General features: G+C 72.5%; 55 protein-coding genes (1 of these 55 cut by a window edge). 18 read left to right on the plus strand and 37 right to left on the minus strand.

Translation table 11 applies throughout. The annotated features are described in order from the left end of the window. Window positions 1-269: 269 nt before the first annotated feature. The gene (locus tag AB0F61_RS18470) at window positions 270-611 is read left to right on the plus strand and encodes a hypothetical protein (protein ID WP_357810938.1); all 342 of its coding nucleotides are present in this window, start codon (window positions 270-272) and stop codon (window positions 609-611) included. Next, window positions 608-1,267 carry a nucleotidyl transferase AbiEii/AbiGii toxin family protein gene (locus tag AB0F61_RS18475; RefSeq protein ID WP_357810941.1) on the plus strand — a complete coding sequence of 220 codons (660 nt, stop codon included), beginning with the start codon at window positions 608-610 and terminating at the stop codon, window positions 1,265-1,267. The genes AB0F61_RS18470 and AB0F61_RS18475 overlap by 4 nt, the downstream gene beginning before the upstream one ends. A gap of 40 nt (window positions 1,268-1,307) precedes the next feature. Here AB0F61_RS18475 and AB0F61_RS18480 read toward each other — a convergent pair whose 3' ends face one another. Further along, window positions 1,308-2,210, minus strand: coding sequence for an SDR family oxidoreductase (locus tag AB0F61_RS18480; protein ID WP_357810944.1), 903 nt, complete (start codon window positions 2,208-2,210; stop codon window positions 1,308-1,310). A gap of 184 nt (window positions 2,211-2,394) precedes the next feature. Between AB0F61_RS18480 and AB0F61_RS18485 the strand changes: the two genes are divergently transcribed. Further along, entirely contained in the window at window positions 2,395-4,188 is a 1,794-nt protein-coding gene (locus tag AB0F61_RS18485) for a 5'-nucleotidase C-terminal domain-containing protein (RefSeq protein WP_357810947.1), read from the plus strand. Window positions 4,189-4,242: 54 nt separating this feature from the next. On the opposite strand, the gene AB0F61_RS18490 is transcribed toward AB0F61_RS18485, so the two are convergent. Both AB0F61_RS18490 and AB0F61_RS18495 read right to left on the minus strand, forming a co-directional pair. Then, window positions 4,243-4,416: a hypothetical protein gene (locus AB0F61_RS18490; protein ID WP_357810950.1), complete on the minus strand. Its 174-nt coding sequence runs from the start codon at window positions 4,414-4,416 to the stop codon at window positions 4,243-4,245. Between the two features lie 82 nt (window positions 4,417-4,498). Continuing rightward, window positions 4,499-5,659, minus strand: a complete 1,161-nt coding sequence (locus tag AB0F61_RS18495; protein ID WP_357810953.1) for a geranylgeranyl reductase family protein — start codon at window positions 5,657-5,659, stop codon at window positions 4,499-4,501. A 187-nt stretch (window positions 5,660-5,846) separates the two neighbouring features. Between AB0F61_RS18495 and AB0F61_RS18500 the strand changes: the two genes are divergently transcribed. Both AB0F61_RS18500 and AB0F61_RS18505 read left to right on the plus strand, forming a co-directional pair. Continuing rightward, window positions 5,847-6,083, plus strand: coding sequence for a hypothetical protein (locus AB0F61_RS18500; protein ID WP_357810956.1), 237 nt, complete (start codon window positions 5,847-5,849; stop codon window positions 6,081-6,083). A gap of 85 nt (window positions 6,084-6,168) precedes the next feature. Beyond that, window positions 6,169-7,608 carry an MFS transporter gene (locus AB0F61_RS18505; RefSeq protein WP_357810959.1) on the plus strand — a complete coding sequence of 480 codons (1,440 nt, stop codon included), beginning with the start codon at window positions 6,169-6,171 and terminating at the stop codon, window positions 7,606-7,608. A 67-nt stretch (window positions 7,609-7,675) separates the two neighbouring features. Here AB0F61_RS18505 and AB0F61_RS18510 read toward each other — a convergent pair whose 3' ends face one another. From AB0F61_RS18510 to AB0F61_RS18525, 4 genes are all read right to left on the minus strand, one after another. Next, the gene (locus tag AB0F61_RS18510; RefSeq protein ID WP_357810962.1) at window positions 7,676-8,239 is read right to left on the minus strand and encodes a hypothetical protein; all 564 of its coding nucleotides are present in this window, start codon (window positions 8,237-8,239) and stop codon (window positions 7,676-7,678) included. An 820-nt stretch (window positions 8,240-9,059) separates the two neighbouring features. Next, window positions 9,060-9,695 (minus strand): hypothetical protein, encoded by a 636-nt coding sequence (locus AB0F61_RS18515; protein WP_357810965.1) that lies wholly within the window; start codon window positions 9,693-9,695, stop codon window positions 9,060-9,062. Window positions 9,696-9,708: 13 nt separating this feature from the next. Further along, on the minus strand, window positions 9,709-11,493 hold the full coding sequence (locus AB0F61_RS18520) for a DUF4012 domain-containing protein (protein WP_357810968.1): 1,785 nt from the start codon (window positions 11,491-11,493) through the stop codon (window positions 9,709-9,711). 97 nt (window positions 11,494-11,590) lie between these two features. Further along, window positions 11,591-12,838 (minus strand): glycosyltransferase family 4 protein, encoded by a 1,248-nt coding sequence (locus AB0F61_RS18525; protein ID WP_357810971.1) that lies wholly within the window; start codon window positions 12,836-12,838, stop codon window positions 11,591-11,593. 168 nt (window positions 12,839-13,006) lie between these two features. Between AB0F61_RS18525 and AB0F61_RS18530 the strand changes: the two genes are divergently transcribed. Continuing rightward, entirely contained in the window at window positions 13,007-13,561 is a 555-nt protein-coding gene (locus AB0F61_RS18530; protein WP_357810974.1) for a low molecular weight phosphatase family protein, read from the plus strand. Here AB0F61_RS18530 and AB0F61_RS18535 read toward each other — a convergent pair. Next, window positions 13,542-15,005, minus strand: a complete 1,464-nt coding sequence (locus tag AB0F61_RS18535) for a polysaccharide biosynthesis tyrosine autokinase (RefSeq protein ID WP_357810976.1) — start codon at window positions 15,003-15,005, stop codon at window positions 13,542-13,544. The genes AB0F61_RS18530 and AB0F61_RS18535 overlap by 20 nt on opposite strands. 324 nt (window positions 15,006-15,329) lie before the next feature. Between AB0F61_RS18535 and nhaA the strand changes: the two genes are divergently transcribed. Further along, on the plus strand, window positions 15,330-16,688 hold the full coding sequence (nhaA, locus tag AB0F61_RS18540; protein WP_357810979.1) for a Na+/H+ antiporter NhaA: 1,359 nt from the start codon (window positions 15,330-15,332) through the stop codon (window positions 16,686-16,688). A 22-nt stretch (window positions 16,689-16,710) separates the two neighbouring features. On the opposite strand, the gene AB0F61_RS18545 is transcribed toward nhaA, so the two are convergent. The 10 genes from AB0F61_RS18545 to AB0F61_RS18590 form a co-directional block, all read right to left on the minus strand. Then, window positions 16,711-16,908, minus strand: a complete 198-nt coding sequence (locus AB0F61_RS18545) for a hypothetical protein (RefSeq protein WP_357810982.1) — start codon at window positions 16,906-16,908, stop codon at window positions 16,711-16,713. Then, window positions 16,905-17,237 carry a hypothetical protein gene (locus tag AB0F61_RS18550; protein WP_357810985.1) on the minus strand — a complete coding sequence of 111 codons (333 nt, stop codon included), beginning with the start codon at window positions 17,235-17,237 and terminating at the stop codon, window positions 16,905-16,907. The genes AB0F61_RS18545 and AB0F61_RS18550 overlap by 4 nt, the downstream gene beginning before the upstream one ends. Beyond that, window positions 17,234-17,596, minus strand: coding sequence for a DUF1622 domain-containing protein (locus tag AB0F61_RS18555; RefSeq protein WP_357810988.1), 363 nt, complete (start codon window positions 17,594-17,596; stop codon window positions 17,234-17,236). The genes AB0F61_RS18550 and AB0F61_RS18555 overlap by 4 nt, the downstream gene beginning before the upstream one ends. A 39-nt stretch (window positions 17,597-17,635) precedes the next feature. Continuing rightward, window positions 17,636-18,223: a TMEM165/GDT1 family protein gene (locus tag AB0F61_RS18560; protein ID WP_272611408.1), complete on the minus strand. Its 588-nt coding sequence runs from the start codon at window positions 18,221-18,223 to the stop codon at window positions 17,636-17,638. A 219-nt stretch (window positions 18,224-18,442) separates the two neighbouring features. Beyond that, window positions 18,443-19,408 (minus strand): L-histidine N(alpha)-methyltransferase, encoded by a 966-nt coding sequence (egtD, locus tag AB0F61_RS18565; RefSeq protein WP_357810991.1) that lies wholly within the window; start codon window positions 19,406-19,408, stop codon window positions 18,443-18,445. 49 nt (window positions 19,409-19,457) lie between these two features. After that, the gene (gene egtC / locus AB0F61_RS18570; protein ID WP_357811300.1) at window positions 19,458-20,204 is read right to left on the minus strand and encodes an ergothioneine biosynthesis protein EgtC; all 747 of its coding nucleotides are present in this window, start codon (window positions 20,202-20,204) and stop codon (window positions 19,458-19,460) included. 40 nt (window positions 20,205-20,244) lie between these two features. Beyond that, window positions 20,245-21,582 (minus strand): ergothioneine biosynthesis protein EgtB, encoded by a 1,338-nt coding sequence (gene egtB / locus AB0F61_RS18575; protein ID WP_357810994.1) that lies wholly within the window; start codon window positions 21,580-21,582, stop codon window positions 20,245-20,247. Beyond that, the gene (gene egtA / locus AB0F61_RS18580; protein WP_357810997.1) at window positions 21,579-22,817 is read right to left on the minus strand and encodes an ergothioneine biosynthesis glutamate--cysteine ligase EgtA; all 1,239 of its coding nucleotides are present in this window, start codon (window positions 22,815-22,817) and stop codon (window positions 21,579-21,581) included. Before egtA ends, egtB begins: the two co-directional genes overlap by 4 nt. A 156-nt stretch (window positions 22,818-22,973) precedes the next feature. Continuing rightward, entirely contained in the window at window positions 22,974-23,708 is a 735-nt protein-coding gene (locus AB0F61_RS18585) for a hypothetical protein (RefSeq protein ID WP_357811000.1), read from the minus strand. Between the two features lie 16 nt (window positions 23,709-23,724). Continuing rightward, window positions 23,725-24,357 (minus strand): RNA polymerase sigma factor, encoded by a 633-nt coding sequence (locus AB0F61_RS18590; protein WP_357811003.1) that lies wholly within the window; start codon window positions 24,355-24,357, stop codon window positions 23,725-23,727. 539 nt (window positions 24,358-24,896) lie between these two features. Between AB0F61_RS18590 and AB0F61_RS18595 the strand changes: the two genes are divergently transcribed. Then, window positions 24,897-26,270, plus strand: coding sequence for a serine/threonine-protein kinase (locus AB0F61_RS18595; protein ID WP_357811006.1), 1,374 nt, complete (start codon window positions 24,897-24,899; stop codon window positions 26,268-26,270). 126 nt (window positions 26,271-26,396) lie between these two features. After that, complete coding sequence (locus tag AB0F61_RS18600; RefSeq protein WP_357811009.1) at window positions 26,397-27,659, plus strand: nucleotide sugar dehydrogenase; 1,263 nt, start codon at window positions 26,397-26,399, stop codon at window positions 27,657-27,659. A 149-nt stretch (window positions 27,660-27,808) separates the two neighbouring features. On the opposite strand, the gene AB0F61_RS18605 is transcribed toward AB0F61_RS18600, so the two are convergent. From AB0F61_RS18605 to AB0F61_RS18620, 4 genes are all read right to left on the minus strand, one after another. After that, window positions 27,809-30,283: an FtsX-like permease family protein gene (locus AB0F61_RS18605; RefSeq protein ID WP_357811012.1), complete on the minus strand. Its 2,475-nt coding sequence runs from the start codon at window positions 30,281-30,283 to the stop codon at window positions 27,809-27,811. A gap of 146 nt (window positions 30,284-30,429) precedes the next feature. Next, a complete protein-coding gene (locus AB0F61_RS18610; RefSeq protein WP_357811016.1) occupies window positions 30,430-31,095 on the minus strand; it encodes a response regulator transcription factor in 666 nt (221 codons plus the stop codon). Continuing rightward, window positions 31,092-32,303: a sensor histidine kinase gene (locus AB0F61_RS18615; RefSeq protein WP_357811019.1), complete on the minus strand. Its 1,212-nt coding sequence runs from the start codon at window positions 32,301-32,303 to the stop codon at window positions 31,092-31,094. Before AB0F61_RS18615 ends, AB0F61_RS18610 begins: the two co-directional genes overlap by 4 nt. Before the next feature lie 97 nt (window positions 32,304-32,400). Then, window positions 32,401-33,102, minus strand: a complete 702-nt coding sequence (locus AB0F61_RS18620) for a DUF305 domain-containing protein (protein ID WP_357811022.1) — start codon at window positions 33,100-33,102, stop codon at window positions 32,401-32,403. Window positions 33,103-33,240: 138 nt separating this feature from the next. Here AB0F61_RS18620 and AB0F61_RS18625 point away from each other — a divergent pair, with 138 nt between their 5' ends. From AB0F61_RS18625 to AB0F61_RS18655, 7 genes are all read left to right on the plus strand, one after another. Then, window positions 33,241-34,677 carry a hypothetical protein gene (locus AB0F61_RS18625; RefSeq protein WP_357811025.1) on the plus strand — a complete coding sequence of 479 codons (1,437 nt, stop codon included), beginning with the start codon at window positions 33,241-33,243 and terminating at the stop codon, window positions 34,675-34,677. A 127-nt stretch (window positions 34,678-34,804) separates the two neighbouring features. Next, window positions 34,805-36,016 carry an SLC13 family permease gene (locus AB0F61_RS18630; protein WP_357811028.1) on the plus strand — a complete coding sequence of 404 codons (1,212 nt, stop codon included), beginning with the start codon at window positions 34,805-34,807 and terminating at the stop codon, window positions 36,014-36,016. A 118-nt stretch (window positions 36,017-36,134) separates the two neighbouring features. Further along, window positions 36,135-36,290, plus strand: a complete 156-nt coding sequence (locus tag AB0F61_RS18635; RefSeq protein WP_357811031.1) for a lasso RiPP family leader peptide-containing protein — start codon at window positions 36,135-36,137, stop codon at window positions 36,288-36,290. A 34-nt stretch (window positions 36,291-36,324) separates the two neighbouring features. Continuing rightward, the gene (locus AB0F61_RS18640) at window positions 36,325-36,939 is read left to right on the plus strand and encodes an ATP-binding cassette domain-containing protein (RefSeq protein WP_357811034.1); all 615 of its coding nucleotides are present in this window, start codon (window positions 36,325-36,327) and stop codon (window positions 36,937-36,939) included. Further along, window positions 36,936-37,799: an ABC transporter permease gene (locus tag AB0F61_RS18645; protein ID WP_357811037.1), complete on the plus strand. Its 864-nt coding sequence runs from the start codon at window positions 36,936-36,938 to the stop codon at window positions 37,797-37,799. Before AB0F61_RS18640 ends, AB0F61_RS18645 begins: the two co-directional genes overlap by 4 nt. An 8-nt stretch (window positions 37,800-37,807) precedes the next feature. Further along, a complete protein-coding gene (locus AB0F61_RS18650; protein ID WP_357811040.1) occupies window positions 37,808-38,953 on the plus strand; it encodes an asparagine synthase-related protein in 1,146 nt (381 codons plus the stop codon). Next, window positions 38,950-39,231: a PqqD family protein gene (locus tag AB0F61_RS18655; protein ID WP_357811043.1), complete on the plus strand. Its 282-nt coding sequence runs from the start codon at window positions 38,950-38,952 to the stop codon at window positions 39,229-39,231. The genes AB0F61_RS18650 and AB0F61_RS18655 overlap by 4 nt, the downstream gene beginning before the upstream one ends. Window positions 39,232-39,302: 71 nt before the next feature. Here AB0F61_RS18655 and AB0F61_RS18660 read toward each other — a convergent pair whose 3' ends face one another. From AB0F61_RS18660 to AB0F61_RS18685, 6 genes are all read right to left on the minus strand, one after another. Continuing rightward, on the minus strand, window positions 39,303-40,229 hold the full coding sequence (locus AB0F61_RS18660) for a nucleotidyltransferase family protein (protein ID WP_357811046.1): 927 nt from the start codon (window positions 40,227-40,229) through the stop codon (window positions 39,303-39,305). Next, window positions 40,226-41,134 carry a hypothetical protein gene (locus AB0F61_RS18665; RefSeq protein WP_357811049.1) on the minus strand — a complete coding sequence of 303 codons (909 nt, stop codon included), beginning with the start codon at window positions 41,132-41,134 and terminating at the stop codon, window positions 40,226-40,228. The genes AB0F61_RS18660 and AB0F61_RS18665 overlap by 4 nt, the downstream gene beginning before the upstream one ends. A gap of 35 nt (window positions 41,135-41,169) precedes the next feature. After that, complete coding sequence (locus tag AB0F61_RS18670) at window positions 41,170-43,863, minus strand: fibronectin type III domain-containing protein (protein WP_357811052.1); 2,694 nt, start codon at window positions 43,861-43,863, stop codon at window positions 41,170-41,172. A gap of 304 nt (window positions 43,864-44,167) precedes the next feature. Then, the gene (locus AB0F61_RS18675; RefSeq protein WP_357811055.1) at window positions 44,168-44,986 is read right to left on the minus strand and encodes a MerR family transcriptional regulator; all 819 of its coding nucleotides are present in this window, start codon (window positions 44,984-44,986) and stop codon (window positions 44,168-44,170) included. Between the two features lie 48 nt (window positions 44,987-45,034). Further along, complete coding sequence (locus tag AB0F61_RS18680; RefSeq protein WP_357811058.1) at window positions 45,035-46,636, minus strand: asparagine synthase-related protein; 1,602 nt, start codon at window positions 46,634-46,636, stop codon at window positions 45,035-45,037. Window positions 46,637-46,639: 3 nt separating this feature from the next. Further along, window positions 46,640-47,608 (minus strand): DUF5715 family protein, encoded by a 969-nt coding sequence (locus AB0F61_RS18685; RefSeq protein ID WP_357811061.1) that lies wholly within the window; start codon window positions 47,606-47,608, stop codon window positions 46,640-46,642. A gap of 199 nt (window positions 47,609-47,807) precedes the next feature. Here AB0F61_RS18685 and AB0F61_RS18690 point away from each other — a divergent pair, with 199 nt between their 5' ends. Next, window positions 47,808-48,485, plus strand: coding sequence for a PIG-L deacetylase family protein (locus AB0F61_RS18690; protein WP_357811064.1), 678 nt, complete (start codon window positions 47,808-47,810; stop codon window positions 48,483-48,485). Between the two features lie 512 nt (window positions 48,486-48,997). On the opposite strand, the gene AB0F61_RS18695 is transcribed toward AB0F61_RS18690, so the two are convergent. From AB0F61_RS18695 to AB0F61_RS18710, 4 genes are all read right to left on the minus strand, one after another. After that, window positions 48,998-49,456, minus strand: coding sequence for a hypothetical protein (locus AB0F61_RS18695; protein WP_357811067.1), 459 nt, complete (start codon window positions 49,454-49,456; stop codon window positions 48,998-49,000). Window positions 49,457-49,933: 477 nt separating this feature from the next. Further along, window positions 49,934-50,797, minus strand: coding sequence for an isocitrate lyase/phosphoenolpyruvate mutase family protein (locus AB0F61_RS18700; RefSeq protein ID WP_357811070.1), 864 nt, complete (start codon window positions 50,795-50,797; stop codon window positions 49,934-49,936). Further along, window positions 50,794-51,828, minus strand: coding sequence for a cytochrome P450 (locus tag AB0F61_RS18705; RefSeq protein WP_357811073.1), 1,035 nt, complete (start codon window positions 51,826-51,828; stop codon window positions 50,794-50,796). Before AB0F61_RS18705 ends, AB0F61_RS18700 begins: the two co-directional genes overlap by 4 nt. A gap of 76 nt (window positions 51,829-51,904) precedes the next feature. Further along, a complete protein-coding gene (locus tag AB0F61_RS18710) occupies window positions 51,905-52,648 on the minus strand; it encodes a winged helix-turn-helix domain-containing protein (RefSeq protein ID WP_357811076.1) in 744 nt (247 codons plus the stop codon). Between the two features lie 200 nt (window positions 52,649-52,848). Here AB0F61_RS18710 and AB0F61_RS18715 point away from each other — a divergent pair, with 200 nt between their 5' ends. After that, window positions 52,849-53,550, plus strand: a complete 702-nt coding sequence (locus tag AB0F61_RS18715) for a hypothetical protein (protein ID WP_357811079.1) — start codon at window positions 52,849-52,851, stop codon at window positions 53,548-53,550. A gap of 63 nt (window positions 53,551-53,613) precedes the next feature. Here the strand turns inward: AB0F61_RS18715 and AB0F61_RS18720 are convergent, their stop codons facing one another. The 5 genes from AB0F61_RS18720 to AB0F61_RS18740 all read right to left on the minus strand — a co-directional run. Continuing rightward, window positions 53,614-53,817, minus strand: a complete 204-nt coding sequence (locus AB0F61_RS18720) for a hypothetical protein (protein ID WP_357811082.1) — start codon at window positions 53,815-53,817, stop codon at window positions 53,614-53,616. A 219-nt stretch (window positions 53,818-54,036) separates the two neighbouring features. Further along, on the minus strand, window positions 54,037-54,555 hold the full coding sequence (locus AB0F61_RS18725) for a 2'-5' RNA ligase family protein (RefSeq protein WP_357811084.1): 519 nt from the start codon (window positions 54,553-54,555) through the stop codon (window positions 54,037-54,039). A 79-nt stretch (window positions 54,556-54,634) separates the two neighbouring features. Then, window positions 54,635-55,090: a hypothetical protein gene (locus tag AB0F61_RS18730; RefSeq protein ID WP_357811087.1), complete on the minus strand. Its 456-nt coding sequence runs from the start codon at window positions 55,088-55,090 to the stop codon at window positions 54,635-54,637. A gap of 109 nt (window positions 55,091-55,199) precedes the next feature. Continuing rightward, window positions 55,200-55,805, minus strand: a complete 606-nt coding sequence (locus AB0F61_RS18735) for a response regulator transcription factor (RefSeq protein WP_357811090.1) — start codon at window positions 55,803-55,805, stop codon at window positions 55,200-55,202. Continuing rightward, window positions 55,802-56,734: the 3' portion of a histidine kinase gene (locus tag AB0F61_RS18740; protein WP_357811093.1), read on the minus strand. It continues 219 nt past the right edge of the window; the window shows 933 of its 1,152 coding nt (coding positions 220-1,152); the start codon falls outside the window, past its right edge; its stop codon occupies window positions 55,802-55,804. Before AB0F61_RS18740 ends, AB0F61_RS18735 begins: the two co-directional genes overlap by 4 nt.

The following is a 56,734-nucleotide window of genomic DNA, read 5'->3' on the forward strand; positions in this document are numbered from 1 at the left end:
ATCTGCGCCCGCTCCGCGGACGACAACCTCTGCCCCGGCATGACCCCTCATCCTGACGAGAATCCACCCCGTTGCAACAACCACTTGAGCCCAAGACGCCGGGACGCCCCGACATCAAGGGACCCGAGTCGATCACGACGGGCCGAGCGCACCAGCTCGCACAAATCGGGGCAGACTTCGCGTCGGGCAGGGCCAGGCCGGCGCGCCTCGAGCAGCGCGTTGGGATCGACCTGAGCGACACCGGCTCTGGTGGGCGTTACCCTGACACCATGCAGGCCGTCTCCCCCACCGCGACCGGCGTGGCCTTCCTGGCGCGTCCGGGTCGCCCTGCCGTGGTGGCGCGAACGCTCGCCGAACTGGCCGGCCCGACCCGGGGTGTCGTCGAACTGCCCGTGCGGTTGATGTGGAACGCCGAGCGCACCTTCGACCTCGGCGACCTCGACCAGCTGCTCTGGATGTACGAGAACGTGCTCCGCGAGACCACCCGGGCCGACGATCTGCGCGCTCTGATCAACGGGCGGACGCTGCGTCGGGTGTGGCGACTGCTCAACCTGCCTCGGGGCGTACGGCAGGCGTGGGAGAGCCGGCACCGCGGCCTGCGCGCGGCGTGACCGAGCCTCACCTGCACGAGTTCTACCGGGAGGTGGCCCGGGTGGCGCTGACCGCCGCCGGGCCGTACCGGTTCGTGTTGGGTGGTGGGGTGGCCTGGGCGGCGCACGGATTGGTCGCCCGCCCGACGGAGGACGTCGACCTCTTCGCGGACGTGGAGGGTGCCGCCGCGGCGGCGTCCGCCGGGGTGCGGGTGGCGCTGGAACGCGCCGGTTTCACCGTCACCGACGCGGACCCGGACAGCGAGCTGGCCGAGCTGTTCGACGGGTACGGCCAGGACATGAAGGACTTCGTGGTGAGCCGGGATGGGCGGCAGATCCGGCTCAGCCTCGCCCGGTTGGACCGTCAGCAGAGTCCGGTGGTGATGGACCTCGGCCCGGTGATGGACGTCCGTGACCTGGTCGCCAACAAGATCGCGGCATTGGTCAACCGGCGGGAGGTTCGCGACTTCATCGACGTGGCCGCGGCTCTCGACCACTATGACGTGACCGAGCTGTTGGTGCTGGCACGGCAGGTCGACCCCGCGCTGGACCCGGACGACGTGCGCGCCGCCGGCCGTTACCTGGACCGGCTCTCCGACCAGCGTTTCGGTCGTTACGGCCTGAGCGCAGCCGACATCGCCCAGGTCCGCCAGCGCTTCGCCGCCTGGCCCCGCTGAGCGGGTGGGCATCCCGGGCGGACGCCCACCCGACGGTGGATCACTTGGTCGGCCGACCGCCCGTGACCCCCAGGATCTCGCCGGTGACGTAGCTGGACTCCTGCGACGCGAAGAAGACGTACGCCGGGGCCAGCTCGGCCGGCTGACCGGGGCGCCCCTCCGGGGTGTCGGTGCCGAACTGCTTCACCTTCTCCTCGGGCATCGTGGACGGGATCAGTGGCGTCCAGACCGGGCCGGGTGCGACCGCGTTGACCCGGATGCCCTGCTCGGCCAGGTCGGCGGCGAGGGCCTTGGTGAAGTTGGCGATCCCCGCCTTCGTGGTGGCGTAGTCGAGCAACTGCGGCGACGGGTCGAACGCCTGGATCGACGCCGTGTTGATGATCGCCGACCCCTCGGCCAGGTGTGGGATGGCGGCCTTGCAGAGCCAGAACATCGCGTACAGGTTGGTCTTGAGCACCCGGTCGAACTGCTCGGTGCTGATCCCGAGGATGCCCTTGTCCTGCGACATCTGGTAGGCCGCGTTGTTGACCAGGATGTCGATGCCGCCCAGGTCGCGGACCGTCCGGTCGACCAACTCCTGGCAATGCGCCTCGTCGGTGATGTCGCCGCGGACCGCGATGCCGCGCCGGCCGGCGTCCTCGACCAGTCGGATGGTTTCCCGGGCGTCGGCGTCCTCCTCCTCGCTCAGGTACGAGATGAGCACGTCGGCGCCCTCCCGGGCGTAGGCGATAGCGATGGCCCGGCCGATCCCCGAGTCGCCACCGGTGATCAGTGCCCGCTTGCCGTCGAGCTTGCCGCTGCCCCGGTACGAATCTTCCCCGTGGTCCGGCTTCGGGGTCATCTCCCCGGTCGAGCCGGGCGCTGACTGCTGCTGCGCGGGCTGACCGGACTGTTGGCCGTACTGGCTGGTCGGGTCCTGCTGGGTGTGCTGGTCCTCGCTCACTGAAAACTCCTCGCTTGCGCGCGGGAAGCGGGCTCTCCCGCGAATGTCGTCCCAGACCGCCCTACCCCGCTGTGGCCTGCGGAAACCGCAGTAACCGTCGGGGCTGGCGTGGCGGCAGTGACGGCTGCTGGTTATGGTGCGCAAGGCGCTCACGAGGCGCGTCCATCCCATGGAAAGGCACGTCATGACCTCTCCCTCCGGCCCGTCGCGCCGCCAGGTGCTCGTCGCCGCGGCGGCGGCGGCGACCGCCCCGCTGATCGCCGCCGCGCCCGCGCAGGCGGCCGGCGCAGCCCGGCCGCGTACCTGGGACCTCACCCTCCTGGGCACGTCGGACACCCACGGCAACGTCTACAACTGGGATTACTACCGCGACGCCGAGTACGACGACAGCAAGCACAACGACATCGGCGTCGCGAAGCTGGCGACCCTGATCAACCAGATTCGCCGGGAGCGGCGCGGCAAGGCGACGCTCGTGCTCGACGCCGGTGACACGATCCAGGGCACTCCGCTGGCCACGTACTACGCCAAGCAGGAGCCGATCACCGCCACCGGGGAGAAGCACCCGATGGCCCGCGCGATGAACGTCATCGACTACGACGCGGTGACGCTGGGCAACCACGAGTTCAACTACGGTCTGCCGTTGCTGGACCTGTGGATCCGTCAGCTCGGTTTCCCGGCGCTCGCCGCGAACGCCGTCAACGCGAAGACCGGCAAGCCGGCCTTCCTGCCGTACGTCATCAAGAAGGTCTCCCTCGGTTTCGCCGCGCCGACCCTGCGGGTCGGCATCCTGGGGCTGACCAACCCCGGGGTGTCCATCTGGGACAGGGGCAATGTCGAGGGCAAGCTGCGCTTCGACGACATGGTGGCGACCGCCGCGAAGTGGGTGCCGATCATGCGGGCGCGCGGTGCGGACCTCGTGCTGATCTCCGCGCACGGCGGTGACAGCGGCACCTCCAGCTACGGCCCGGAGCTGCCGAACGAGAACCCGGTGGCGCTGATCGCGCAGCAGGTGCCGGAGATCGACGCGATCCTCTTCGGTCACGCGCACAACGAGGTGGTCGAGCGGTTCGTCACCAACGAGCAGACCGGCGCGCAGGTGTTGCTCTCCGAGCCGTCGAAGTGGGGCCAGCGGCTCACCCGGATGGACTTCACCCTTGCCCGGGAGCGTGGCCGCTGGACGATCACCAAGAAGGCCGCCACCATGCTGAACACCAACACGGTGGTCGAGGACCCGAAGGTGCTCGCCGCCGTGCGGGCCCAGCACCAGAAGACCATCGCGTACGTGAACCAGGTGGTGGCCCAGGCCACCGTTGAGATGTCCACTGTGGAGTCCAGGTACAAGGACACCCCCATCCTGGACTTCATCAATCACGTCCAGGCCGAGACCGTCACCAAGGCGCTGGCCGGCACGCAGTACGCCGACCTGCCGGTGCTGTCCCAGGCGTCCCCGTTCAGCCGTACGGCGGTCTTCCCCGCCGGCGACGTCAAGATCCGTGACGTGGCCGGGCTCTACGTCTTCGACAACACCCTTGAGGCGGTCGTCCTCAGCGGCGCCGAGGTGCGCGCGTACCTGGAGTACTCGGCGAAGTACTTCCGGACTCTCGCCCCGGGCGCCCCGGTCGACCCGGAGCAGATCAGCGACTCACCGGCGGTGCCGGACTACAACTACGACGCGATCTCCGGCCTGGACTACGAGATCGACATCTCCAAGCCGGTCGGGCAGCGGATCACCCGGCTGGTGCTGCCCGGCACCGACACGCCGGTCGCGGACGACGCACAGTTCGTGATGGCGGTGAACAACTATCGGCGCAGCGGTGGCGGCAACTTCCCCGGCATCGTGAAGACCCAGGTCTACAACGCGCAGCAGGAGATCCGTCAGCTCCTCATCGACTGGGCGCAGGCCAAGGGAACGATCAACCCGGCCGACTTCTTCCAGCCCAACTGGCGACTGGTACGCGAGGGCGTGCCGGTCTTCTGACCGCGGACCACAGCCGGGCCGTGGGTGGCGACACCCGCGGCCCGTCCGCGTTTCTCAGCCCTGCACGTTCCAGCGGACCGGGTCCTCGGCCTTCTCCGGCCGGTCCCGCCCGGGATCGGTCTCGGTCAGCTCGACGCGCTCCTCCGGGCGGACCGCGGGCGGCAACTCCCCGAAGCGCGCGTGCCGCAGGAACGCGTACTCGTCGTCGGTGAACGGCTGCTCGACCATGGGTACCTCCTGTTGCTCCCCCGTCATTGTCCGGCGGGCGGGGTGCTCGGCACCAGGGTGACGTCACACCCCGTAAAGCATCCTAGGATCCTGGGTGAGCAGTGGTGGGCTGTCGACGCCGATCGGGCAGCCGGTCGAGCACCGCGAGGGCCGCGCGGATCGGCCGCCGTCGCAGCATCTCGGCGAAGCTCGCCCGGCCCTGACAGAACTGGACGAACATCCGCCACCCCAGCGGGGTCGCCAACAGCGCGTGGAACACCTCCGGCCGCCGGGTGAACACGTCGAGCAGGCGGAACCCCGCCCGCATCTCCGGCAGCAGGCGCTCGGCGACCGCCCGCTCGTACCCGGCCAGATCCCCGCTGGCGACCGCCGCACCTGCCAACTCACCCGAGCGCAACGCGAAGCTGATGCCCTCCCGGCTCCACGGCTCCAACAACCCGGCCGCATCGCCCACGACAAGCACCCGGCCGTTACGCAGCGGCGAATCCTCCTCGCGGCACCGGGTCAGATGACCCGAGTCGTGCTCCGCCGGCAACCCGGTCAGCCCCAACCGGTCGACGAACCGCCGCAGGTAGTCCCGGGTCCCCTCCCCCGCGCCCCGACCGGCGATCACACCGACGGTCAACCGGTCGCCCTTGGGAAAGACCCAGGCGTACGAGCCCGGCATCGCTCCCCAGTCCAGCAGCAACCGACCCCGCCACCGCTCCTGCTCCGCCGGCGGCACCGCGATCTCCAACTCCAGACCCAGGTCCACCTGCCGGTACCGCACCCCCACCTGCCGGGCGCTCACCCCCGACGAACCATCCGCGCCGATCACCGCACGGGCCGCGATCGTCGTACCGTCGGCCAACCGCAGGCGTACCCCATCGGGATCCTGCTCGATCGCGCGGACGGCGACCCGCTCACGCAACTGCGCGCCGGCGGCGACCGCCGCCGCGCGCAGCCGGTCGTCGAACTCCTCGCGGCGCACCATCGTCACCACCGGACTGGCATTGCGGCGGGTGAACTCCCGACGGCCGTCCCGGGTGAACGTGACCCGGTCCACCCGGTCGTGCGCGGGCACCTCGATCCGACCATGGACGGCCGCCAGCGAGGTGCCGATCAGGCCACCGCCGCAGGTCTTGTACCGCGGGTGGGCGGCCCGCTCGACAACCAGGGTGGACACACCCGCGCGGGCAGCGGCGTAGGCCGCGGACAACCCGGCGGGGCCGGCGCCGACGACAACGAGATCCCAAACGATCACGACAGCAGCCTAGGCGATGGCGAGGGTCCCCCCGAGCAGCGCAACCACTCACCGTCGGGATGAGCACGCGACGGCGCTGCTGCCGCGCCTGAGCGCACCGCCCGATCGGGTGCGCATCTTCGGTCAGCCAGGGGGTAACCGGCGCACGGCAACCGCCGCACGACGGCGGACGAACGAAGGAGGAGCCATGCAGCAGGTGCCACTGTCGGAGGCCGAGCAACGGGTGTACCAGGCGGTCACCACTCTCGAGGCACGCGGACAGGTGCCCTACCCGGACCTGATCGCCGAGGAGTCCGGGCTGAGCGAGGAGCAGGTGGGTAGCCCCCTGCACCTGCTCACCGAGAAGGGCCTGCTGCACCGCGAGGACTCGCCGATGGCGGGCCTCGACTTCGGTCCCCGGTTCTGCGCGCGTCAGATGGCGTGACCCGAAGAACAAGCCGGGACGATTCGCCCCCCGCTGACCCGGGTAGGGGTCAACGATGCGTGATCAACGGTCAACGGGGGGCACGATGAGTGCGGCGCAACCGCCGCAGCCGGTGGACGCGGCCGCGAACCGGAGACGCTGGCAGGCCGTCGGCGTCGGGCTGGTCGCCGCGTTCATGACGTTGCTCGACGTCAGCATCGTCAACGTCGCGGTGCCGTCCATCGACCGGGCGCTGCACGCCTCGCCGAGTGACCTCCAGTGGATCCTCTCCGGGTACGCGCTCACCTTCGGCCTGGCGCTGGTGCCCGCCGGCCGCTTCGGCGACGCCCGCGGCCGGCGCAACGCGTTCGTCTTCGGCATCGCACTGTTCACAGTGACAAGTGCGCTCGCCGGTCTCGCCACCTCCCCGACCTGGTTGGTCATCGCCCGACTGCTCCAGGGCGCCGCCGCCGGCATCGTCAACCCGCAGGTCATCGGACTGATCCAGCAACTGTTCCGAGGGCCGGAACGGGCCCGCCCGTTCGGGCTGCTCGGCGCCACCATCGGTATCTCCACCGCGGTCGGGCCGCTGCTCGGCGGGCTGCTCATCGCCGTCGGCGGCGAGGAACACGGCTGGCGGTGGGTCTTCTTCGTCAACGTCCCGGTCGGCGTCCTCGCGGTGATCCTCGGCTGGCGTCTGCTGCCCGGCCGGCCCGCCGGTCAACCCGGCTGGCGTCAACTCGACCCCGTCGGTGTGCTGCTGCTCGGTGTCGGCGTGGTCCTCGTCCTGCTTCCGCTCGTACAGGAGCAGCAGTGGCGGACTCCCTGGAAGTGGGCGCTCATCCCGGCCGGTCTCGCGGTGCTTGTCGCCTTCGGCCTCTGGGAGCGGCGATACGAACGCCAGCACCAACCGCTGTTCGACCTTCGACTGTTCAGCCTCCGGTCCTACGCCCTGGGGTCGCTCATCGCGCTTGTCTACTTCGGCGGCTTCACCGCGATCTTCTTCATCTTCACCCTGTTCCTGCAGATGGGTCTCGGCTACAGCGCGCTCGTCGCGGGCCTGGCCATCACCCCGTTCGCCCTGGGTTCGGCCGCCGCCGCCGTGCTCGGTGGCCGCATCGTCAACCGCATCGGCCGGCCACTTGTCGCCATCGGTCTGCTCACCATCGTGGTCGGGCTGGCCGCCACGGTCGTCGCGTTGCGCCTCGCGCCGGACGCCCCAGCACCCTGGGTCACCGCTGGTCCCCTGCTCGTCGCCGGCATCGGCAGCGGACTGGTGATCGCGCCCAACCAGACGATCACCCTCACCGACGTCCCCGTAGCGCAGTCGGGCAGCGGCGCGGGCATGCTCCAGACCGGTCAGCGGATCGGCGCCGCCGCCGGCATCGCCGCCGTCGGCTCGATGTTCTTCTCATCGCTGGCCGACAGCCGCGGCAACTGGACCACGTCCTTCGAACGGTCGCTCATGCTGGCCACCGGCATCATCGCACTCGCGCTGGTCTGCGCGCTTATCGACATCCTGCGCACGCGCCACCAAGAGACCTGACAACACCAGGGGTACGCCGCTGGCCGGCACCCCCGGTGTTGCGGGGTGCCGGCCAGCAGTCGGTGTGTCAGCTGTTCCAGTGCTGGTTGACGAGGTCGGTGGCCTGCTGCTCCCACTGTGCGTAGGCGTCCGGGTAGGCGGAGACCTGCACGGTCTGCGCGGCCTGGGTCAGCGGCATGTCCTCCCAGCCGTCAACCTGCTTCAGACCCTTCAGGAACGCGGTCGTCGAGTAGGCCGGGTCGGTGATCTGCTCCGGCGTACCCCAACCCGAACTCGGGCGCTGCTGGAACAGGCCCAGCGAGTCGTGGTCGTTCATGTCGCCGAGGTGGCCCAGGTTCTCCAGCTTCGACTCCTGCAGGCTCGTCGCGATCGAGATGACCGCGGCGCGCTCGGGCAGGCCGGCCTTCTTCGTGGCGGCGATGATCGCCTTGGCGTTGGCGGTCTGCTCGTCGTTGAGGGTGATGTGCGACTGGTCGCCCTGCGGCTTCGGCGCGGCGGCCTGCACCGCGACCGCGACCGGCTTGCCCTCGACCGGGGCAGCGGCGTGGGCGGCGATCGGACCGGCGAACACACCACCGGCGAACGCGAGACCAGCAACGGACAGCACACTCTTACGGAAGATCGTGTTCATGGGGGTAGCTCCTTCGGGGGTAGAACACCCGCACCACGCCGATCGGGGCAAACGGCAGTAACGGGTGTGAGCACCTCGTCCGGCGCTGCACTTGCAAAGGGGAAAGTCCTTGGGGTGGGCGACCGCGCAAGCCGGGGGCTTGCGGCGCCCAGGCGACCTACAAGCGGGGGCTCGTGCCGAGGTCAGCGACCTGGGAGCGGGCTTGTGGGGTCGGGTCAAGGTGTAACGACCGGGGGGCCGGGGTCATTCCGGGGGCGGCCCGTCCGCCGGCACCCACGTGGAGGCGGTGACCAGGGCGGTGTCGGTCGTGGGGACTGCAACGACCGGGGCTCGGGGGTCATTCCCGGTAGTCGCTGACCGGGGGCGGTCGGTCGTGGAGACTGTAACGACCGGACCGGGGCCCGCATTCCAACCCCGGTGACCGGGGCGGCGGGGTCGTGGTGCTGCGATCGTCGGGGTGTGTAACGACCCCGCCCCCGCCACGATTCCGGCCCACGGGTGCGACCGGTCACGGCCCAGCAGCCTCACGGGACCGGACAAACCGCCCACCGCGGACCATCCCCCGCCACCCATCGGCCCAAGAACAGCGTCAGGCAGCCCACCAAGGCGTGATCCACTCGACTTCACTGATATCGCGGCGTCCGGGACGCTCCGACACCCCGGCATCATTGAACCCGAGTCGATCAAGGCGCGTCGGCCAGGGCTGGCCTTCACCAAACGGACGAACCCGACCAGGGTCGACAGGCGCTGGCGCCCGCCGGAGAGTTCCGACGGGCGCCAGCTTCAGGTGCGATCCGGGCAGGGCCCGGTGGTGTGCGGATTAGTGCGCAGCACCACCGAGGCGCTGGCGGCGACGCCAGGCCAGGGTCAGCAGCAGCATGACCGCGCCGGCGCCGACCAGGCCACCGCCGAGCTTCATGGGCGTGCCGATGCTGTCACCGGTGACCGGCAGGGGCTGCTTCTTGTGCAGCACCCGCAGCTCGGCGCTGGCGGTACGGCCGGACTCCCGGCCCGTGGCGGTGAAGGTCAAAAGACCCGTCACCGACGGCTTGTAGCTCTTGGTGAACCTTCCCTGGGCGTCGGTGAACGCCGTGAAGCTCAGCGGCGCGCTCGCCTGGTAGGCCACCGGGGCCATCGCCACGGTGCTGCCGTCGCTGCGGCGAGCCGGAGCCTGACCGCCGGCCGGAGCAGCGTACGGAGTCACCGTCACCACGATGTCGACGGTCTCGTTCGGACCGAAGCCGGTGCCGGTCAGCACGACTGTCTCGCCGAGGTAGATCGTCGGCCGGTTGACGGTCAGCGTGGCTGTGCCTGCGTTTGGCGGATACGGCGGCGGTTGCGGCGGGTCGGTGGTCGCGCTGGGCGTCGGCTGCGGCTGTGCCGCCCCCGCTGCCGTCGGCACGGCCACCACGGCCAGGCCGACCGTGAGCGCCATGATGATGCGGGTTAGCCGCATGATTGGTTCCCTCCTACTGGTCACAGCTTGGTGCGGAATGAACTTGGGTGGTCCAGGGGCTGGCGGTGGGGGTCAGCCACAGCTCGGCCTGCCCGACGCCGGTCTTGGCCGTCAGCACGGTGGCCTCCAGCACCTTTTCGGCGCCGGGACCGACGTCGATGCTGGCGGTCGCCACCTGGCGGCGGCGTTCCGTGCCGCTGCCAAGCGCCGTCTCGACCCCGTCGAGCCGGGCCTCGAGCACCGCTCCGCCAGCCGGGCTGAAGATCGACACCAGCGTGCGGGCGGTGTACGGGTCACCGGCCAGACCTAGTCCGAGCACGGATTCGCTAAGTCCGGACTTCGGCGCGGTCGAGCGCAGGGTCACCCGCAGCCGGAGCTCGCGGCGGCCGTCGGGTCGGCATTCGCCCACCGTCAGGTTCGCCGTCGGCCGCAGGTAGTAGCCGAGCTTCGCGCCGCTGCCGTCGTTGAGAAAAACGCCGACCGTCGGCACGGTGTCCTGTTCTGGAAGCGTCCCGGCCATCCGGCTCGCGCCGAATGTCCGCTGTTCCTCAGGTCGGGCACTCCAGAACAATATCCGGCGTTCCGTGATAGCACGGTCAAATGCGGACAACAACACACGAGGGTTGACATTCTTCTTGAAGAAGGCGTCGAACACCGACGCGGCCGACGCCGCGAAGAACGCGTCCTGCTGCCGTACGTTCAGCCGCTGGTAGCTGTCGTTGAGCAGGGTCTGCACGACCTTCTCGCTGGCCAGCGGGACACCACCGGGCACCAACACCGGGCCGGTCGCCTTGAGCAGGTAGGACAGCACCACCGGGTCGACAGCGAGTACCCCGTCGACAGTGGTGCCCGTCGAGCGGCGGAACATCTCGCGGTACAGCGTGGCCGCGGTCGGGAAGTGCGGAGACAGGTTGACGTCGGCGGGATAGATGCCGGGCAGGTCGGTCCAGAGCGCCCGGGTCTCGGCGGGTACCTTCAGCGCCGGGGTGAACTGGCCGAGCGAGGCGCTGCTGCCCTGCTTGCCCATCTTCACCGCGCCGTTCTCGGCCTCGATCATCGCGTACGCGCCGAACATGCCTCCGGTGGCACGCAACTCGGCGAGGTTCTGCGAGACCAGCAGGTACCGTCGCGGCCCGTTCGCGCCGAGCAGCGGCGGCAGCAGGCGTGCTCCCTGGTCGGCGGCAGCGGTGAGGCTGGACAGTCGGTCGATCTCGTCGCGCAGGTCCGTCAACGCCTTCCGGACCTGGCTGACCAGGCGGTCGGCCGGCACCGCACCGAGGTCTCGGCGGGTCCGCTGCACCGACTCGTTGACCCCGGTCAGTTCGGTGGACACGGCGGTGAGCCGAGCGAGATCCAGCCGTCCGCCGGTCGGCACCAGGCTGGTCAGGTCCGTCCGCAGCAGACTCGGAAACGCCTCCCGGGCCAGTTGGTCGATGGCGACGGCGATCCGGCGGACGGCGTCGAGATCGTCGCCCGCGATCGGCGTTCGCCTACCGAGTCGCCAACTCGGATCAGCCGTCGCCGCCCGAGCGGCACCGGACTGCTCCTGTAGGGCGGCGAGCGTCCGCAGGGCACGGTCGGTGTCCCCACCCACCACCTGGGCGCTCAACTCCCGGGCCAGGCCTGCGGCGTTGAGCAGGTGGGTACGCGCCTGCCAGCCGCGGAAGCCGACCCATCCGCCGCTCGCCAGCAGCAACGACCCGACGACCAGGGCACCGAGGAGTGCACGTCGCAGTCGGGCTCGCCGACGACGCCGGGACCGGCTCCGCCGCCGGGTCGGCCGTTCGCTCTCCGTCACACCACACTCCCGTTCACGGAACCGGACAGAAGGTCGGTTCCCTGACGTTCTTAGCACGCGTCGGGGAACTTCGTACCGTTATCGCATTCTTCGCCCTTTAAGCGAATTTCCTTCGTGATTCGCCGACGGGCTCCGTGACTCGTCCCGCCGCCTCGAGCAGCAGCCGCTCGATCCGGTCCACGCCGGCCGGCAGCGACATCTCCCGCAGGTACGCCGCCCGCCCCCGGCGACCCATCTCGGTACGCGTCGGCGGCGGGATGGTGGCGGCCAACCAGAACCTGTCGGCAAGCGCCGCCCAGTCCTCCGGTGGGCAGGACAGCCCTGCCCTGACTCGTTCGACCAGCTCGGTGGTGTCGCCGCCGGCGGACGCGACCACCGGCGCGGCACAGGAGAGCGCCGCCTGCAGCTTGCCGGGCACCGTGCCGCGCAGTTCCGGAAGGTCGCGCAGCATGACGAGCTGGTAGTCGGCGGCGGCGTACAGCTCGGGCATGTCGACAGGCGACCGACGCTCCACGAAGCGGACGTTGTCCGCGCCCAACTCGGCGGCGAGCCCCCGGACCCGCCGCTCGGCCGATCCCGAACCGACCAGGACCAGGTCCATCGTCCGGTCCAGCGCCGCGGCCGCCCGGACCGCGGTCTCCAGGCCCTGCCGTGGGCCGATCGTGCCGGCGTGCATGACCACACACCGGCCGTCCCGCCGGACAAGTTGGCGGGCCGCCGCACCGGGCGTCGCGGGATAGAAGATCCGCTCGTCGGTCCAGTTGAGCACCAGCCGGACCCGGTCCGGTTCGGCGCCCGCGGCGACGACCAGGTCCCGCATCGACGGCGCGGCGACCGCGATCCGCGCGGCGGACCGGTAGATCCGGGTCATCGCGCTGCCCATCTGCGCCACCCAGCGCCCCTCGGCCGCCTCGTCGGTGCCGTCGCGGGTCCAGACGTCCTGGACGTGCAGCACCGCCGGCACCCGTCCGAGCAGCCGGAGCACCCCCGCGGCGGCGAACGTCGTGGCCGGGAGTTGGAAGACGTACAGCGCGTCGAGGTCGCTGAAGTACCGGCGGGCGGCAAGCATCGCGCTGCCGGCGAAGGAGAGGTAGCTGGCCATCCGGGCGCCGGTGGACGTGGCCCCTCCCGGGTAGCGGGGCACCCTGCGCACGGTCAGCCGTTCGCTGTGCGTCTCGTGGTGCCACCGCTGCCGCCAGCCGGGATAGACGTGCCCGCCGGGGTAGTCCGGAAACCCGGTGAGCACCCGGACCTCGTGCCCCCGCGCGGACAACTCCTCGGCGAGGCTGCCGGGGATGAACGCCGGCTCGGGCGGAAAGTGGTAGGACAGGATGCCGATCTTCATCGCCGCGCCCCCGTCCGCCGCGAATCGGCGTCGACCGGCGCGGCACCCTGACCGACGGGTGGACGGCGCGCGTACGATGCCGACAACCCCTCCCCGCGCGGCCGCCGGCACCGACGCACCGTTCGCACGGTGTGCCCACCCGCGTCCGCACCGACGAGAGGGGCACCGATGGCTGATCGCGTGTTGTTCGTCTGCCACGCCAACCTGTGCCGGTCACCGATGGCCGAGCACCTGGCCCGCCGGCTGCTGGCCGACCGGCCCGTCACGGTGTCCAGCGCCGGCACCGACGCGACCGACGGCCTGTCCATGCATCCGTACGCCCTGGAGGTCGCGACCGAGGGCGGCGCGGACGCGTCGGCGTTCCGGACCCGGAGCTTGCGGCCCGAATACCTCATCGACGCGACGCTGGTGCTGACCGCCACCCGCCGCCAGCGCTCGATCTGCACCGCGCTGGCACCGAGCGCGCTGCACCGGACGTTCACCCTGCGCCAGTTCGGTCGGTTGGCCGCGGCGGCCGAGCCGCCCGCCGAGCCGGCGGACGACCCGTTGGGGGCGGCGATCGCCGCCGTCGCCCAGGCCCGGGGACGGCTGCAACCCGCCGCCCCGGACGCGGACGACCTTCGGGACCCGATCGGCGGTACGTCCGCCGACTTCCGACGCTGCGCCGAGGAGATCGAACGGTCGCTGCGACCCCTCGCCGCGCTCATCGGGGCAGCCGGGTGAGTTCCTGGGTGTGGTCGGCGACGCCGTTGACCCCGGTGGTGGTGTCGCTGTGCCGGCCGGACGTCGCCCGGTCCGCCGGTACCGACGCCGGAGGTGTCGAGGTGACCACCCGGTAGGCCTCGTACTGGTACGCCTCGGCCTTGGCGACCTTGGCCATGTTCAGCACGCAGCCGAGCAGGCGGACCGAGACCGAGTGCAGCGCGCGGGCCGCCGCGGCCACCTGGGTCCGTGAGGTACGGCCCTGCTGGCTCACCAGCAGCGCACCGTCGGCCTGCACGGCCACGACCACGCCGTCGGTCACCGCGAGCAGCGGGGCGGTGTCGATGATCACGATGTCCGCCGACTCCCGCAGCGCCAGCAGCAGATCCGACATCGCCTTGGAACCGAGCAGCTCGCTCGGGTTCGGCGGGGCGGAACCGCTGGGCAGCACCAGCATCGACTTGTCGCCCCAGCGCTGCACCACGTCGCCGACCTTCACGTCGCCGACGAGCACGTCGGTGAGGCCGACCCCGGCGTCCAGGCCCAGGTACTCGTCGACCTTCGGTCGGCGCAGGTCCGCGTCGACGAGCAACACCCGCCAACCGGCCTCGGCCAGCGCGATGGCCAGGTTGCAGGAGAGCGTGGTCTTGCCCTCGCCCTGCAGCGCGCTCGTCACGGCGATGACCCGGGCCGGCTCGTGGACGTCCACGAAGCGCAGGTTCGTCCGCAGCTTGCGCACCGCCTCGGCGCGGGCCGAGGTCGCGGCGTCGCCGATGATGAGCGGCTCGGAGCGGGCGCTGCTCTCGTAGGGGATCTCGCCGAGCAGCGGGCTGCCGGTGGCGCGTTGCAGGCCGGCGGAGTCCCGCAGCCGGACGTCGGCGACGCCGCGCAGGATCGCCAGGCCGACGCCGAGCATCAGGCCGATCAACCCGCCGAGGGTGAGATTGCGCGTCGGTTGTGGGGAGACCGGGTTGGCGGTGACCCGTGGGCCGCTCACCACCTCGATCTTGATCGGGGCCTTGCCTTCGGACGTCGTCTCGACCTTCTGCACCAGGTCGACGAACTTCGCGGCGAGCGACTCCGTCACCCGCAACGCCCGGGTCTGGTCGGTGTCGTTCACCGAGGCGCGCAGCAGCACGGTGCCGGTCTCCGTGGAGGTGCTCACCCGACTACGCACCTCGTCGGCGGTGAGGCCCACCGGGGTCTCGGCCACCACGCTCTGCGCCAGCCGGTCGCTGGTGAGCAGGTCGGCGTACGACTTGACGCGCTGCTGAAGGAAGAGCCCACCCTGGTAGGCATCGCTGACGCCGGAGTTGGGGGTGGTGACGAAGAAGGTCACCGAGGCGACGTACCGGGGTTGTGCCCGTACGGTCAGGAACGCCGAGGCGCCCAGGGCCACCATGACCGTGACCAGCACGACCCACCAGTGCCGACGCACGTGGCGCAATTGGCGGAGCAGGTCCATCAGGAGCGCCTCCGCGTCGATCCGGTTACGCCAAAAAACTTCACGAAAACCCCCAAGGTCGTCTGTCAACTCGTGAAACCATTAAAGCCGCTCATACGGCTTATGTCCGGAGTTAGGCGGTTCTGGCTTCGACACGTGCGCCCGCATAACCAACCGGGCAGAGGTCCATTCGGCAGCGGCGAGACCCAGGGAAAAGTCGGATGCCGACCGAACGGCCCTGCGGTCGCCACCGCGCACGAGCCCGGATAGGGTCGACAGCGGTGTGCCGGGAAGTCTGGTCGGCGAGTGGATTCCTGTCGTCCGACTCCCGAGGTGACCCCGCAGATGACCGCCCCCTCCCCACCGTCGAAGCGGTCGAAGACCCGGCTGTTCTCGCGATCGTCCTGGCCCGAGGCCCGGCATCTGGCCGACGTGCTGCGCACCGAGACGGTCGGCGGCGCGTTGCTGCTGCTCGGTGCCGTGGCAGCGCTGGTCTGGGCCAACTCGCCGTGGTCCGACTCGTACACCCGGCTCGGCGGTTGGGTGCCCTGGCCCGGCGGCGCGTCCTGGCACCTCGACCTGGACGTGGCCACCTGGGCGGGCGACGGCCTGCTGGCCATCTTCTTCTTCGTGGTGGGTCTGGAACTCAAGCGGGAGTTCGTCGCCGGTGAACTACGCGACCCGCGCCGGGCCGCGCTGCCCGTGGTGGCCGCTCTCGGTGGGATGCTGCTGCCGGCACTGATCTACGTGGCGGTCGTCGTGGTCGGGGGTGGGCCGGGGCTGCGCGGCTGGGCGATTCCGACCGCCACCGACATCGCCTTCGCGCTCGCCGTGCTCGCGGTGGTCAGCTCGCACCTACCCCAGGGTCTACGCGCCTTCCTGCTCACCCTCGCCGTGGTCGACGACCTGTTCGCCATCACCATCATCGCGGTCTTCTACACCGCCGACTTCCATCCCGTACCGCTGCTCGCGGCGCTGGCGCCGATCGGGGTCTTCGCGGCGCTGGTGCGGCGTGGCCATACCTGGTGGTGGGCGCTGATCCCCCTCGCGACAGCGACCTGGGCACTCGTGCACGCCTCAGGTGTGCATGCCACAGTGGCAGGTGTCCTGCTCGGCTTCACGGTCCCGGTGCTCGCCCGCCAGCGGACGGCCGGCGGCCGCCAGCGGGTCGCCACCGTTGCCGAGACGGACGAGGGCGGGCTCGCCGCGCACCTGGAACACCGGTGGCGGCCCGTGTCGGCAGGCATCGCGGTGCCGATCTTCGCCCTGTTCGCCGCCGGGGTCACCCTGCGCGGCACCGACCTGGGCGCCCTGCTGACCGACCCGGTGGTGATCGCCATCGTCGCCGGCCTCGTGTTCGGCAAGAGCATCGGGATCTTCGGCTCCACGTACCTGCTGGCCCGGTTCACCCGCGCCGAACTGGACGAGGACATCACCTGGTCGGACCTGTACGGAATCGCCCTACTGGCCGGCGTCGGGTTCACCGTGTCGCTGCTCATCGGCGACCTGGCCTTCGGCACGGGCAGCACGGCCGACGACCGGGTCAAGGTGGCGGTGCTGCTCGGATCGGTGCTCTCCGCCGGGCTGGCCGCCACGGTGCTCCGCCGCCGCAACGCCGCGTACCGCCGGGTGGCGCAGCGGGAACGACTCGACGCCGACGGCGACGGCGTGCCCGACGTCTACCAGCGGCCCACCGACCGATGAGCGGTGCCCACCGGGCCTGTGATCAGCGGCGACGCTCGGCGGGCGGCAGGTTCTCGGTCTCCTCGACCAACGCCTCCACCTCGGGTGCGGTGAGGTCGTCGCCCGGCACCGCGACCTCCTCGGCGCGATCCTGTTCGTCGGGCTTGCCCCCGGGCGGCGGCTCCGGAGCGGTGCCTTCGCCGGCGAAGCCGTACTCGTTCGGTTCGTCGTGCCGGCTCATGTGGTTATCCTCCCGCTTTCCCCGGTTTCACCTCTTACCGCCAACGGTAGGTGGCGATCGTCCTCGGCGCAGCGCGCCGGGGATTGTCGCCCGGACCACGGCCGTGCGGTGCCCAGCGCCGCCCCGAGAAGCTGACGCAGGGCGATGATCGCCACCGCGCCGGCCAGACCGTTCCACCCCGGAGCGCCGGCGAGCCGCAGCAGGCCGGCCGCCGTCAGCAGATCCAGCAGCACCCGCACGGCGGGCCGGAGCGCCCCGGTGCTGAGCGCGGTGACCACCCCGGCCACCAACGCCAGCGCGGTGACCGCCGTGATCAGGACGCCCGTCACGCCCGACGCTCACCCTCGGCCACCTGCCGCTGCTCCTGACGGATCTCCCGGCCCAGGAAGTAGTTGAGCGCCGTCCGGATCGTCGCGATCGCGGCCAGCTGGCCGATCTGATCGAACGACGGGGACACCGCCGTTCGCAGGACGTCGGCCGCCAACTGGAATTCCAGGCCGAGGGTCAGGAAGCGACCCAGCGAGAGCCGGATCGGCGTGAAGCGGGCGGCGGAGCGGTGTCGTAGCCCCTCGACCACGAACCGCACCGCCGCCCAGACCGCCCCGACGAAGATGACAAGCGCGCCGGCCACCTCCACCACGGCAACCAGCACCTGGTCGCCCTGGCGCAACAGCTCGGCTGCCTCCACCGGAGGCCGTTACCCGCCCTCGGGCCAGCTAGTCGGTGCTCAGGTCAGCTCGTTCACCGCCTCCAGGATCAGCCAGAGACCGGAGATGGCGAACAGGATCGCGGCGCCGTACTTGATGGCCTTCTCCGGCAGCCGCCGACCGAGCATCCGGCCGACCAGGATGGCCAGCGCGTCCGCGGCCACCATGCCGATGGTGGAGCCCAGCCAGGTGCCGAACCAGCCGTACTTGGTGGCGAGCGTGATAGTGGCGAGCATCGTCTTGTCGCCCAACTCGGCCAGGAAGAACGCCACCGACACCGCCACGATCGCGGTCTTGCTCGTCTTCTCCGCCTTGCGCTTCTCCTCCTCGGTGAGCTTGTCACCGCGCAGCGTCCAGGCACCGAAGCCGAGGAACGCCACGCCAGCCACCAGGGAGATCCACTCGGTCGGCAACACCGCCCCGAGGCCCACGCCGATGGCCACCGACGCCAGGTGCACCACCGCCGTGGCGACCGTGATGCCGATCAGCACCGGGATCGGCTTGAACCGCGTGGCGAAGGTCAGCGCCATCAACTGGGACTTGTCCCCCAGCTCGGCGACGAAGATGACGCCGAAGCTGATCACCAGCGCGGCGAAAAATCCCTCCATGACATCCTTCCCGTTCACGCCGGGAGGAGGTACAGGGGCGCCCTCGACCCGGCTGCAACAGCCTGAGTCGAAGGTCTCGCCCGCCCCGGAAAAAGACCGGGGCCGCGTGGCCGGATGCGGAACGCACCAGTATGTCGACCACGACATTGGGGGCTACTCCCCTTCGCGGGACCAGCCTATCTGATCACCACCGGACCGGGTCGGGGTGGGTGAACCGGCTCACCGCGCCCGCGCCAGCGTGACCCCGAAGAGCCCGTCCGGGTCGGTCCAGAACTCCGTCGTGACGAAGCCCGCCCTGGTCAACTCCCCGGCGATCCCCTCCGGGCGGAACTTCGCCGAGACCTCGGTGCGCAGCTCCTCCCCGGCGGCGAAGTCCACGGTCAGGTCCAGCACCCGGACCCGCATCGGCCGGGTCGCCCGCAACCGCATCTCGATCCACTCGTGGGTCGCGTCCCAGCGGGCCACGTGCGCGAACGCCTCCGGGTCGAAGTCGGCGCCCAACTCCCGATTGATCACCCGCAACACGTTGCGGTTGAACTCGGCGGTGACCCCGGCGGCGTCGTCGTACGCGGGCACGACCACCGACGGGTCCTTCACCAGGTCGGTCCCGAGCAGCAGCCAGTCCCCGACCTCCAGCGCGCCGCGCATCGCCGTCAGGAACTCGGCCCGCTCGGCGGGCAGCAGATTGCCGATGGTGCCGCCCAGGAACACCACCAACCGACGGCCGCCGGTGGGCAGCCGGTCCAGTTGCCGGGTGAAGTCACCCACGATGCCCCGGACCCGCAGGCGCGGATAGTCCGCGGCGATCTGGGCCGTGGAACTCGACAGCGCGCTCACCGACACGTCGAGCGGAACGAACGTGCCCAACCCGCCGCGCCGGCTGAAGGCGTCCAGCAGCAGCCGGGTCTTCTCCGACGAGCCGGAACCCAACTCGATGAGGGTCTTGGCCCCGGTCAACGCCGCGATGGCGGGAGCACGCGCGGCCAGCACCGCCCGCTCGGCCCGGGTCGGGTAGTACTCGGGCAACCGGGTGATCTCCTCGAACAACTCGCTGCCCCGGGCGTCGTAGAACCACTTCGGCGGCAGCCACTTCTGCTCGGCGCTCAGCCCGGCCCGGACGTCGTCGCGCAGGCCGCGCTCCAGGTCGCCCTCTTCGAGGTAGATCTCCAGCGGTTCCGCGGTCATCGATTCGCCTCTCTGCTCGAACAACGGTTGGTGCCCCGACCGGTGCGGCTCACCGGATCGGCAACGGGCGTACCCGCACCTCGTCCGCGCTGGCCAGGACCAGGTGCCCCTCCGGCACCTCCCGCCACCCCGGGTCGTCGTCGTGCGGCTCGGAGGCGAGCAGCACCGAACCCGGCGTCGCACGGACCGACAACGCGTGCCCGACCACGCTGGCGACCGCCCGGCGGCCGTCGGTGAGCAGCAGGTTGAGCCGCGACCCCGGGGCCGCCGCGGCCACGTCCGCCACCGTCCGCCCGACCGCCTCCGCCGGATCCTCGCCGGCGCGCAGCCGATGCCGCACCAGCGCCCAGAGCAACGCCGAGTCGGTGGCGGCGTCCAGGGTGAGCAGGTCACGCACCGGCAGCCCGGCGGCGAGCGGCACCACCGCGTCCGGCCAGCCGCGGACCACGCCGTTGTGGCTGAACAACCACCGCCCCTCGGCGAACGGCGCGGCGGCGTTGTCGAGCACCGCCATCCCGACGGTGGCCGAACGCACCGCCGCCAGCAACGCGCCGGTGCTTGTCACCGCCGCGAGCTGGGCGATTGTCGGATCGCTCCAGATCGGCTGCGCCCGTCGGTAACGCACCGGCGCACCGTCGCCCGGATACCAGCCGACCCCGAATCCGTCGGCGTTGATGGTGCCGCCGCCGCGCATGTCCCGGGGCGCCCAGGACTGCCGCACCAGCGAGTGCGCCGGGTCGAACAACACCTCGGCCAGGGTCACCGGCGGCCCCAGGTAGGCCAGGTGGCGACACATCAGCACACCGTCCGCGGCGGGCCGCCGCACGCGCGGTGGATCACTGGTACGACTCGTCGGGCCGGACGTCGCGGGCGCAGCGGAAACCACTGAAGATCTGCCGGCGGATCGGATAGTCCCAGTTGCGGAAGGTGCCGCGACAGGCCGAACGGTCGGTGCCGAACGAGCCGCCGCGCAGCACCCGGTAGTCGTCGCCGAAGAAGACCTCCGAGTATTCGCGGTAGGGAAACGCGGTGAAGCCGGGATGCCCGTCGAACGTGCTCGCGGTCCACTCCCAGACGTCACCGATGAGCTGGTGCACACCCAACGGCGAGGCGCCACCCGGGTACGCGCCCACCGGCGCCGGCCGCAGATGACGTTGGTCGAGGTTGGCGTGTGCCTCGGTCGGGTCGTCGTCCCCCCAGGGGTACCGGCGGGACCGCCCGGTCGCCGGGTCCCACCGGGCCGCCTTCTCCCACTCCGCCTCGGTCGGCAGCCGCTTGCCGGCCCACGCCGCGTACGCCTGCGCCTCGTACCAGCACACGTGCACCACCGGCTCGTCGGCGCGGACCCGACTCCACCGGCCGAAGCGCCGGTACGACCATCCGTCACCGTCGCGGCGCCAGTGCATCGGCGCGCTGAGCTGCTCCTGGACCCGGTGGGCCCAGCCCGCCGCGCTCCACCACCGCCGATCGGTGTAGCCACCGTCGGCGATGAAGGCCGCGTACTGCCCGTTGGTGACCGGAGCGGCGTCGATGGCGTACGCCGGCAGGTCGACGCGGTGCGCCGGGCGCTCGTTGTCCAGCGCCCACGGGTCGGTGTCGGTGCCCATGGTGAACTCGCCGGCCGGCACCAGTACCTCCCCACCAACCCGGGCGGAGGGCTCGGGCGGCGGCGGGGCGTGCAGCACCGCCGCCCCCGACCGGAGCTGGTGGGTGGCGAGCATGGTCTCGTCGTGCTGCTGCTCGTGCTGCACGATCATGCCGAAGGCGAACCCGTCGGCGACGAGCGGCCGCTCGGTGAACGCCACCCGGTCGAGCAGGTCGTGCACCTTGTCCCGGACGGTGTGCAGGTAGGCGCGCGCCTCGGCGGGCGGCAGCAGCGGCAGCGCGGGACGGTCCCGGCGGGGCTGCTTGAACGCGTCGTACAGCTCGTCGATGTCGCGGCGGACCGGCTCGCGGCCCCCGACGTCGCGCACCAGCCACAGCTCCTCCTGGTTGCCCACGTGGGCGAGGTCCCAGACCAGCGGCGACATCAGCGGTGAGTGTTGGCGCAGCAGATCCTCGTCGTCGACCACCTCGGTGAGCAGCGTCGTGCGGGCTCGGGCCCGCGCCAACTCCCCCGCGATCCGGTCGCGCAACCGCTCCCCGTCGGTGTGTCCCGTCGTGCTCGCGCTCACCTGTCCCACCCTCCCGTCGCGGCGGTCAACCGCCGTCGTACTCCGTGCTGGATCTCGTCGTGGATGCCCGCCGGCAGGTCCAGCCGGGGCAGCGTGCGCAGGGCCAGGTCGAGCAGCGCCGCCGCGGCGGCGGCCAGCGCGGCGTCGGCCAGGCCGTGCCGGGCGGCGGCCGACCAGCGGTGCGCCACCGGCGCGGCCAGCGCGTGCGCCGCGCGCACGGTGCCCGGATCGGTGAAGAGGGCGGTCAACACCGCCAGCGGGAGCCGCCAGTCCCCCTCGGGCTGGGCGTCCAGGTAGCGCAGCTCCAGGTAGCCGCGCGGGCGCACGGGCGGAAAGAGGGTGCTGACGTGGTAGTCGAGGTCGTCGGTGGTGGGCGGTCGGGGCAACGCGCCGTCGAGCCAGTCGGCGAAGGTCACGCCGGGTGGCGCGGTCCAGTCCGTGCCGTGCCGGCGCAGACAGAGCAGGGGCGCGGCCAGCACGTACCGGACCCAGGCGGCGGTCGGGTCCTCGGCGACGCGGCCGGGCGTCCAGACCGGGCGGGTGCGGGCCGGGTCGATGGCCAGCCAGGCGGCCATCCGCGCGGAAGCCCATCCGGTGCGCCGACCGGCGTGCCGGTTGGCCGACGCGAACACCGCGAGCAGTGGCGGCCCGACCGCGTGGGCGGCCGCCCAGCGCGCCGCGACCTGGTCTGGCTCACCGGCGTCGAGGCAGACCTGCAGCCCGGCGGTGCTGTACATCATGGTGCGGCCGGCTGCGCCGTGCCTGTCGAAGGCGCCGCGCATCGCGCGGTAGCGGGGAGTTTCCAGCACCGGGCGGGGCCGTCGGTGTGGGTCGATGCCGCTGCGGCCGAGGACCAGCCCGGCGGCGGCCAGCAGGTCGGTGACCTGGGCGATGTCGGCCTCGGTGGCCTGGATCAGGGCGGTGACCGAGGGGCGGGGCGGGGTGGAGATCTCCACCTGGCCGCCCGGCTCGAGGGTGACCAGGCCGCCGTGTCGCAGCGGCTCGGCCGGGCTGGCGGGATCAAGCGTGGCGGGACTGTGCCGCCCCAGCGCCGCCCGTAGCCGCGCCGGGTCGACGGGGCGGGCGGGATCGGCGGCGTCGTGCACGGTCCATTCCAGTTCGACGCCGGTGAGTGTGGGTGGACCGGTCTTGAAGCAGATCCGGGCGAGGTGCCGGCCCGCGGCACCGGACTCGCGCAGGATGGCGCTGCGGTCCAACTCGGGTGACGTCACCAACGGTCGGGACCCCTCTCCGTGTGCCGACTCCGGGACACGGTGCCACCGTAAACCCACCCACCGACACCGTCGGGGCGAGCACAGCGCCACCCACCTCTGTCTAACAGACGAATTTCCCGCGCAGGGCGGAACGGAAACGCGCCGACCGCCGGCCGTTCACCGGGGGGTGGGGTGGCCCGCCGACGGAGGTGGCGCCTTGGGCTTCGCCGGCTCGGACGGCTTGGGTTCGGGCGCCAACCGCTGGCAGTACGCCGCGACCTCGGCGACACCGCCGGCGGCGGCGACCAACCTCTCGAAGGCCGGCGTCCGCAGCGCCTGCTCCCGTTGTTCGGGCCTCTTGGCCTGCCAGGCGCGGCACAGGCGGTGCTGCTGCTCGACGGGCGGGCCAGGGGTCGACGGCGGGCCGGGCACCGGCGGGCCCGGCAGGCTGGGCGACGGTTGGCCCGGCGACGGCGGGCCGGGCGGCGCCGACCGACCGTGCTCGCCGGACGTGGGTGCGGGCCTCTCCGGGCTCGACGACGTCCGCGACGGCACGGGTGCGACCGGCTCCGGCGCCCGGTCCCGGGTGACCGCGGCGAAGGCGGCGCCGGCCGTGGCGGTGGCCGCGACCGCGCCGATCCAGGCCACCGCGCCGGTGGTCAGGCGGCGACGGCCGGGCCGGTGGGGCACGGACGGCGCCGGGTTGGCCCGGGCGGCCCGGAACGCGGCCAGCGCGGCCTCCTCGCCGGCCAACTCGCCGGGACGGGCCGGAGCGGCGGCCGCGGCGAGCAAGCCGGCCACCAGGTCCGCCGCGGGTACGGGGGCCTTCTCCGACGTGGCGCCCACGTCGGCGCGGGCCGAGTCGAGCAGCCGTTCGGTGTCGGCGTGGTCGACGCGCCGGAACGGGTTCATCCAGGATCCCCTCACGTCAGCCGTCCGCCGGCTCGGCGTGCGGTGCCCGCAGGGAGGGGGTGCCGCCCGTGCGTGGTTGCGGCACCCCGTCGACCTCGACGGACGGCTCGGCCTCGCGCTGCCGCTCCAGCACGGCCGCGAGCCGTCGCAGACCGCGGTGGGCGGCGGTCCGGACGGCACCGGCACGCCGGCCCAGCACCCGGCCGGCGGAGCCCGCGTCCAGCCCGATCACGGCCCTCAGCAGGACTGCTTCGGCTTCGCGGGGAGGCAGGGTGGCGATCAGTGCCAGGGCGGACTCGGTGCCGATCGTCTCGCTGGCGCCCTCGGCGGTGTCGGCCTCGCTGGCGAGGTCGACGAGCGCGTGCACCGGGACCGGCAGGGACGGTCGGCGGCGCAGCCGGCGCAAATGGTCCATCGCCCGGTTGCGGGCGATGGTGACGGTCCAGGCGCGGAACTCGCCACCGGTGAAGGTGGGCAGGTCGCGGGAGATCTGCAGCCAGGTCTCCGAGGCTACGTCCTCCGCGTCCGGGCCGACCAGCGCGGTCAGATAGCGCAGCAGACCCGGCTGGAGGCTGCGGTAGAGCAGGCGGAAGGCGTCCTCGTCCCCCGCCTGCGCCGCGCTGACCGCCTGCGACAGCTCGCCGGTCATCGGCGGCCCGTGGCTTGCCTGGCTCGTGCCGCGGTGCTCCGCCGCGGTGCGGCAGACCACGCGGTACGCATCGTCCGCCCGCTCAACACCCGCCCCCGCACCGCCCTCCGCCGATCTGATCGCACCCGTGACCGAGGTCGTCGGGCCGGGGTGTCTGGTGGGCCGATGCCAGGGTCGTCGGCTCGGCACGCCGACGGTCGAGATGACCGGGGCGGCCCGAGCCGGGCTAACGCTAGGACGGGGCCAACGCCCCGGCAACCCGGCACGTTGTCACGGAAGAGTGACAATTATCAACTCCGCCGGCCGGCGTGTCGTCGTCACTGCCCGTGACCAGATGGCGCAAACCAGGCTGCGGTACGCCTTTCGGCAAGCGTCGGGCGCCAGCACGCCGAAATATGTCACTTTTCGTCACCAGACGTTGTCGCACCGTCACAGGGATGCGGTGTCCACACAGGTCAGCCGGACGCGCCGCCGATGTCACTCGTTCGGCGGACGGCCCGTGTCACGCTCCCGCGCGCCACTCTGGGTACGGTATTGCGGTGTTGTCATCGGAGGTCGTGCTCAGCGGTCGGTACCGCCTGGACGAACGTGTCGCCACGGGCGGCATGGGCGACGTCTGGCTTGCCGCGGACCTGATCCTCGGCCGGCAGGTCGCGGTCAAGGTGCTGCTGCCGACACTGGTCTCCGACCCCGACTTCATCGCCCGGTTCCGGGCCGAGGCCCGGATCATGGCGGCGCTGCGGCACCCCGGCATCGTGCAGGTCTTCGACTGCGGCGCGGACGACCTGCCCGACGGTGCCGGGCGGGCGGACTACCTGGTCATGGAGTTCGTGGCCGGCGAGCCGTTGTCCAAGCGGATCGAGACGGCCGGCCGGCTCGACGTGGCCGAGACGATGTCGATCGTGGCCCAGGCGGCCGCGGCGCTGAACGCGGCGCACCGCGGCGGCATCGTGCACCGCGACGTCAAGCCCAGCAATCTGCTGGTGCTCGAGGACGGCACTGTCGTCCTTGTCGACTTCGGCGTGGCGCGTTCGCTCGACATCACCAGCATCACCAGCACCAACGCGGTGCCCGGCACCGCTCTCTACATGGCCCCCGAGCAGGCCGCCGGCCGCCCGGTGAGCGGTGCCACCGACATCTACGCGCTGGGCGCGGTGACCTACTGCTGCCTCACCGGCAGTCCGCCGTTCACCGGTGACAACCCGCTCCAGGTTGCCGTCCGACACCTCGACGACGAGCCGCCGGAGCTGCCGCACGACATTCCGGAGGCGGTCCGCGCCCTGGTGTCCCGGGCCCTGGCGAAGGACCCGCTGGACCGCTTCAGCAGCGGCGCGGCGATGGCCGAGGCCGCCCGGACCGCGGTCACCGGCGGCGAGCCGCCGACCGCGATGGCGTCGGCCGTTCCGCTGCGCGACGCCGGGCCGGGCACCCGCACCGACGTGCCGGCCGGCGCGGCGGTGGCCGGTGGGGGCCAGGACGGGCGGCGACGGCGGGGTCCGCTTGTCGGCGCGGCGGTGGCCGTGCTTGTCGCGCTCATCGGGCTCGGGGTGGCACTGGGCACGACGCGCAGGGCCAGCGAGGACCCGGCGGTCAAGCTGCCGACCAGCTCGCCGACGGCGGCGCCGAGCGGCCCGTTGGACCTGCCAGCGGGCAACGAGCAGATCGCCACCGGTGGCCCGACGCGGCCCGACCGGCCGGTGGCACCCGGCAACTCCCCGTCGGCGTCGATCTCCGCCCCGCCGAGCACGCAACCCAGCCAGACGACCAGCCCGCCGACGCCGACGGGGACACCGGCGGCGACCACCCCGCCGACCACCAGCCCGCCGAGCGACCCGACGACCCCGCCGTCGCTGCCCCCGTCGAACGTGCCGGAGAGCCCGTCGACCGGTCCGGAGGTACCGGCGGGCAACTGAGCGCGCCGGTTTCATCCAGCGCGGATAGTCCCACCAGCACCGATATCCCCAAAACGGACTTGCGTCGTCGAACACCCCTCTAGGCTCCTCAGCAGGTCATTTCCACCTACTGCCGCGGGAGCCTCGGTGAACGCTGAAAAGCTGGTCGTGATCGGTCAGGGATACGTCGGGCTGCCGCTGGCCATGCGCGCGGTGGAGGCGGGGCTGGACGTCGTCGGCCTCGACGTCGACGCCGACCGGGTGAAGCGTCTCGCCTCCGGCGAGTCGTTCGTCGAGGACATCCCGACCGACCGGCTGGGCCGCGCGTTGGGTAGCGGCCGGTACCACCCCAGCACGGAGTACACCGACGCCGAAGGCTTCGACATCTGTGTCATCACCGTGCCGACCCCACTGCGCGACGGCACCCCCGACCTGAGCTTCGTCGAGCAGGCCGGTGTGGGCATCGGCCCGTACGTCCGCCCGGGGTGCACGGTGATCCTGGAGTCGACCACCTACCCGGGCACCACGGAGGAGTTGCTGCGCCCCCTGTTGGAGTCGGCAAGTGGGCTGCGCAGCCCCGGGGACTTCCACCTCGGCTACAGCCCGGAGCGGATCGACCCGGGCAACCCGACGTGGCGGTTGGAGAACACGCCGAAGGTGGTCTCCGGCGTGGACGCGGCGTCGCTGGCCAGGGTGGACGAGTTCTACAAGCGCCTCGTGGAACGTACCGTGCCGGTGGGTTCGACCCAGGTGGCCGAGCTGACCAAGCTGATCGAGAACACCTTCCGGCAGGTCAACATCGCACTGATCAACGAGCTGACCATGCTCTCGCACCACCTCGACATCGACGTCTGGCAGGCGATCGACGCCGCCGAGACCAAACCGTTCGGGTTCATGCCGTTCCGGCCCGGGCCCGGAGTCGGCGGGCACTGCCTGCCGATCGACCCGTGTTACCTGTCCTGGCAGGTCAAACGTCGCCTCGGCCGGCAGTTCCGGTTCATCGAGCTGGCCAACGACATCAACCACGAGATGCCCGAGCACGTCGCGCAGCGGATCATGGCGGGCCTGAACCGGGACGGTCGGGCCGTCAGCGGCGCCCGGCTGCTGCTGCTCGGTCTGGCGTACAAGAAGAACACCGGCGACATGCGCGATTCCCCCGCGGTCGACGTGGCCCTCCGGCTGCGGGAGCTGGGCGCCGAGGTGCACGCGGTCGAGCCGTACGCCGAGGCGCACCACATCCCGGCGGGGGTCACCGTGGTCGGGCTCACCGAGCACGAGGTCCGCGCCGCCGACGCGGTGGTGGTGGTCACCGACCACGACAGCTTCGACTACGACCTGGTGGTCCAGCACGCGCGCTACGTCTTCGACACCCGCAACCGGTGCGTCGGCCCGATGGTCGAGCGCCTGTAGACCCGGCACCGCTGGCCGGTCCCGCCGCCGGGAAAGACGGCGGGGCCGGCCGGCGGATGTCCGTTCCCGCCTCCGGGGGCGCGGCAGAGTCGGTGTGGTCGGCCGGCCACACCGACCGGCGGCACAGTCGGCGAGGCCGGCAGAGTCGGTCACTGGTCGGCGAGCGCCTCGACGACCGGGCGGGACAGCGCCCGGCGGGCCGGCAGGACCGAGGCCAGCAGGGCGGCCAGCACCGCGACGCCGAGGATCAGCCCGAGCTGGCCGAGCGGCAGCACCAGGTGGAAGTCCCCGCCGAGGCGGGTCAGCAGGGCCATCGCCGAGGCGCTGACGCCGGTGCCCAGCCCGATACCGAGCACCGCACCGACGAGCGCCATCAGCACCGCCTCGACGGCGAGCACCGCCCGCATGCGTCCCCGGGTGAGCCCGACCGCCCGCAGCACGGCGTTCTCCCTGGTCCGCTCGACCACCGACAGGCTCAGCGTGTTGGCCACGCCGACCAGGGCGATCACCACGGCGAGGCCGAGCAGCGCGGTGACGAAGGCGAGCAGCATGTCCACCGTGCCGGTGAGCATCTTCTTGTACGCGCCCTGGTCCATCAGGTTCACCGTCGGGTAGCGGGCCAGCACCGCCTCGATGGCGTCCCGGGCCTGCTCGGCGCTCACCCCGGCGGCGGGGTCGATCTCGGCCAGGAAGCCCCGCTGACCGGGGAAGAGCGCGGCGAAGTCCGCGTCGGCCATGTCGATGACGTGACCCGCGGGCGCGCCGTCGGCGGGCGTGTCGTCGGTGACCACCGCCGCCACCCGGAACGACCGCTGCGCGACGGTCACCGGGGAGCCGACCCGCAGGCCGCGTGCCTGCGCCAACTCCCGGTGCACGAGCACCTGCCCGGGCCCGACCCGGGTGGCGTCGCCGGCCAGCACCCCGCCCAGTGTGCGGCTGACCAGCGCCGGGTGGGCCGCCCGGATCTCGACGTCGGCGACGACCGTGTGGCGCTGCTCGTGCACGACCCCCAACTCGGGGCGGGCGGCCAGCTCGCCGGTGAGCGCGGCAGGCAGGTCCTGACCGATTCCGCTGACCACGAAGTCCGTCCCGATCTGGGCGTCCACGCTGCGCTCGATGCCGTCCTTGGTGCTGCGCGCGCCGACCATGAAGGCCGACACCAGTCCGATCCCGATCACCAGGGCGGTGGCGGTCGCGGCGACCCGCCGCGGATTGCGGACCGTGTTGGCCACCGCCAGCGCACCGACCGCCCCGAGGACACGACGGGCCGGCCAACCGAACACCTGGGCCAGCGCCGGGACGAGCACCGGCCCGAACAGCACGATCCCGAAGAAGGTGAGCACCCCGCCCGCCGCCACGAGCACCAACTGGCGGGCGCTGGCGGCGCCGGCCAGCGCGGCCACACCGACGCCCAGCAGCACCGCGCCGAAGGCCAACCGAAGCCGACCGGCGCCCCGGCTCGGCTGCACCGCCGCGTCGGTGAGCGCGGCCACCGGCGCGATCCGGGTGCCCCGCCAGGCCGGCAGCAGGGCGGCGCACACGGTGAGCCCGGTGCCCAGCACCAGGCCGGTCAGCACCGTCGAACCGGTCACGGTGAGGCCACCGGCGCCCAGCACGTCCAGTTGGGACATCAGCAGCCGCAGCCCGCCGGCGAGGGCCACCCCGAGCAGCACCCCGAACGCGGAGGCGACCAACCCGAGCACCGCGGACTCCAACAGGGCGGACCGGAAGACCTGCCCCCGGGTGGCGCCGATCAGGCGCAGCAGCGCGGTACGCCGGGTGCGCTGTGCCAGCACGATCGCGAAGGTGTTGGCGATCACGAAGCCGGCCACCACCACGGCGACCGCCACGAAGATCAACAGCAGCATCCGGAACTGGTCCGCGTTGCGGACCGCCTCCTCGACCGCCTCGTCGAGGATCCGCTGACGACTCTTGACCGTGGCTTCGCCGCCGGCCACGGCACGCACCCGCTCGGTCACCGCCGCGACGGAGACGCCCGGTCGGGCCGCCACCATGATGCGGCCGTAACCCCGCTGGCCGGTGAGGGCCAACGCGTCCGGCCCGACCAGGCCGACGAACGGGCCGCCGACGTCGCGGACGGTGCCGGCCACGTCGACAGTGCCCACCAGGGTGTACGGGCGGGCCGCGCCGCCACTGCCGCCGACGCGGACCTCGGCGCCGAGGGCGAAGCCCTCCTCGGCCGCCGTCGGCGCGTCGAGCACCACCTCCCCGGCCCGGTCGGGCAGTCGGCCGGCGACCACGTCGTACGAGCGCAGCGCCTGCTCGGTGGGGATGGCCACGAGCATGGTGAAGCCGAGCACCGGACGGCCGTCGGAGCCGAGGACCCCGGCGGTGTTTGTCAGCTCGCCGGCGGCGGCGGCCACCCCGTCGACCGCACGCACCCGGTCGACGAGGGCCGGGGGCAGCAACTCCTGGCCGGCCGAGTAGACACCCAGGTCGGTGTGCCGGTCGAAGGTGCCGGCCCGCTCGTACGCCCCGGCGCGCATCCCGTCGACGAAGATCATCGTGCCGGCGACGAACGCGACACCGAGCACGACGGCCAGCGCGGAGAGCAGCATGCGCAGCGCCTCGGCACGCAACGAGCGCAGGGTCAGGCGGATCATGCGGGGCTCCCGGTGCAGGTGCGGATCGGACCCCTCCGACGCTATGGCCGGAGGCGGTGGGTTGATCTCCACCTGCGCGCTCGACCTGCGTGCGTCCCGGGTCGCGGTGTGCCCGCCGCCCCCTACGACCCAGGTCGTACGCGGCGTCATCCGCCGGGTGTCACCAGCCCGCTCTCGTACGCCAGGACCACCGCCTGGACCCGGTCGCGCAACTGGAGCTTCGCCAGGATGCGACCGACGTGGGTCTTCACCGTCGCCTCGGCCACGTGCACGCGGGCGGCGATCTCCGCGTTGGACAGGCCCTGTGCGACAAGCAGCAGCACCTCCCGCTCCCGTTCGGTGAGCTGCGTGAGGCGTGGGTCCGCGCTCGGGGCCGCGCCGAGTTGCCCGGCGAACCGGTCCAGCAGCCGTCTGGTGATCGACGGGGCCACCACCGAGTCACCCCGGGCCACCACCCGGATCGCGGCCAACAGCTCCTCCGGCGGGACGTTCTTGAGCAGGAACCCGCTCGCCCCGGCCTGGAGCGCGGCGAACGCGTCCGCCTCGGTGTCGAAGGTGGTCAGCACCAGCACCCGGGGCGGGCCCGCGGGCCGGTCGGCGCAGAGCCGCCGGGCCGCCTCCACCCCGTCCATGGTGGGCATCCGGATGTCCATCACGACCACGTCGGCCTCGGTGCGGGCGAGCACCCGCAGGGCGTCCGCGCCGTCGATCGCCTCACCGACCACCTCCAGGTCGGGCTGGGAGTCCAGCACCATCCGGAACCCGGCGCGGACCAGCGCCTGGTCGTCCACGATCACCACCCGGACCGTCATGCCGCGATCACCTCCGTTGCCGGCTCCGACGGTAGCGGTAGCCGGACGTCGAGCTGCCAGCCCCCGGCTGGCCGAGGGCCGGCGGTGAGGCTGCCGTCGTACACCGTCACCCGCTCCCGCATGCCGAGCAGACCGTGACCGCCGGACGGTGCCGGGCTGACCAGCGGGCGGCCCCTACCGTCGTCGCGCACCCGGACCTCGACGGCCTCGGCGGTGTGGGTCAGGGAAACCTCGACGACGGCGCCGACGCCGGCGTGCTTGAGCGCGTTGGTAAGCGCCTCCTGCACCACCCGGTAGACGGTCAGCTCCAACCCTGGAGGCAGGGCCGGCCGCTCGCCGGTGACGGTGCTGCGGATGTGCAGCCCGGCGTCACCGAAGCGGGCCAGCAGGTCGGGCAGCTCGGCCAGCGCCAGGCGCCGGTGCTCCGGGTCGGCGGCCGCCACGAGCCCGTCGCCGCCGGCCGGGCCGGCGTCGCGCAGGACGCCGACCAACCGGCGCATCTCCTCCAGCGCCGACCGGCCGGTGTCCGCGACCACCTTCACGGCGGTACGGGCCTGGGCGGGGTCACGGTCGAGCATGAACCGGGCGCCGTCGGCCTGGACGATCATCACCGCCAGGCTGTGGGCGACCACGTCGTGCAGCTCACGTGCGATCCGGGTGCGCTCCTCGGCGACCGCCGCCCGGGACTCGGCCTCCCGTTCACGTTCCAGGGTGGTGGCCCGTTCCTCCAGGCTGAGCACGTAGAGCCGGCGGGTCCGCACGTTCAGCGCGACCAACCACACCGCGCCGGTGACAAGCGCGTACCACAGCGCGGTCACCCACACGCTTATCACGCCCGGCGTCTGCACGGCGGCGAGCACCACCCCCACGGCGGCGGCCACACCGGCGAGCACCGCGGCGCGCAGCCGCTCGCCGTACTTCACCACGCTGTAGAGCGCGATCAGGACGGCGACGTCGAACGGCAGCGGCCCCCACTGGGCGATCACCTGCACGAGGCCGAGCGCGGCGATCACCACGGTCACCGCGCCCGGGTGCGCGCGGCGGAACAGCAGCGCCACCGCCATCCCCAGACAGACAAGCGCGGCGGCCCAACCACCCGCCAGGTTCGCCGCGCCGGCCAGCCCGATGAGGGCCACCACTGCGGAGACGGCCCCGTCGAAGGCGACGCCGCGCAGGGGGCGACCGAACACCGTACGTCTCACGGTCACCCAGCGTACGTGCCGGCAGAGGTGACCCTCGCGCCTCGGCCTGGGTCGACCGGGCCGGATCGTGCTCGATCCTGGCGGTCGGCCCGACCGACGCGGCTCAGCGGCCGAGGACCTCGCGCATCCGGTCGATCTCGACGGTCTGCTCGGTGGCGACCGAGGTGGCGAACTCGTTGAGCGTGAGGTCGGAACCGACAGTGAGCAGGTTGGTGGCCATCTCGATGGCACCCTCGTGATGCTCGGTCATCATCTTGACGAAGAGCCTGTCGAACTCGGCGCCACGACTGGCGGCGAGCTGCCGCATCGCCTCTGGCGACTGCATGCCGCGCATGGCGCCGTGGTCGTGCCCCTCGGCCTCCGCCGGAAGGCCGCGGGTCTGCAACCAGCCCCGCATCATGCCCATCTCCGGTCCCTGGCTGGCCCGGATGCGCTCGGCGAGGGCGCGGATGTCGGGGTCGGCAGCGCGGTCTCCGGCGAGTTCCGCCATCGCGAGCGCCTGCGCGTGGTGCGGGATCATCATCCGGACGAACAAGACGTCCAACGAGTTGTGCGGCGCGGGGCCGGCGTCGCGGACCTCGTGGGCCGCGCGGGTGGCCGCGGCCTCGCCTGGGCGGCCGGGCGCGATGACTGTCAGGTCGGTGGGGACCGGGCTGGCTGTCGGCGAGGCGGACGCGGGCGCGGACGCCGACTGGGCGGCGCCTGTCGCGGCGTCGCCCCCGGGGCGGCTCACGACGAAAGCCACAAGCGCGAGCATGAGCGCCAGTGTGACGATCGCCAGGGTTCGTGCGCGCCGATCGGTCATGGGCCACTCCCTGGAGTCGAGGTCATCGCGATGCTATCCATTGACACAGGCCCTTAGGTGTGACCCGCATCACATCGACGATCATCCCCGGGCGGTAAGGTGTCGACCATCGTCTCCCCCTTGCGAAGGGCCTCGCCGATGATCAGACTCCACATGCCACGGCCACGACACCTGCGCATCGTGGCGCTCGCCACGACCGGGCTTCTCGTCGCCAGCGCGCTCGTCGCCCCGGCCAGCAACGCCCAGGTGGCGCCACCGTCGGCGCCCACTGCCAACACGATCCCCGGCGTCGACGAAATCGTCAGCAGCCCCAACCTGCGTCAGATCGCCAACGTGCCGAAGGTCGCCCCACTGGACGCGACAAACAGCGACATCGCCTTCCAGGGCAAGTACGCGTACGCCGGCAACTACAACGGCTTCGTCATCTACGACATCTCGCGGCCCAGCGCCCCGACGGTCACGGCCCGGGTGCTCTGCCCGGGGTCGCAGAACGACATCTCCGTCCACGGCGACCTGCTGTTCCTCTCCACCGACTCCTCGCGCAGCGACGACTCCTGCAACAGCACCACGCAGGGGGCGGACGTGAAGGGGTCCTGGGAGGGCATCAAGGTCTTCGACATCAAGGACAAGGCCAACCCGCGGTACATCAAGTCCGTCGAGACGGCCTGCGGCTCGCACACCCACACCCTGGTGCCGGGCAAGGACCGCAAGGCCATCTACCTGTACGTCTCGTCGTACAGCCCGCGGGCCGAATTCCCGGACTGCCAGCCACCGCACGACTCCATCTCGATCATCAAGGTGCCGGTGAAGAAGCCCACCGACGCCGCCGTGGTCGCGACGCCGAACCTCTTCCCGGACGGCGGCTTCCCCGGCAGCGAGACCGGCTCGGCGACGACCGGTTGCCACGACATCACCGCCTACCCGTCGAAGGACCTGGCCGCCGGCGCCTGCATGGGTGACGGCATCCTGCTCGACATCAAGAACCGGGAGGCGCCCCGGGTCATCAACCGGGTCCGGGACACCGTCAACTTCGCGTTCTGGCACTCGGCCACCTTCAACAACTCGGGCACCAAGGTGGTCTTCACCGACGAGCTGGGTGGCGGCGGGGCGGCGACCTGCAACGCGGCCATCGGACCGAACCGGGGCGCGGACGCCATCTACGACATCGCCGGCCGCGGCAATGACCGGACGCTGACCTTCCGCAGCTACTACAAGATCCCCCGGGCCAACGCGGACACCGAGAACTGCGTGGCGCACAACGGCTCGCTGGTCCCGGTGCTCGGTCGGGACATCATGGTCCAGGCGTGGTACCAGGGCGGCATCTCGGTCTGGGACTTCACCGACTCGGCCAACCCGAAGGAGATCGCCTTCTGGGAGCGCGGCCCGCTCTCGGCCGACACGTTCGTCGGCGGTGGCACCTGGTCCGCGTACTACTACAACGGCCACATCTACTCCAACGACATGGTGAAGGGCCTGGACGTCCTGGAGCTGAACGACTGGCGGACCTGGACGGCCAAGCTGACCCGCTACAACGAGCTCAACGTGCAGACCCAGCCCAGCTACCTGGGCTGGTAGGCACCGCGCACCACACCGGGCCCGGTCCCCCACCTGCGGGGGCCGGGCTCGGCCACGCGGGTGTGACCCGTCACCCGGGCGGGGGTTGCCGGCCGACGGGGCGCCGGCTGTGCCACCGTGACCAGACGTGAAACTCGCAGCCCCGCCCGAGCCGTCCGTGCGCTGGCATCCCCACCCGCTCGACCTCGTGGCGGTCGTCCTGGCGGTGGCCGGCGCGGGCTGCGCGCTGAGCGGGCTGCTGCCCCGGGCGGAGACCACCGCCACCCTGCACCGGATCCTGCCGCTGCTGCTCTTCCTCGGCACCGTGATCGTGCTCGCCGAACTGACAGCGGTGGCCGGCGTCTTCGACGTGCTGGCCAGCCGACTGTCCATCGCCTCCCGGGGCAGGTGGGCGGCGCTGTTCCTGCTCTGCGGCGGCCTCGCCACGCTCACCACCCTCGTGCTCAACCTCGACACCACAGCCGTGCTGCTCACCCCGGTGCTGCTCGCGTTGGCCCGCAACCTGCGCGTCCCGGCCGGCCCGCTAGCCGTCACCACGGTCTGGCTGGCGAACACGGCCAGCCTGCTGCTGCCGGTGTCGAACCTGACAAACCTGCTGGCCGCCGACCGGGTCGGGTTGACCCCGTTGGCCTACGCCGAGCGGATGGCGCTGCCGCAACTCGCCGCGGTGGCGGTCACCATGGCGCTGCTCTGGTACGCGTGGTGGCGCCGGGATCGCCCGGCCGGCGGGCGTTTCGTACCGCCGGCCCCGCACGTGCCGGCGGACCCGGTGCTGCACCGCGTCGCGCTCGCCGGCTGCCTGCTCTTCGTCGCCGGCATCCTCGCCGGGGTCGAGATCGGTCTGGCCTCCGCCGTCGCGCTCGCGCTGGTGCTTGTCGGGTTCGTCGTCCGCTCCCCCGGCACGCTGCGCCTCCAGCTCGTGCCGGTGCGGCTGCTGCTCTTCGTCGTCGGCCTGTTCCTGGTGGTGCAGACCCTCGGTCAGCACGGGCTGGACGACCTGGTCGCCCGCCTGCTCGGCGCCGACGACGGGGCGCTCGGCGCGCTGCGGGCCGGCAGCACCGGCGCGTTGCTGGCGAACGGCGTGAACAACCTGCCGGCCTATCTGGCCGGCGAGGCGGTGCTGCCGACCACCGACCACACCCGCCTGCTGGCCCTGCTGATCGGCACCAACGTCGGCCCGCTGGCCGCCCCCTGGGCGTCGCTTGCCACCCTGCTGTGGTTCGAGCGGTGCCGGGCGGCCGGGGTGGCGGTGCCGTTGACCCGGTTCGTGCTGACCAGCACCCTGCTCGCGGTGACCGGCACGCTCGCCGCGGTCGGCGCGTTGCTGCTGGTGAGCTGAGGCCACTATTGAATGGTTCTCGCCCTGTTGCGGTGTATGACCCGCCGAGACGTGTTATCGGCCTGAAGGGCGGGATGACCGTTATGCTGGCTCAACACCGATACGAGTAGGAGAACCGATGACAGCGCACCGCGAGCTGGACCCGGCCCAGACAGCCCCCTCGGACTACCGCCCGCCGACGATCAAGCGACTGGGCACGCTCGCCGAGTTGACCAAGGGGGGCACCGTCGGTCCGGACGACGGCCTGGGTGGCGGCGGCGACGGTTCGCTCTGAACCGCCACCGCCCGCCACCGTGGGAGGGCCGCCGGTGCTCACGATCCGCCGGGCACAGCGTCGGTTCGGTCGTCGGGTGATCTTCACCGACCTGGACCTCGACGTCCCGGTCGGTGCCCGAGTGTTCCTGGGCGGCAACAACGGATCCGGCAAGACCACGCTGCTGCGGTGCCTGTCCGGCACGCTGACCCTCAGCGCCGGACAGGCCACCGTCGGCGGCCACCCGGTCGGCTCACTGCCCGCCCGACGCCTGACGGGTGTCTGCCTCACCCCGGAACAGGGCCTCTACGAGCAACTGTCGGCGCGGGAGAACGTGACACTCGTCGCCCGGCTCCGGCTGCCACGGCGAGCCGTCCGCGCGGCAGTCGCCCGGGTGGAAGCCGAACTGGACCTGGCCGGCTACGCCACCGTGCCCGTGCAACGGTGTTCGGCGGGAATGCGGGCCCGGGTCAGCATCGCGCGGGCCCTCGTCGCCGAACCCACGCTGCTGCTGCTCGACGAGCCGGGCCGCTCCCTCGACGAGACGTCGAGGCTGCTGCTGTGGCAGGCGCTCGACCGGCGGCCCGAGCTGAGCTGCGTGATCGCGTCGCACCTCGCCGACGACCGCGATCGGTGCCAGTCCGCCCTGACCCTCACGGCCACCCGATGACGACGCCGACCACGCCGACCGCCTCGGCCGCGACCACCAGCCGACCGGTCGGTCGTCCGGCCGCCAGCCCGGTCGCGATGATCCTCGCCCTGGTCCGCCGTGATCTCGGCGACCCCCGGCAGTTCCGGCTGCCGCTGCTGCTGGACCTCACCTTCGGGGTGGTGAACCTGGTCGTCTTCCTGTTCATCTCCCGGGTACTCACCCCGTCCTCGGGCACCGACCTCGCCCACTCGCCCAGCTACTTCGACTTCGTGGCGGTCGGCATCACCTTCCTGCTCGTCCTGCAGGCCGCCACCACGCAACTGACCGGCCGGGTGATCCGGGAACAACGCAGCGGGACGCTCGAGCTGCTGGCCGCCCAACCCGTGCCGGTCACCGCGCTGACCATCGGCACCGCCGGCTACCCGTTCCTGTTCGCCCTGCTGCGCTCCTGCGTCTACCTGACCATCCTCGGCACCGTGCTCGGCCTGCACACCGGCCGGGCCGACTGGTGGGGAGTGGCGGTGCTGCTGATCGCCGGCACCGCGTCGGTGCTCGGCATCGGCATCACACTCGCGGCGTTCACCGTCGCCGTCGGGCACGGCGACGCCGCCGCCCGGCTGGCCGTCGTCGGGCTCACCTTCGTGTCCGGCACGTACTTCCCGGTCTCCGAACTCCCCGGCCCCCTGCCGGAGCTGACCGCGGTGCTGCCCAGCCGGATCGCCCTGGACGGCCTGCGCGCGGCGCTGGCCGGCGGCGACTGGGCCTGGTCGGCCGGCGCGCTGCTCGGTGCCACCGCGCTCCTGCTACCGCTGTCGAGCTGGGCCTTCGCGGGAGCGCTGCGGGTCGCCGCCGGCCGCGGCGCCCTGAAACGCGATTGAGGTACGACATGCTCCGTCCGACACCGTTCGACCTCGCCACCGGAACGCTGCTCGGTGTCGCCGCGCCACGGCCGCGTCGGCCCGTGCCGACCGGCGTACCGGACCCGTTGGACGCGCTCGACGCCGCCGTGCTGGCCGGCCTGTCCCGCCCGCCGTGCGTGGTCAGTTTCTCGGGCGGGCTGGACTCGTCGCTGATCCTGGCGGTGGCCGTCCGGGCGGCCCGCCGCGAAGGGCTCCCGGACCCGGTCCCGGTGACCTGGCGGTTCACCGCGGCCCCCCGGGCCGACGAGTCGGACTGGCAGCAACGGGTGATCACGGCACTGGGAATCGGCGGGTCGTGGCAGATCCTGCGGGCCGATGACGATCTTGACCTGATCGGGCCGGTGGCCCGCCGGCTGCTGCACCGCCACGGGGTGGTCCATCCGGTCAACCTTCACCTGCACCTGCCCATCGCCGAGTTGGCCACCGGCGGCGCGCTGCTCACCGGTGCGGGCGGCGACCAGATCCTGGCCGGGTGGCGTCGCCCGCCGGCGACCTCGCTGCGCGGCCGGCTGTGGTGGCTGCGGCACACCGCGCGTACCCGGCAGGGGCCGGCGGAGGTGTTCCCCTGGCTGCGTGCGACGGTCGCCCGGGAGGCGCACCGCGCGCAACGCGCGGAGCAGCGTGCCGAGCCGCGCCGCCTGCGACAGCGGATCGCCTGGCACACCCGGCGGCGGGACCTGCGGATGACCTGCTCGGCGCTGGCCGCGTTGGCCGCCGAGCACCGGGCGATCGCGGTCCAGCCGCTGCTCGACGAGGCATTCCTGGCCGCGCTGGCGCTGCGGTACGGCGACCACCGCGGGATCGGCCGGGACCGGCTGCTCGCGGAGATCGTCCAGGGCGCCCTCCCGGCCGAGGTCACCGCCCCGCGCCGCAAGGCCCGCTTCCTCGAGGTGTTCTTCCGGACGCCGACCCGGGAGTTCGTCCGCTCCTGGGACGGCTCCGGCGCCGACGAGGAGTTGGTGGACGCCGAGGCTCTGCGGGCGCTCTGGTCGCAGTGGCCGATCCCCGGTGGCACCGCCAGCCTGGTCCAACAGCTCTGGCTGGCCGCCAACCCGCCCGACTCGGCCGGCCGGCCGGAGCGTTCCGACATCGACGTGGAGGTCAGGTCGTGACAGAGCAGGAGATCGTGCACCGGATCGACCCGGACCGGGTGGCCTGGCGGGTCGCCGGTGACGAGGTGGTCGTGCTGGACACCCGCAACTCGGTCTACTTCGGGTTGGACGCCACCGGCGCGCTGCTGTGGCGACGACTGGCGACCGGGGCCACCAGCACCGAGCTGGTCACGGCACTGGTGGAGACCGCCCCGGTGGACCGGGAGCGGGCCCGAGCCGACGTGGCGGCGTTCCTGGCGGACCTGCGCGGGCACGGGCTGCTGGTCGAGCGGCCCTGACCGACTCCGCCGGCCCGACGGACATCAGGTGATGCCGGACAGCTCGGCCCGCCAGCGCGGCCGGGTGGTGGTCAGGCGCGATCGCCGCGCCGGGCCGCGCGCACCTCACGCAGCGCGGCCGGGAGTCGTCCCGCGTTGCGGGCCAACCGGCTCAGGTATGCCAGCAGCAACCCGCCCGGGCCACGTCGGGCCAGCGGGCTGGCGTGCCGCATCGACGCCGGTGTCGGGAACAGTCGCGGGCCGAGGTGCCGCAGCCGGTCGGCCACACGTGGCAGTTCGGCGAGCTGCGCGATGGTCAGGGCGGCGGGCGAGGCGCGGTGGGCCCGCAGCCACAGCGCCGGCGTGCCCTGCCGGGGCAGGGCCAGCGTGCCGGCCAGGGCCGCGCCCGCCGTGGTCAGGCGCAGGCCGAGGGCGAACGACGGCAGTGCGCCGGTCCGGGCGGCGAGGTCGGCCGCCGACCGCCAGGTGTCGACGGGGAAGACCTCCAGCGCCCGCCGCAGGTCGGCTCGCGGCCGGTCGGAGCGACCCGGTGCGGCGGCGTGCAGGGCCACCAGCAGGGCGGTACCCGCGTCGTCCGGCACCGGCACCAGGCCGCCGGCAAGCCTGATCGGTTCGGCCGAGTGCCACAGCCCGGTCCACAGCGCCTCCGCATCGGCGACCCCGTGGAAACCGCGGTGCAGGTCGACGGTGAGCGCCAGCGGGCCGGGCAGCCGCCACGGGCGCTCGTACCAGTGCGACCGGTGGTCGGGCCGGCCCTCCGGGAGCGCGCTGGAACAGCCGAGGTCGGCAAGCGTCCGCTGCGCGAGGTCGAACGAGGCCGGCGCGACCAGCAGGTCGACGTCGGTGTAGACGCGGTGTCGCTGCTGGCCCAGCCGGCGGGCCAGCCCGGCCCCCTTGAGCAGGACGGCCTCCACGCCGTGGTCGGCAAGTGCGGCGGTGACGCGGGCCGCGGCCGTGTCGAGGCTCAGGCAGCGGACCGCCTCCGGCAGGGCGCTCACCGGGTCGCTCCCACGGCCGAGGTGGCTACGACGGTGTCGGCGAGCAGCCGGTGGGTGTCGTCGAGGGCGGCCCAGACGCGCGGTCGGGTCAGCTCCCACGCCGGCAGGGCGGCGAGCGACAGCAGCACGGCCGGATCGGAGGGCAACTGCCCGAACGACCGCTGGCTGGCGAGCCGGGCCAGCACTGTGACGCCGGGCAGCCGGGTCAGGGTCACCGCGGCACCCCAGCGCAGGAACAACCAACCGCCCAGGGGGACGCGGGGCGCGATCGGGGGCAGCCCCACCCGCAGGTGGTCGCCGGCCCGGACCGGTCGGGTGGGCAGGCCCGCGCCCGGCACCGGCTGCCGAAGGTCGACGCAGCGCGGGCCGGCGAAGGCGTCGGCGCCCTCGACGACCAGGATGTCGTCGGTCAGGATCGGCACCCCCCGCGCTGCCAGGGCGGTGAGCAGGCTGCTCTTGCCAGCGGTACGCGGGCCGAGCACCGCCCAGGCCCGGCCGGCGCTCACGAACGCGCCACTGTGGAACGTCTCCCGCCCCGCCCACCTGTTGACTGTCGTCGCCACCGGCGCGAGGTACGGGTGGGCCAGCACGTCCGGGGCGAGCGGCGGACCGTAGAAGGTGGCGGTGCCCCGCAGCCGGTCCACGGCGAGGGTGCGCCCGTCGGCGAGGATGCGGGTGCCCCGCCGGTCGTCCAGGGGCACCGGCGGTGGTGGCGGTACGTGCAGTTGGTCGACCCGGACGGCGGGCCAGTCGAGGGCCACGCCCTCGGCCGGGCGCAGCTCGGACACCCCGTCCAGGCCGTGGACCAGAAGCCCGTAGACGGCTCGGCCGGGTGTCGGCATGATCTCCCCGCTCATCGTCTGCTCAACGATCATGGGCAACGGCACGGTGCGGGTGGCGCTCATGGTGACACGCCACCCGCACCCCTATTCGCTGAGCGTCAGCGGATGGTGCCGCTGTCGACCCTCAACTTCTGCGACTCCCTGAGCCACTTGGCCTCCGCCGCGCGCTGCTTGGCCGCCTTGGCGCCCTTCGCCGACGCCGCCACCGTGGGGACCATTCCCCCGCCGATCGCGTCCACGTCGTACGCCACCCACCACGATCCGGGTGTGTCCACCGCGAAGGTCAACGCGACGTGCACCGACGCGCCCGGTGCCAGACCACCCAGGTCGAACGGGATCGTCAGGGTGGTGCCCAACCCACCACCCGGTGGGTTGGTCGCTGGCGAGTCCATGACCAGATTCCGGACCAGCAGCGTCCGGCCGTCACTGATGGTGATGGACGTCGTCGGGTTGGACGGGTTGACCAACCTCAGGTTGGAGTGCACCACGGGTGACGGTCCGCCGGGGTACGGCGCCCCGTTCTCCGCGCTCAGTGACGTGATCCGGACCCGGGCCTGGGTGATCGCGGCGCTGGACCGGTTGGTCAGGGTCCGCCGGATCACCAGGCTGTTCGCCGTGCGAATCCGGTTGGGGGCAGCCGACACGGCCACGTTCGGGTCGAACAACGTCGACTGGATCGAGGCGTTCTGCTGGTAGGTGCCGAGAGTGTTCTGCGGCGACGGGCTGCCGAGGGTGGACGGGACCCCGTTGATCGGGCCGAGCACGGTGGCGACCAGCCGGAAGTCGGCCTGGTTGTTGGCCGTGTCCTGGAGGTTGCTGGCGACCCGGAGCCGGTTCCAGGCGTGCGGGACGAACGGTGGCGCGTTGAAGGCGGGCAGTGGCGGGCCTTCGGAGAAGCCGGGTGTCGAGCCGGCCCGGTCGGTGACCGTGTTCGCCGCGTCCGGAGCAACAAGCCGTAGCCCGCCCTGGCCGAGGCTGGGGACGATGAGGTCGGGCTGGATGTTGAACAGGGAGTAGTTGGTCGCCGCGATCAGGAAGCCGCGTCGGGGACCCAGCGGCCGGGCGCTGCCCGGGATGGTGATGGACAGCCCACCCGGCGCCTCGACCTTGAAGCCGGCGATCGGCAGGTTGATCGCTGTGCTGTTGACGACCGAGACGAACTGGTCAGTGAGCCCGCTGATGCCGGACTGTGCGAACTGGTCGATGACCACCTGGCGGGGCAGCGCCGAGACCTCGATCGCAACCTCGTTGGACACCGCCTCACCCAACGGCCCGGTCCCGTCGTACTGGGCCCGGAACTGGTTGTGCCCGAACGCCGGTACGTAGATCTCGAAGTTGGCCACGTTGAGGGCCAGCGGGAAGGTGCCGAGCGGGGTCTCCACCCCGTTGGGCAACTCGTCGATGAGGGTGACGCTACCCTCGGCGACGCCGGGGCCGACGATGACCTGGAACTGCACCGCCGTGCCGAAGGTGGTGGCGTTCGTGGACGCGGTAAGTGTGGCCACGCTCTCGGCCTGGATGAGGATGCGGATGGCGCGGGTGGCGCTGCGGCCGTTGGCGTCGGTCACCTTCACCGTCGCCGGGTAGGCGCCGACCGCGGTCGGTCGGCCGGACAGCAGGCCGGAAGCCGCGTCGAGGGTCAAGCCGGGCGGCAGCGAGCCGGCGGACAGCCCCCAGGTGAACGGCGCCGTGCCACCCACCACGTTGAGCTGTTCGGCGTACGGCGCGTCGACCTCACCGAGGGGCGGGGCCGGGAAGGTCAGTGTCGGTGCCAGGTTGACCACCAGCACGATCAGTCGGGTGCCGGTCTGACCGTTCGCGTCGACGACCCTGATCACCACCGGGTATTCCCCGGGGGTGGTCGGCACGCCCGAGATGCCGTTGGTCTGCGGGTTGAGCAGCATCCCCGGTGGCAGTGTGCCCGAGGCGACCGACCAGGTGAACGGGGGCACACCGTGGGTGATGTTCAGGGTGGCCACGTAGGCGATGCCCACGGTCGCCTCGGTCGGGTGGTCGAACAGCAGCGTCGGCGAGACGTTCGCGATCACCTGGTCGGACAGCGGCGAGTCGGGGCCGGTGCCCTCGGCGGTGCGGGAGGCCACCGTGAACCGGTAGGGGGTGGTGGGAACCAGCCCGGTCACGGTGTTGGTGGTGGACGGTCCGAAGGTCTGGGCGGGCTGGCGCACGCCATTCACCCAGGGGGTGACGATGTAGTTGGTGATCGGTGAGCCGCCGGTGGAACCGGGGGTCCAGCTCACCAGCGCCGTGGCGGTGTCGGCGGTGACCGCGACGATTGTCGGCGCACCGGGTAGCGCCATGATCTTGGCACCAGCGGAGGGCTTGCTGGCCGGGCCGACGCCCTCCGCGTTCTTCGCGGCGACCGTGAAGGTGTAGGTGGCCCTGGCGGTCAGACCCTCGATCTTCTGGGTGGTCTTCGACTCGTCGAAGGCGACAGTCTTCGCCTTCTTGCCGTTGCGGTACGCGGTGACCACGTACCCGCTGAGGGCCGACCCGCCGTCAGCCGGCGCCTTCCAGTTCACCGTCGCCGTCCCGGCACGCCAGGACGCGGTGGGCCGAGCCGGGGCGGCCGGTGGTTGCGCCGGGGCGGCCAGCTCGGCGATTCGCTGCGCGGTGACGGCCGGCGCCGCCACCGGCGCGGACGCGGGTGTGGGGGTGCGACTCGGTGCGCGAGCCGAGGCCGCCGTGGGGGCGACGAGCAGACTGACGATCAGCGCCAGGATTGCGGCGCATGCCGTGACGGCCCGTGGACGGGCACGGAGCACTGGGGACATGAAAATTTTCTCCCTCTCCCGGGGATGAGGGCCACCGCGAACGGGGGAAGGAGGCAGGCGACCGGCTGATGGTCCTCGGCGGCCACGCGCCTGCTACCCCCGGCCGCAGGGCGACTGGCGGAAATCCGACCGTCACTCACGGAATGATTTTCGCGTATTGAGTGACTGATCTCTATTCACTCCTACCAGTTTTCCCAGGTCAGGCCACATTAGGGTGAGGAAAGTGTCCAGCCGTGGGCGGAGGCTGTCCGAATTGCGACTGCCGTCGCGTCCTTTCCACGGCGGACGCGACGGCAGGGCCGCGTCAGTCCCGGCGCACCGCGAGCTGAAGCTCGGTGACGCCCTGCTCCGGTTGGTCCGGGCTGTAGTCCAGGTACACCTCGCGGGCGAAGCCGTCGGCGCGGTAGCCGTTGTCGTCGATCCAGCGCGCGAGCACCTGCATGCTCTGGTCGGCGTCGTCCATCGCGCCGTGATGGACGATCGTCGCGGCGGCGCCCAGGGCGGGCAGGTCGCGTACCTCGACATCGGCAACTGTCGCCGCGCCGACGGTCACCCCGGCGTGCACCAGCACCGCGTCGCCGTCGGGGGCCGGCTCGTACCAGGCGATTGCCGGCCCCGTCGGGGTGATCCCGGCGTCGGCCAGCCGGCGGAACAACTCCGGGTAGAGCGGCCCGATCACCGGGCCGATGTCCTGGCTCTGGTAGCTCGGCGCGAGCGCGGTCAGCTCCGCGACGCGCACCGGTGCGATCTCCTTCAGGACGACGTCCTGCGTACTCATCGTGCCCTCCGACTCGATCATCCGGAGCCTCGCCTCGACCGCGGCCAGCCGGGCAGTGTCCGCAGCCAGTTGATCTTCCAACTGGGTACGCCGCAGCCGCAGCATGCCGCGCAGCTCGACCACGTCGACGGCGTCGTCGACGATGACCCGCACCTGCTCGAGGGTGAGGCCCAGTTCCTTCAGGGCGATCACCCGGTTGAGCCGGCGAAGCTGGTCCGCGCGGTAGAACCGGTATCCGGTGTGCCTGTCGACGGCGGCCGGGCGCAGCAGCCCGATGCTGTCGTAGTGGCGCAGCATCCGCACCGACACCCGGCCCAGTCGGGCGAAGTCTCCGATGGTGAACATGGTCCCCTCACGCTCGTCCCTGACACGGTGTCAGAGTCAAGCGTGGGGTCAACCGACCGACGAGCGGCGGGCCGGGCGCGGGCCGACCAACCGGCGGACCATCGGTGCGGCGTTCCACCTGGCGGCGCCGACCAGGTCGCGGGCGTGCTCCAGGACTGTGTAGTCGGGCCGGTCGAGCCCGTCGGCGATGGCCCGGTCGAGGTCATTGCCACACCGGCTCAGCACGGTGTCGAAGTCGCGGCGCACCGGCTCCTGCAGGTCGTAGCCGAAGGAGCGGTGCAGTCGGGCGAAGAGCGGCTTGTACAGCCGGACCCGCTCGTGCAACCCCGACGAGTACGACATCGGGTTCTTCGGGCGGCGCAGGATGTAGTCGGGCAGCACGTCCGCGAACGCCCGCCGGACGATCCACTTCTCCTGCCCGTCGCGCAGCTTCAGGTGCAGCGGCAGCCGCATCGCCAACTCCACCACGCTGAGGTCGAGAAACGGCACCCGCGCCTCCACCCCGTGCCCCATGGCGGCCCGGTCGACCCGCTGCAACTCCGTCCGGCACAGGTTGCGGATCCGGTGCAGGAACAGCCGGCGGGCCGCGCCCGGGCCGACCTGGTGGTACATGGGATACCCACCGAACAGCTCGTCGGAGCCGTCGCCGGTCAGCACCACCTTGATGCCCAGCCCACGCAGGCGGCGGAAGATCGGTACCGAGACGACCGCGTTGATGATGTCGCCGTACTCGGTCAACTCGGAGATCCGGATCGCCTCGCGCACGTCGGCGAGCCGGATGTCGCGCGGGCGCAGCTCGACCACGACGTGCGGCACGTCGAGGTCGGCGGCGAGCCGCCGGGCGTACGCGACGTCGGGGCTGTCCGCGACGCCGACCGTCACCGCTACGCAGTCCGGGTGGATGTCGCGCACCTGCCGCAGCATCAGCGAGCTGTCCAGCCCACCGGAGAGCACCACCCCGACGGTCAGGTCGGTCTCCACCCGCATCCGGATGGCGTCGCTCAGCGCGGCGCGGACGAGCAGGGCGGCCTCGTCCGGGTCGTCGATGACCGGCAGGCCCGCGCCGATGGTGAGCAGGTCGACGTACGGGTTGAGGCGGACGTGCCCGTCCGCCTCCGCCCAGCCGTGGTGCCCGGGTGGCACCTCGGCGATCGGGGCGCCGTGCCCGACGAGCGCCTTGACCTCGGAGGCGAGGTGCAGGCAGCCGGGCCGGCGGGACCAGTACAGCGGTTTGACCCCGAGCGGGTCGCGCGCCAGGTAGGCCCGGCCGGTGCTGCGCTCGACGGCCGCGAACGCGTACTCGCCGCGCAGTCGGGTCACCGCGGCCTCGCCCCACTGCTGGAACGCGGCGAGCAGCACCTCGGTGTCGCTCTCGGTGCGGAACGCCTGACCGAGACGGGTCAGTTGCGTCCGCAGCTCCCGGTAGTTGAAGATCTCGCCGTTGAAGCAGAGCAGCCAGCGTTCGTCGGTCGAGGTCCACGGTTGCACCGCCCGGTCCCGGTCGACGACGCGCAGGCGGCGGGTGCCGGCGAGCAGCCCCCGCTCGGACCGGGTTTCGGTGACCTCGCCGCGCGGGGCCAGGACGGCGAGCATCCGCCGAAAGGTCGCCGGGTCGGCCTCGGGGCCGATGCTCAGGGCGATGCCGCACACGGCTCAGACCCCCATCTCGGCCTCGTAGGCGCGGCGCAGCCGGCGCCGGGCGGCGGGCGCGAGGCACAGGTGCCACGCCTGCCCCTCGTCGATCACGTTGATCTCACCGGCCTCCTGCCGGGCCAGCAGCAGTTCCGCAAGCGCCTGGCGCGCGCCGAACCGTTCGAACCAGCTCAGCTCGACGTCGACGGAGTAGCCGAGGCAGTGCCCGCTGGGCAGCATCGCGGCGTAGCCCAGCCGGCGCAGCCGGTACTGGTGTTCGGCACTGCGGACCAGGCTGGTCACCCACAGCGGCGGGGTGTTCGGCGGCGCGGCGGCGGCGAACTCCCGCGCGAGGTCGTTGAGCAGCGCCACCACTTCCCGGCGGGCGCGCCGGAACAGCAGCCCGGCGGTCTGCGGGGTGGCGTCCGGGCGCAGCCGACGTCGAAGCCCGCGGGCGGCGCGGCCCAGCAGGGTCGCGGGCTGCTCCTGGTAGCGGAAACGCAGCAGGTCGCGGCGGCGCAGCCACTCCAGGTCGACGAGGTCGGCGCTGCCGTTGACCTGGTCGTCGGTGACGAACGTCGGGGCGTCCTGCCACCACAGCACGTCGATGCGGGAGAGCAGGTAGATCCGCACCAGCGCGCTGAGGTCACGCGCCGAGGTGCGCTCGTTGGGCTGGTAGCGGGCCATCTCCAGCAGCAGCGTCTCGCGGGCCCCGATCAGCCCCTGGGGGGTGGCGTCGAGGACGGCGGCGAGCGCCGGCTCGCGCAACCGCTCGTCGACCAGCACCTGGCGGGCCCGGGTGCTCGCCGCGTCGGCCAGGGCGCCCACCTCGACCAGCAGATCGGCGACGGCGGCCCGGTAGGCGGCCAGGTCGGGCTCGGTGGCGGACCGGCGGCGCGGGGTCAGGCCGGAGGGCCGGCGGCGGGGCGGCGCGGTGGGTGAGACGGGCGAACCAGGTTGCTGTCCCGGACTACGGCTGGGCACTCGCATGACGGGGTTCCCTTCTCCGCTCACGGCACGTGTGGATCGCCCTGAAACACACCGTAATCAGCCGGACCGGGATGGACCGAACAATCCTCCGATTAACCCCTAAGGAAGCCGGACCTCGCGTTCACCGCTACGCCGAACGGCGGCACGGTACGTACCAGCGCGTGATCAGACGCTGACGGATTGCCGCCATACTTCGTCAATGGCTTCCACCTCGATGACGGCGAACGAATCGGTTGGCGCGGTGAATCCCTTCGCGACGACCACACTGCGGACCGCTCTGGTGATCGTCGCGCACCCGGACGACGAGGCGCTGCTCTGCGGCGGCACCATCGCGCGAATGACCCAGGCCGGGATGGACGTCCACGTCGCCGCCCTGTCGCGCGGGGGGCAGGGCCGGGACAAGGCGTTCGACGCGTGCTGCGAGATCCTCGGGGCATCCGGCGAGGTGGGCGACCTGGCCTCCAACGACCTGCGTACCGACGGGGACCTGGTCACCACCACGGACGAGTTGATCGATGCTCGCCGCCCGGATGTCGTGATCACCCACGGCCCCGGCGCCGGGCAGAACCAGGACCACAACGCGATCTGCCACGCCGTGCGGATCACCGTCAGCCGCAACCGTCATCCGACGATGCTTCTCCTCGGCCACCCGACCTTCGCCACCACCGACTTCCGCCCGACCTTCTTCGTGGACGTCACGGACGTCTGGTGCGACAAGATGAAGGCGCTCGCCGCGTACCGGCAGATCCTCGACCGGGACTACATGACCGAGGAGTACCTGCGGGTCAAGAGTCGGTGGTGGGCGCAGGTGGCGGGCCGCGACCGAGGGCTGTGCGAGGCCTTCGAGGTCGGCCTGTGGCGTCCCGCACCGGCCTAACCCACCGCCCCCGCCCCGCCGCACCTCCTGCGCCCCGCCGCCAAGATCCGCGCAACTTCGGTGAAGTTGGTGCCTCAGCGCGCCAGGAGCCAGCACTTTCCCCGGAGTTGTGCGGATCTTGAAGCTGTGACACCCGGCCGCCGGCCACCTGGCGGCTGCGCCCGGGCCTGTTCGACCCGGAGCCGGCGAAGAAGTCGGTCATCCACGAGCCGTGGCTACCGAGGGTTGCGCGGCGGCGGCCGGGGCCGCCGAGTCGACCGCGGACCGGCACCTCGCGAGATCCCCTTGCGTGTCCGGTGCCGCGCTCGCCCTGCCCTACGGTGGAGGGGCCACAGCGCCACGTCGGCAGGTCGAGGCATCAGCGCCTGCGGCCCGGGCGGACAGAAGTAGCCGCATGAACTGGACGACGTTCAGAAGCGACCGCAGCCCCGCCGACTCCGCGCTGCCTCCGACCTGCAGTTTCCGGCCAGCGGGCGGGAGCGCCTCCGCCGCGTTCGGGCGCCTCCTGCACCCTAGGCGAACGCCAGGACAAGGCCCGTCAACGTGGCGACGACCGTGAGCCCACCGACCAGATAGACCCACCCGGCGTTGAGCCCGACCCCCCTGCCCTCGATCTTGTCCATCCGGCTGCCCAGATCGGCGAGATGCTTGGCGTGGCTGTCCCGCACCACCTCGAACTCGACCCTGGCGATGAACGTCTTGGTCTGGTCGGAGAGGGTCTGCCGGAACTCGTTGACGCTCTCGAACCGTTTCTCGGTGGCGGTCTCCGCCTTCGTCACCGCCTTGTCGGCCGCCGCGAGGGCCAGCCCGACCTGCGCGGCCTGCGCGTCGATCTTGGTGCTGAGATTCGCCAGCTTGGCGTCGATCAGCCGTTCGAGGGCGTTGAGGCGCTGCTCTATCCGCCATTCCAGCAACTGGCGGGCATCGTCGGCCGGCTCGCGGCTTCTCGGGGCTGATTGTTCGCTGCCCACTGGTCAAAACTCCTCCCCTGCCGGTGCCGCCACGGTTCTGCCCGTCGATCATCACGGCTGACGGAAAGAGGGCTGAGGCAGGCCCACCATAAGCCCGACAGCGAACAAAAGACCAGGTCAGGGCTCATATGCGACAGCAACGAGCCACGTCGCGGGCTGCCTCTCGGCGGTGGCAACGGCAAAACGACCTCGTCGACACGTATCAATGGCGATGTGACATATCGCCCACCCCGGGGGCGTGCAAGCCGCGGGCCTCACCCACGCCGTCGGGCGCTGTCCACCGCTGACGGCACGGGGCCATGCGCAGGTCCGCGTCGCGGAACCGCAGGGCCAGGCTCAGGTGCGGCACCCACGCCCCCGGGGCCGTGCCACGGACGGTGCCCGTCGGCCTCGGCGAGAACGTCCCAGACGGCGGCGTGCAGCGCGGGCGTGGGTCGATCCTCGACCGCGACTACCTGACCGAGGAGTACCTGCGGGTCATGAGTCGGTGGGCACAGGTGGCCGGCCGCGACCGAGGGCTGTGCGAGGCCTTCGAGGTAGGCCTGTGGCGTCCCGCACCGGCGCTAGGCCCTGCACCTCGGCGTACGACGGCAGCCCCGACGCGGTGACCGGCCCTCCCGCGCGGACCGCGTCGGCGGCGGCGACGGCCGCGGCGAGCGCGGCCCGGAACAACAGGGAGCCGGTGCTGACCCGGGCGACCCCGGCCCCGCACAGCTCGTCGAGCGTCGGCCCGCCCTGCTGGTACAGCGCGTTCAGCGGACCGTCGATCCGCTCGCTGAGCACGCGCAGCGTCGCCAGGTCGACGGTGCCGGGCACGAAGATCCCGTCCGCCCCGGCGGCCCGGTAGGCACGGGCCCGGGCCAGGGTCTGCGGCAACGGGTCCGGCACCCCGACCCACCACGTGTCGACGCGGGCGTTGACGAACAGGTCCGGCACCGCCGCCTTCACGGCCGCGACCTTGTCGGCGACGCACCCCGGATCGGCCAGGGTGCCGTCGGCGCACCCGTCCTCCAGGTTGATCCCGACCACGCCCAGCCCGGCCAGCTCCGCCGCGTACCCGGCGACCGCCGCCGGGTCGTCACCGAACCCGGCCTCCACGTCGACGGTGAGCAGCACCGGCAGGCGGGCCAGCCGGCGGGTCAGGGCCAGGGTCTCCCCGGCGGTGGCCGCGGCGCCGTCGGGTCGCCCGGCGGTCGCGGCGATCCCGAGGCTGGTGGTGCCGATCGCCCGGTGGCCGCGCGCCGCGAGGGCCGCCGCCGACGCGTGGTCCCAGGCGTTCGGCAGCAGCAGCGGCCGGCCGCCGTGATGCAGGGCGCGGAACTCCGCTCGCCGGTCGGTCATCTGACGCTCACCTCCAGGGTCTTCGCCACGCTCAGGGTCGGGTGCGGTTCGTGGCACAGCGGGGCCTCGATGCGCCGGCAGCGTTCGCGCAGCACGTCGAGCACCCCGGTGGCGAGGGCCAGGGCGTGCCGGTCGCCGGGGCAGCCGCGCTCCCCCGCCCCGAAGGTCAGCAGAGCAGCGCCGGGACGGCCCGGCCGTAACGCCGCCGGCTCGGCGAACACCGTCGGGTCCCGGTTCGCCGCGTCGAAACGCAGAAGCACCTGACTGCCCGCCGGCAGGTCGCGCCCACCCAGTCGCACCGCGCTCACGGTGACCCGCCGGGTCGCCCGTACCGGCGGGTCCAGCCGCAGCACCTCGGTCAGCAACTCCGCCGTCCGCCCCGCGCCCGACGGGTCGCCGCCGGGCAGGGGCAGCAGGTGGTGGGCGGCGGCGCCGATCAGACCGGCCGTCGCGTCGCACGCCTGGACCAGCAGACCGATCAGGTTCGCGCGTACCTCCGGCGCGGCCGGCGGCACCACCGCCAGCAGCGTCGCCACCGCCCGGTCGGCCCGCCGGAGCACTGCCACGTCAACCCCCGGGTGGTACGCCGCCGCGACGACAGCGACCGCCGTCCCGGCGGCTACCGGGTCGGCGATACCGAGGCGCCCGGCCAGCACCCGCAGCGGCACCGACCGGGCCAGTTCGCGCATCACGTCGACGCGGTCACCGGCGCGGTCCAGGACGGCGACGGTCAGGCGTGCCGCCTCCTGCCGCAGCTCGTCCGGGTCCAGCGCGGCAAGCGCGGTGACCACCATCGACCGGCGCTCGGCGTGCCGTGGCGGTGAGCTGAACCTGCTCACCGAGGCACGCAGCCAGGCGAGCGTGCCGGGCGGACCGCTGTCGACCACCGGAACCCGGAAGGCCGGGTCGGTGAGCGCCGTCCGCACGTCCGCGTGCCGCGTCACCCACCAACCGCGCTCCGGCGCGAACGAGGGCGGGCCGCACGCCGGCGTTCCGGCGGCGGGTGCGATGTCGGGCCAGGTGTCGGTCACCGCCCGACGGTAGAGCCCGAACCCTTCGGCCCCCGCCGAACGATCCCGTCCCCGGCCCGCGTTCCCGGCCGGCGGATCAGGCGCGGCCGCTGGCGGGTGCCGGGGGCGGGGTGGGCGCGAGGGCGGATGCGGGGACGCCGAGGGTTTCGGCGAGGGCGGTGCGGCCGGCCGGGGTGAGTCGGACCGCGCGACCGGCGCCCGCGGTGAGCCAGCCCCGCTCGGTGAAGCGGACACGCAGGGCCGCCCCGAGCGCTCCGGCCAGGTGCGGGCGGCGCTCGGTCCAGTCCAGGCAGTCCCGGACCACAGCTCGTCGAGCGGTGCGCAGGGCATCCACCGAGACGCCCAGCTCGGCCGCCCACGCCCAGCCCTCGGCGGTCACCGTCAGCCCGCTGGAGCGGTCCAGTCGTCCGTCGGCCACGAGCGCGTCGTACATCAGCACACCCAGCCGCCCGGCCAGGTGGTCGTAGCAGGTCCGGGCGTACGCCAGGGCGGCGCTGACGGTGGCCGCGCGCAGCGACCCGACCGGCGCCGGTGGGGCCGGAGCGTGTCCGGCCAGGTCCTCGATGAGCTGGGCCACCGACGGCCCGGCGAGGCGCACATAGCGGTGGCGGCCCTGCCGCTCCTCGACCAGCAGGCCGCCGTGCACGAGGCGGGTGAGGTGGTCGCTGGCCGTCGACGCCGCGACACCGGCTCGCCGGGCCAGCTCGCCGGCTGTCCAGGCCCGACCGTCGAGCAACGCCACACAGATGCCGGCCCGGGTGCCGTCGGCCAGCAGGGCCGCCAACTCGGCCATCACGCGACCCTCGGTGCCACCACTCATGCCGCCATCATCACCCCGACCGGCGGCGTGCCGATCATCCGGGTCCGACGCGGAACGCCGACGGGAGCCGGCCGCGGTCCACCTGTCCTGGTCGGACAGCCGGACGCCCTTGCCTGCCGCCCTACTCTGAAGGGGCCACGGCGCCACTTCGGCAAGTCGGGGCCCTAGCGCCCGCAGCCTGGGCGGATAGAAGTAGCCGCATGAACTGGACGACGTTCAGAAGCGCCCGCACCCCTCGCCGACTCCGCGCCGTGGCCGACCTGCGCTTTCCGGCCAGCGGGCGCGAACACCTCCGGAATCAGTACCCCCATCTCAGCGACGACGACATCGCCGTCGCCGAATCCGCGACCCGACAGTGGTTCCGGCTCGCCGTCCGCCAGGGCGACGCGAAGCTGTCGATGCCGTCGGTGGTCGTGGACGACCTGTGGCAGGCACTGACGCTGCACGCGCAGGACTACGCCACCTTCTGCGACGCGGCGTTCGGGCGCCCTCTGCGCCACCAGCCGAGGTCCGCGACAGGCGGCGGCGCGACCGACGCCGGTCACCACACCCTGCTGCTCGCCACGCTGCACCACGCACGCCGGGACGAGGGCGGCGACCCGACCAGCCTCCCCCTGCTGTTCCGGGTCGACCACGAGCTTCGCATCCCGGGCGGCAGTCGCTACCTGGCCGACTGCGGAGGCCGAGGCGAATGCTTCCCGGCTTCCGAACGGGTCTGCCTGCAACACCTCGCAGGGCTGGGCAAGCGGCCCAAGCCACGCGGCATTCGCGGCGATCTGCCCTTCCTCGACGGCCGCCACGGTTACGCCGGCGGTTCCGGTGGCGTGGGTGGCAGTGACTTCAGTGGCGGGGGCGGGGGCGACGGCGGCGGGGGCGGCGACGGCGGAGGTGGCGGCAACTGAGGCACCGACCCGCCGAGCCCGCTCGGCCCGCGACGACACACCTGGGACGGTCCGCGCCGGGGCCTAGCGGGCACGGCGTTCCGCGGCCGCGTGCCACCAGGCGGGCGGGCTCGGGTTGGTGGCCGTCGCGGTCGGCTGGTCCGGGTGCAGGCCGAGCCCGCGCAACGCGGCAGCCTGGACACGGATGCCAACCCAGCCGTGCCAGCGACCGTCGTCGCCGACGCCACAGGCCAGATCGACGGCGATCACGTCCGCCGCAAAGGGCATCCAGTCGATGCCCCGATCACGTAGTCAAGCGCGGACGGCGGCCATCGGCTGCGGGCAACCGCTGATGTTCGGATAGGCCGCGACGGTGACCCACTCAGTTCCCGGAGCGCTCATGGCGACCATGATCCCTGCTGTCGGCCGGCTCCGGAAGCGCGATTCGCCGGGAGTCGGTCATCGTCGCCGCCGCACCGGTCCTCGGTGCCGGACCACGCGCCGACCCTAGCGGAGCCGGCTTAGCGGCGTCACCGTCCGGTCCGTTCCGTCGTAGCTGCGCGCGGCGTCGAAGTCTCCCGCCGGGCGCTGCCCACCGGCGACGGCACGGGCCACCCGCAGGTCCGCGTCGCGGAATCGCAGGGCCAGGCTCAGGTGCGGCACCCACGCTCCCGGGGCGTGCCACGGGCGGTGCCCGTCGGCCTCGGCGAGGACGTCCCAGACGGCGGCGTGCAGCCGGGTCAGCGCCGGCGTCGGCCGGACCAGCCAGACCAGCGGGGCGCTGCCGTCGAGAACGACGACGCGGTCGAGCGCGACAGGCACCGGCAGCGCGGCGTCGAACACCTCGGCCAGGCGGTGCGCGACCCCGGGCGGGAACTCGTCGACGGCGGCGAGGGTCAGGTGCGGCCGGTTGGTCGGGTGGATGTTGCGAGCCAGGCTGGGCAACCCGGCGGCGGCCAACCGCTGCCAGACCGCCCGGACGGCCGTCTCCAAGCCGGGTGAGCAGACCAGTTCCACCGTACGCACGCGCCCACGCTAGCCGGACGGTCCCGTCACCCGAACAGCTCGGGGCCTCCTGCTTCCTGAGCGCTGCCGGGTGGTCCGTTCAGGCGAAGAAGATCTCGTCGGGAGCCGCGGTGTCGCCGTGCTCCCGCAGCAACGGGGACGGGTCAGCCGGCGAGACACCGACCTCGGCCCAGTAGACCCGGCCGGCCACGACGTAGTCCGTGGTCCGGTCGCGGTCGAGGAGGAACATCGTCCCGTACGGCCAGCGCGTTCCGAGGCGTTCCTCCTCGGCGGCCTTCTGCTCGGCGGACGCCAACCGGAGTGCGAACCGGCGGCACACGTCGGGCACGCAGATCCGCGAGACGTCGTGGAACACCAGGTCGAGCACCCGGAGTTCGTCGTCGCCCTCCTGGTCGCCGATGAGGCCCCGCAGGTGCAGCCTGCTGTGGCCGACGTCCATCGACCACGGCTTGACCACCCCGTCGATCCGCAGGGGCAGATCTCCGTGGACGATCCGCGGCCCGGTGAACTGGCGCCGCCAGTCGGCGATGTTCACGCCTCCTCCTAGAGTCTTTCGAGCAAAGGCCCCCACGTCGGTCGACCGGCGGCGCGGCAGGACCGGCGGAGCGGCGGGTCTCCCCCGGGCATCCGGGTGAGGCGCGAGGTCAGAGCCAGCCGTTGTCCCGGGCGGTGCGGACGGCCTCGGCCCGGTCCGCCGCGCCGAGCTTCTGCACGGCGGCGGACAGGTGGTTGCGGACGGTGCCGGTGGACAGGTGCACCCGGCGGGCGATCACCGCGACCGGGGCGCCGAACTCGGCCAGCCGCAGCGTCTCCAACTCCCGTGGCGTCAGCGGGCACGCGGGCAGGGTCAACGCGTCGGCGGCCAGCGACGGGTCCACGTACCGGCCGCCGGCGTGCACCCGGCGGATCACGTCGGCGAGCGCGCCGCCCGGCGAGCCCTTGGGCACGAAACCGCGGGCCCCGGCGGTCAGCGCCTGCCGCAGGTGCCCGGGACGGCCGTGCCCGGTCAGCACGACCACCGCGCACTCAGGACGGACCCGGGTCAGTTCGGCGGCCACCGCGATGCCGTCCAGACCGGGCATCTCCAGGTCCACCACTGCCACGTCCGGGCGGTGCGCGAGCGTCGCGGTCACCGCCGAGGGCCCGTCGGCCGCCTGGGCCACCACGTCGATGTCCGGCTCCAGGCCGAGCAGCGCGGCGACGGCGACCCGGATCAGATCCTCGTCGTCGGCGAGCAGGACGCGGATCACGTCGACACCGGCACGGTGGCTTCGAGGGTGAAGATCGCGTCCTCCCGGCGTACCCGCAACTCGCCTCCGGCAGCGGCGAGCCGATCGGCCAGCCCACGCAGGCCGTGGCTGTGCTCGTCCGGGCCGCTGTCGTCGGCACCGTCGTTGGCGATGGTCATCCTGGCCCCGTTCTCGTCCCGGTCGATGTGGATCCGGCACCACTCGGCCCGGCTGTGCCTCAGCACATTGGTGCCCGCCTCACGCAGCACCGCCGCCAGTTCGGTGGCGGCCGGCTGAGGCAGGTCGACGCGTGGCGGCACCGTGCAGCGCACCCCACAGGAACGCAGCACGTCCGCCACGGCGGCCACCTGCTCACCGAGGTCGACGGCCCGGTAGCCGTGCACGCTCTCGCGAACCTCGGTGAGTGCGGAGGCGGCCAACCGTTGCGCTTCGGCGGCCTCCCGCCCGGCCCGCTGCGGGTCGACAGGTGCGAGCCGCGCGGCGAGTTCGGCCTTCAGCGCGATCACTGTGAGACTGTGCCCCAGCAGGTCGTGCACGTCACGGGCGAAGCGCAGCCGCTCCTCGGCGGCGGCCAGCCGGGCCTGGGCGGCCTGACCCTGCCGAGCCTCCACCAGCAGGTCCCAAAACCAGACCTGGAACCAGTTGACCGCGGCCACGCCCACCCCGATGCCGCCGGTCACGGCCAGGGACCGCCCCACGGACCCGCCGGTCCACCAGGCGACCGCCGCCGACACGAGCAGAGTGCCGGCGGTCACTGCCAGCGCGCCCGGGAGGCGGACCAGCAGGGGGGCCATCCCGACCAGGGACGCCCCGATCCACGCCCAGGTCGGCCAGGCCCCGGCCGCAACCGGGGCCACCAACGGCACGGTCAGCGCCGCCACGACGACCAGGCCGAGCTGGGCGCGACGTCGCCACCGTTGCGCGAGCCA

Source organism: Micromonospora sp. NPDC023888, from assembly GCF_040639415.1.
Classification (GTDB): domain Bacteria; phylum Actinomycetota; class Actinomycetes; order Mycobacteriales; family Micromonosporaceae; genus Micromonospora.

Coding starts and splice junctions, on each gene's coding strand:
- AB0F61_RS18590 (WP_357811003.1), bottom strand. CDS start 24,357: ATGACCGGCGAGCTGTCGCAGGCGGTCAGCGCGGCGCAGGCGGGGGAC.
- AB0F61_RS18610 (WP_357811016.1), bottom strand. CDS start 31,095: ATGACGGTCCGGGTGGTGATCGTGGACGACCAGGCGCTGGTCCGCGCC.
- AB0F61_RS18635 (WP_357811031.1), top strand. CDS start 36,135: ATGACAGCGCACCGCGAGCTGGACCCGGCCCAGACAGCCCCCTCGGAC.
- AB0F61_RS18645 (WP_357811037.1), top strand. CDS start 36,936: ATGACGACGCCGACCACGCCGACCGCCTCGGCCGCGACCACCAGCCGA.
- AB0F61_RS18530 (WP_357810974.1), top strand. CDS start 13,007: ATGGCTGATCGCGTGTTGTTCGTCTGCCACGCCAACCTGTGCCGGTCA.
- AB0F61_RS18690 (WP_357811064.1), top strand. CDS start 47,808: ATGGCTTCCACCTCGATGACGGCGAACGAATCGGTTGGCGCGGTGAAT.
- AB0F61_RS18545 (WP_357810982.1), bottom strand. CDS start 16,908: ATGAGCCGGCACGACGAACCGAACGAGTACGGCTTCGCCGGCGAAGGC.
- AB0F61_RS18560 (WP_272611408.1), bottom strand. CDS start 18,223: ATGGAGGGATTTTTCGCCGCGCTGGTGATCAGCTTCGGCGTCATCTTC.
- AB0F61_RS18470 (WP_357810938.1), top strand. CDS start 270: ATGCAGGCCGTCTCCCCCACCGCGACCGGCGTGGCCTTCCTGGCGCGT.
- AB0F61_RS18715 (WP_357811079.1), top strand. CDS start 52,849: ATGAACTGGACGACGTTCAGAAGCGCCCGCACCCCTCGCCGACTCCGC.
- AB0F61_RS18605 (WP_357811012.1), bottom strand. CDS start 30,283: ATGATCCGCCTGACCCTGCGCTCGTTGCGTGCCGAGGCGCTGCGCATG.
- AB0F61_RS18515 (WP_357810965.1), bottom strand. CDS start 9,695: ATGCGGCTAACCCGCATCATCATGGCGCTCACGGTCGGCCTGGCCGTG.
- AB0F61_RS18670 (WP_357811052.1), bottom strand. CDS start 43,863: ATGTCCCCAGTGCTCCGTGCCCGTCCACGGGCCGTCACGGCATGCGCC.
- AB0F61_RS18535 (WP_357810976.1), bottom strand. CDS start 15,005: ATGGACCTGCTCCGCCAATTGCGCCACGTGCGTCGGCACTGGTGGGTC.
- AB0F61_RS18700 (WP_357811070.1), bottom strand. CDS start 50,797: ATGACCGACCGGCGAGCGGAGTTCCGCGCCCTGCATCACGGCGGCCGG.
- egtC (WP_357811300.1), bottom strand. CDS start 20,204: ATGTGTCGCCACCTGGCCTACCTGGGGCCGCCGGTGACCCTGGCCGAG.
- AB0F61_RS18710 (WP_357811076.1), bottom strand. CDS start 52,648: ATGAGTGGTGGCACCGAGGGTCGCGTGATGGCCGAGTTGGCGGCCCTG.
- egtD (WP_357810991.1), bottom strand. CDS start 19,408: ATGACCGCGGAACCGCTGGAGATCTACCTCGAAGAGGGCGACCTGGAG.
- AB0F61_RS18585 (WP_357811000.1), bottom strand. CDS start 23,708: ATGAACCCGTTCCGGCGCGTCGACCACGCCGACACCGAACGGCTGCTC.
- AB0F61_RS18675 (WP_357811055.1), bottom strand. CDS start 44,986: ATGTTCACCATCGGAGACTTCGCCCGACTGGGCCGGGTGTCGGTGCGG.
- AB0F61_RS18650 (WP_357811040.1), top strand. CDS start 37,808: ATGCTCCGTCCGACACCGTTCGACCTCGCCACCGGAACGCTGCTCGGT.
- AB0F61_RS18500 (WP_357810956.1), top strand. CDS start 5,847: ATGCAGCAGGTGCCACTGTCGGAGGCCGAGCAACGGGTGTACCAGGCG.
- AB0F61_RS18665 (WP_357811049.1), bottom strand. CDS start 41,134: ATGAGCGCCACCCGCACCGTGCCGTTGCCCATGATCGTTGAGCAGACG.
- AB0F61_RS18720 (WP_357811082.1), bottom strand. CDS start 53,817: ATGCCCTTTGCGGCGGACGTGATCGCCGTCGATCTGGCCTGTGGCGTC.
- AB0F61_RS18485 (WP_357810947.1), top strand. CDS start 2,395: ATGACCTCTCCCTCCGGCCCGTCGCGCCGCCAGGTGCTCGTCGCCGCG.
- AB0F61_RS18625 (WP_357811025.1), top strand. CDS start 33,241: ATGATCAGACTCCACATGCCACGGCCACGACACCTGCGCATCGTGGCG.
- AB0F61_RS18490 (WP_357810950.1), bottom strand. CDS start 4,416: ATGGTCGAGCAGCCGTTCACCGACGACGAGTACGCGTTCCTGCGGCAC.
- AB0F61_RS18620 (WP_357811022.1), bottom strand. CDS start 33,102: ATGACCGATCGGCGCGCACGAACCCTGGCGATCGTCACACTGGCGCTC.
- AB0F61_RS18505 (WP_357810959.1), top strand. CDS start 6,169: ATGAGTGCGGCGCAACCGCCGCAGCCGGTGGACGCGGCCGCGAACCGG.
- AB0F61_RS18525 (WP_357810971.1), bottom strand. CDS start 12,838: ATGAAGATCGGCATCCTGTCCTACCACTTTCCGCCCGAGCCGGCGTTC.
- nhaA (WP_357810979.1), top strand. CDS start 15,330: ATGACCGCCCCCTCCCCACCGTCGAAGCGGTCGAAGACCCGGCTGTTC.
- AB0F61_RS18685 (WP_357811061.1), bottom strand. CDS start 47,608: ATGCGAGTGCCCAGCCGTAGTCCGGGACAGCAACCTGGTTCGCCCGTC.
- AB0F61_RS18510 (WP_357810962.1), bottom strand. CDS start 8,239: ATGAACACGATCTTCCGTAAGAGTGTGCTGTCCGTTGCTGGTCTCGCG.